This window comes from Pseudomonas sp. HP_12 (genome assembly GCF_055283955.1).
In genome coordinates, this window is sequence record NZ_JBTOQG010000008.1 from 57,112 (window position 1) to 114,782 (window position 57,671).

A 57,671-nucleotide genomic window follows, 5' to 3' on the forward strand; every position below is an offset into this window, starting at 1 on the left:
ACGCGGCGTGCGCGCCGGACGACCGCTTTCGGCAGGTTTGCGCGCCGGGCGCTCACCATCAGCCAGACGCGGCTCGCGGGCCGGGCGATCGGGGGACACCGCATCCTTGGCCGGACGAACCTGACGCACACGTTCGCCTTTGCCCAATGGACGGGACGACTGGCGCTGCAAACGCTCCAGCTTGTCTTTGGTCTTGGCGGTCATCTGCGGCATCGCGACCGGCGTCAGGCCGACCTCGGCGCTGAGGATGTCCACTTCCTGCTGGCTCATTTCGCGCCAGCGACCCATTGGCAGGTCGGAATTGAGGAACACCGGACCGAAACGCACGCGCTTCAGGCGGCTGACCACCAACCCCTGGGATTCCCACAACCGGCGAACTTCACGGTTGCGGCCTTCCATGACCACACAGTGGTACCAGTGGTTGAAGCCTTCGCCACCCGGCGCCTGCTGAATGTCGGTGAAACGCGCAGGGCCGTCTTCCAGCACCACGCCAGCCTTCAGGCGCGCCAGCATGTCGTCGTCGACTTCGCCACGGACGCGCACGGCGTACTCGCGGTCCATCTCGAACGAGGGGTGCATCAGGCGGTTGGCCAGTTCACCGTCGGTGGTGAACATCAGCAGGCCGGTGGTGTTGATGTCCAGACGACCGATATTGATCCAGCGGCCTTCTTTCGGGCGCGGCAGGCGATCAAATACAGTCGGACGGCCTTCAGGGTCGTCACGGGTGCAGATTTCACCGTCTGGCTTGTTGTACATGACGACGCGGCGAACGGTTTCGGCGGCTTCTTCGCGGCGGATCACGCGACCGTCGACCGTGATGGCGTCGTGCAGGTCAACGCGCTGACCGAGCGTGGCCTGAACGCCGTTGACCTTGATGCGGCCTTCGCCGATCCAGGCTTCAACGTCGCGACGGGAACCGACGCCAATGCGCGCCAGGACCTTCTGCAGTTTTTCGCCTGCTGGGCCGATCTCTTTGTCTTGCTTGTCTTGTTCACTCATCTGGGCACCTCCCGGTGTGTCGAATCAGGGCATGCGCGAGTGGGCATGGCCTGTGGCCCGGCTCTCTGGACGAGAGCGGCTCCGGATCAGAACAACTCTGAAGCGGAACGGGCAGAAAACTGAAATCCCTGGCGCGTGTGGATCGCCAAAAGGTCGCGAATCATACGCGCCTGAAGCGCGTTGCGCACCAGAGACTAGATGAAAAATTCAGGCTCACTTCTTTTTCCGCCGACTGGCGCCCTTGAGTTTGATCAGCCGCAGAGCCGACTCGGCGAGCACCGAGCGCTTTTCGTCCTTCTCCATCTTCTTCCAGGACTTGATTTCGCGCTTGCTGCGACCGCAGCCGAGGCAAATTTCCTCGTCGAATTTGCAGAGGCTGATGCAGGGATTCTTGGTGCTCATGGGTTCGCCTGAGTGAGGAATTGGGCGCTGCGGACATTTCCGCCACAGCCATCGTCACCGCGGATCTTCATCGTCCTGCGGCGGTTCTTCCAATTCAGACTCTTTATCGGGCTCATCGAGCAATAAATCGTCAAAGTCGATTTTCAGGCCCTGCTCCATGGTGTCCAGCTCGGCCAGCAGGCTGCGGAAACTGGTCTCATCCCGGGGCGCTTCAGGCTCGGCGTCAGCATCGAGCGGCAAGCTGGCGTCGGCCAACGCCTGCAAATGCGCGGGCACCGGCGCGTCGTCGAATTCCAGCACCGGCTCGGTTTCCATCTCGCGCAGGTCGGCCAGCGGTGGCAGTTCGTCGAGGTTTTTCAGGTTGAAGTGGTCAAGAAACGCTTTGGTGGTGGCAAACATTGCCGGCTTGCCGGGTACGTCGCGGTAGCCGACGATCCTTATCCACTCGCGCTCCATCAAGGTCTTGACGATGTTGGTATTGACCGCGACGCCGCGCACGTCCTCGATCTCGCCACGGGTGATCGGCTGGCGGTACGCGATCAGCGCCATGGTTTCCAGCAGGGCCCGGGAATAACGCTGGGGCCGCTCTTCCCACAAGCGCCCGACCCACGGCGCGAACTTCTCGCGGATCTGCAAGCGGTAGCCGGTGGCCACTTCTTTCAGCTCAAAGGCGCGGTTATCGCAGGATTTGGCCAGCAGCGTCAGGGCCTTCTTGAAGACCGGAGGTTCGGGCCGCTCGCCCTCTTCGAACAGCTCGTAGAGGCGCTCCAGGGACTGCGGTTTTCCGGAGGCAAGCAGAAACGCTTCGAGCAACGGCGCCAGATCGCGGGGTTCATTCAGGTTCATTGATCAGCTCTTGCTCTTTATTCGGCTCGCGCCCGCACATGAATAACGGCGAAGGCTTCGTTTTGCACCAGCTCCACCAGTTGCTCCTTGACCAGTTCCAGCACGGCCATGAACGTCACCACCACGCCCAGCCGCCCCTCTTCTGCTGTGAACAGCTCGGCAAAGGGCACGAAACCCGCTCCTTTCAAGCGCTCCAGCACATCACTCATGCGCTCGCGGGTGGACAGCGCCTCGCGGCTGACCTGATGGCTTTCGAACATGTCGCCACGGCGCAGCACGTCGGCCATCGACATCAACAGCTCTTCGAGGGCGACATCCGGCAGTAACTTGCGCACCCGCGCTTCGGGCGCCTCAAGCCTGGGTATAAAGACATCACGGCCCACGCGGGACAGCTGGTCGATGCCTTCAGCTGCCGCCTTGAACCGCTCGTATTGCTGCAAGCGGCGAATCAGCTCGGCGCGAGGGTCACCCTCTTCCTCCTCAGCCATCTCCGAGCGCGGCAGCAACATGCGCGATTTAATCTCGGCAAGCATGGCCGCCATGACCAGATACTCGGCGGCGAGCTCCAGACGCACGGTTTTCATCAGCTCGACATACCCCATGTACTGACGGGTGATTTCCGCCACGGGGATGTCGAGGATGTTGATGTTCTGTTTCCGAATCAGGTACAGCAGCAAGTCCAGCGGGCCTTCGAAGGCTTCGAGGAACACTTCCAGCGCATCCGGCGGGATGTACAGATCGACCGGCATCTGCGTGACGGCCTGACCGTAGACCATGGCAAACGGCAGCTCTTGCTGAGCGCTGGCCTGCGGGTCGATGTGAGCATCGGTCTGAACATCCAGCGTTTGCGCCTGGGTCACTCGACTTCGACCCCGAACGGCGTCGGATCGCCGCAACCCACGCGCACCACTTGGGGCTCGCCATCGGTCAGGTTGACCACGGTCGACGCCGAAATGCCGCCCTCACCTGCGTCGATGATCAGGTCCACCTGATGCTCGAGGATCCCGCGCATCTCATAAGGGTCACTCATCGGAATGGTCTCGCCGGGCATGATCAGGCTGACGCTCATCAAAGGCTCACCCAGTTCCTGCAACAGCGCCTGAGCAATGGGATGACCCGGCACGCGCAAACCAATGGTCCGCCGCTTGGGGTGCAGGACCAGACGCGGCACGTCACGGGTGGCGCCGAGGATGAAGGTGTACGGCCCCGGCGTATGCGCCTTGAGCACGCGAAACGCCGCGGTGTCGACCTTGGCGAACAACCCGAGCTGGGACAGGTCGCTGCACATCAGCGTGAAGTTGTGTTTGTCATCGAGTTGACGCAGGCGACGGATGCGCTCGACGGCGGTCTTGTCGCCCATCTGGCAACCCAACGCGTAGGACGAATCGGTGGGATACACCACCAGACCGCCCGCCCGGATGATTTCCACGGCCTGCTTGATCAGGCGCGCTTGCGGATTCTCCGGATGGACCTGGAAAAATTGACTCACGGTAATTTCCTGTTCAGACGGCAGTAGGCTGGTCATGTTTGAACCGACACCAAAGGGGGGGCAGGTCTTCGGGCAATGGGCGATAAACGCCGATTTCAGACCATGCGCCTGGGGCATGAAAATCACTGCCGGCACTGACCAGCAGACCGAACTCACGGGCCAGAATCGCCAGACTGCCGACCTGATCGGCAGGCTGCAGGCCGTTGACCACTTCTATTGCGTGGCCGCCGGCCTGGATGAAGTCAGCGACCAGCTTGCGACGCTTGCTGCGGGTGAAATCGTAATGCGAAGGGTGAGCAAGGCTGATCCAGGCTCCGGCGGCGCGCAGGGTCGCCACCGTTTCTTCAAGGGTCGGCCAGTGTTGCTTGACGTCGCCCAGTTTGCCCGCGCCGAGCCATTTGCGGAACGCTTCGGCGCGGTCTTTGACGAAACCCTGATTGACCAGAAAGTCGGCAAAATGCGGTCGGGCCGGCGCATTGCCGCTGTCGCCCAGTGCCTGCTGGACCGCGCGCGCACCTTCGAGCGCGCCGGGCATACCTTTCATCGCCAACTTGCGGCTTATTTCTTCGGCCCGCAACCAGCGTCCGGTGTGCAATTGCTCGATGGCTTCACGCAATTGCGGGGCATCCACATCGAATGCATAGCCCAGCACATGAATGGTGGCACCGCCCCAGGTGCAGGACAGTTCGATGCCATCGATCAGCTGCATACCCAGCGCAACCGCCGCAGTACGGGCTTCAGCCAGGCCTTCGAGGGTGTCGTGATCGGTCAGCGCGAGGACTTTCACGCCGTGCTCATGGGCACGCGCGACGAGTACCGCGGGCGCAAGCGCGCCATCGGAAGCGGTACTGTGGCAGTGCAGATCGACGTTCATAGGGGCGCTTTCGCAGTCATTGATGTTTGTTATTATGCCGTCACATCCAGCTTCTGGCTCTTACTGTGAAACAATTCATCGACTTCATCCCGCTCATCCTGTTCTTCATCGTTTACAAAATCAGCCCGCAAGCCGTCGATGTCCTTGGCCACAGCTTCATGGTAGGCGGGATTTACAGCGCCACCGCGATGCTGATCGCCAGTTCCCTGGTGGTCTACGGCGTCCTTTATTTCCGGCAGGGCAAACTGGAAAAGAGTCAGTGGCTGACGCTGATTGCCTGTCTGGTCTTCGGTAGCCTGACCCTGGCTTTCCACAGCGAAACCTTCCTGAAGTGGAAAGCCCCGGTCGTCAACTGGGTCTTCGCGCTGATCTTTGCCGGCAGCCACTTCATTGGCGACCGTCTGTTGATTCAACGCATCATGGGCCACGCGCTGACCCTGCCGCAGGCGGTCTGGACCAAGCTGAACATCGCCTGGATCCTGTTCTTCCTGTTCTGCGGCGCGGCCAATCTCTATGTGGCCTTTACCTATCAAGAATTCTGGGTCGACTTCAAGGTGTTCGGCAGCCTGGGCATGACCCTGCTGTTCCTGGTGGGCCAAGGCATCTACCTGGCTCGCCACATCCATGACGCCGACCCGTCCACCCAGCCTGCAAACAAGAAAAGAGAGGACTGACATGCTCTACGCAATCGTGGCAACCGACGTCGCCAACTCGCTGGAAAAACGCCTGGCCGCGCGCCCTGCGCACCTTAATCGCCTGAACGCAATGAAAGCCGAAGGCCGCATCGTTCTCGCCGGCCCAATGCCTGCAGTGGACAGCATCGACCCAGGCACTGCAGGGTTTACCGGCAGCCTGATCGTCGCGGAATTCGAGTCCCTCAAGGACGCCCAGGCCTGGGCTGATGCCGATCACTACGTTGCAGCCGGTGTCTACGCCGGCGTGGTCGTCAAACCGTTCAAGCAAGTCCTGCCCTGATACGCCTGACCAGCGCCCGGCTCCGTACATGAGCCGGACCGCCTTCAACCCGCTTTACATTGCTCACCCTTCGCACTGGCCTGCCGATAAGTTGCTAGAACCAAGAGCTTTGACTGCGGCTCAAAGAGGCACGGGCGGTCATGCCTTTGCGGGTATTGATCGAACAACAACGGTTTGTCGCGAGGGGCCGCGCAACAAGGGTGGCCCTCCAGTGCGGTATCTTTGCCAGCGACCGGCGTAGACGTCGTCGGCAATGGCTAAATTGAGTGAGTCATGAGCGAGCTGTTACTTATTGATGATGACCAGGAGCTGTGTGAGCTCCTGAGCAGTTGGTTGAGTCAGGAAGGGTTCGCCGTGCGCGCCTGCCACGATGGCCAGAGCGCGCGCAAGGCGCTCGCCGAATCCGCACCCGCTGCGGTGGTGCTGGACGTGATGCTGCCCGACGGCAGCGGTCTGGAACTGCTCAAACAATTGCGCACCGATCACCCCGACCTCCCCGTGCTGATGCTGTCGGCGCGCGGCGAACCGCTGGACCGCATCCTCGGTCTGGAACTGGGTGCCGACGATTACCTGGCCAAGCCCTGCGATCCCCGTGAACTGACAGCGCGTCTGCGCGCGGTATTGCGCCGCAGCCATCCGACGGCGGTCTCGTCGCAGATCGAGCTGGGCGACCTGTGCTTCAGCCCGGCGCGCGGGGTGGTCACGATTGATGAGCAGGAATTCACCCTGACCGTGTCCGAAGCGCGTCTGCTTGAGGCCTTGCTCGGCCAGCCCGGCGAGCCGCTCGAGAAGCAGGAGCTGGCGCAACTGGCCCTGGGCCGCAAGCTGACGCTCTACGACCGCAGCCTTGATATGCACGTCAGCAACCTGCGCAAGAAGATCGGCCCCCACGCCGACGGCCGCCCGCGCATAGTGGCCCTGCGCAGCCGTGGGTATTATTACAGCCTCTGACGAGGGAGTTGGGAGCTGCAAGCTGCAAGCTGCAAGCTGCAAGCTGCAAGCTGCAAGCAACAGCGACAGCACAAGCAACAGCATCGGCAGCGACGCCGGACTGCTTTTGGCTTGAAGCTTGTGGCTTGCCGCTTACAGCTGGGCGCGCACTCGGTAGCAGGCACACTACGTCAACACGCCAGCGCGCCCCCTTTACCCAAGCTTTACCCACGCCTGACCTCCCTTGACCTTGATCTCCCTAAACTGGCCTCAACCGGCACAGAGCCGAAATCGAGACAAGGAGATTCACCATGCGCAAGACTTTGATGGCTTTGATGTTCGCCGCAGCCCTCCCTACCGTTGCAATGGCCATGCCTCCGGAAGGCGGCCCGATGGGTGGCCCTGGTGGTCCAGGCTTTGATGGGCCTGGCATGCATCACCGCAAAGGTCCTCTGGAACAGCTGAACCTGACCCCGGATCAACGTCAGCAAGTCGACAGGTTGATGGGCGCTCAATGGCACGGCCGCAACGAGATCACCCAGAAGTACCTGGCCAAGCTGTCAGCTGCCGACCAGAAAGCGATGAAGGATGAACAGGAAGCTGCCCGGGCCAAAACCCAATCCGACATCCGTGCACTGCTAACACCGGAGCAACAAAAGACCTTCGACCAGATCCAGAAGGATGAGGCCCAGCGTCGTGCGGATCGCGCCGAGTTCGAAGCCTGGAAAGCGCAGAAAGCGCAAAAAACCCAGTAACCGGCTGCTGGCGCGGCATTACACTTCCCCTAACCCGACACGCTCCCCGGCGTGTCGGGTTTTCTATTTGACGAACCGGGTCGAGGGCAGCACGTGCGTTCATTGTTCTGGAGAATCCTGGCCAGCTTCTGGCTGGCGATCGCGTTGGTGGCGGGCTTGTCGATTCTGATGGGGCATGTGCTCAATCAGGACGCCTGGATCCTCAGTCGCCATCCTGGTCTGCACAACTTGCCGCAGAAGTGGGTCGAGCTGTACGAAGGCCAAGGCGAGAAATCTGCCCAGGACTATCTGCAAGACCTCAAGCGCAAATACCACATCGACGTTCAGGTGTTGAACGACAGCGGCGAGGCGGTGATCCCCGGTACCTTCCCGCCCCGCGCGGCGGCCTTTGAAGAGCGGCAGAATGACGACACACGCCCGCTGCCCTGGCGGCGCCTGACCACCGAATACACCAGTGAAAAAACCGGCGAAACCTACCTGCTGATTTACCGCATCCCTCATCCGGAGCTGGACGCCTGGCACCGCGACAGTCTGGTCTGGCCGCTGAGTGCGCTGGGTATCGCGCTGGTGGTGCTGACGTTGTTCAGTCTGATGGTGACGTTGTCGATCACCCGCCCGTTAAGCCGTTTGCGTGGCGCGGTGCATGACCTCGGCCAGACCACGTATCAGCAGAACAGCCTGGCGCAACTGGCCAATCGTCGTGATGAATTCGGTGTGCTGGCCAATGACTTCAACCGCATGGGCGCCCGCCTGCAAAGTCAGATCAGCAGCCAGCGCCAGCTGCTGCGCGACGTTTCCCACGAGTTGCGCTCTCCTTTGGCCCGGCTGCGGATCGCCCTGGCCCTGGCCGAACGCGCCGAGCCGGTGGAGCGCAACAAGCTGTGGCCGCGCCTGACCCGTGAGTGCGACCGCCTGGAAGAGTTGATCAGTGAAATTCTGGCGCTGGCAAGACTGGATGCCGACATGGGCAGCGCCACGGCGGTGGATGTGTCAGGGCTGCTGCATCATTTGCAGGCTGAGACGGAAATGGGCGGCGGCGAGCAAACTGTTTCGGTGTCGGTGGAACCTGGCGTGCAGTTGCAGGGCTGGCCGAGCGTGCTGGAACGGGCACTGGACAATCTGCTGCGCAACGCGCTGCGTTTCAACCCGGAGGGGCAACCGATCGAGTTGAGCGCGAGCACAGAGGGGGATGAGTTGCGTCTCAGCGTGCGGGATCACGGGCCCGGTGCCAATCCGGAGCATCTGGCGCAGCTGGGCGAGCCGTTCTATCGCGCGCCGAACCAGACCGCGCCGGGTTACGGTCTGGGTCTGGCGATTGCCAAACGCGCCGCCGAGAAGCACGGCGGGACGCTGGTGCTGGGCAATCATCCGCAGGGCGGATTCGTGGCGAGCATCGTGGTGCCCCGCCAGTTGACCGCTTTGCACGGTTGATTCCCTGTTCGCAGCCACTCCCGCTGAATGGGTGCGGTACCCAGTAGGACTGGCTTCAGCCGGGAAGAGGTCGGTGTGCACACCCTCAGTTTTGCGGCGTAACGCCTGATGCCTTCCCGGCTAAAGCCGGTCCCACTAACCTTCCCACGCGCTGACAAACTCGGCCACGTCCGGCTTTGCCGGTTCGCGGGGCGGGTTTTGCGGGGTGCCGAGGTACAGAAAGCCGACGATTTCTTCTTCGGCTGTCAGACCCAGCCCTTCGGCGACATGGCGGGAGTAGGACAAATCCCCCGAGCGCCAGACCGCGCCAATGCCCATCGCATAAGCGGCCAGGAGGATGCCGTGGGCAGCGCACCCTGCGGTGATCACTTGTTCCTTTTTCGGCACTTTGAAGTGGTCAGTCAACTTGGCGATGACCACGACCACCAAGGGCGCGCGCAACGGTCCGTTTCTAGCCTTGTCCAGCGCTTTGGCGTCGACCTCGCCGCCTTTGTCGATCAAGGCCTGGGCCAGCAAATCCCCCATGCGGTGACGTGCGTCGCCCTCTACGGTCAGAAAGCGATAGGGCCGCAACACGCCGTGGTCCGGCGCGCGCAGGGCGGCGCCAAAGAGGATCTCGCGTTGCTCGGCGTTTGGAGCGGGTTCGATCAAGCGGGGCACGGACACGCGATTAAGCAATACGTCGAGCGCTTCCATTAAGTCGTCTCCAGGAAAAATGACGGGCCATTGTAGTGCCCTCGGTGCAGTCTTGAACTTCAATAACGATTAACCAGGGCATTTACTTACAACACTCTCGGAAATGCCTCGGTTTACACAAACGGGCCCGCGAGTAGAATGGCCGCCCTCTCACTACCTGATCAGAGCGACTGCATGGCGTTGCCGACCCTCCGCATCATCGGTTTCATTATCGGCATCTTCCTGATTACCCTGGCCATCGCCATGGTCGTGCCGATGGTCACCCTGATGATCTTCCACCGCACCGCCGACATGCCGTCGTTTCTGTGGTCGAGCCTGATCACGTTCGTGTCCGGGCTGGCGCTGGTGGGTCAGGGCCGGCCGGAACACGTTCACCTGCGCCCGCGGGATATGTACCTGCTCACGGTCAGCAGTTGGGTCATCGTCTGCGTCTTCGCGGCGCTGCCGTTTCTGCTCACGCAACACATCAGCTACACCGACTCCTTCTTCGAAAGCATGTCCGGCATCACCGCAACCGGCTCCACGGTGCTCAGCGGGCTGGACACCATGTCCCCCGGCATCCTGATCTGGCGTTCGTTGCTGCACTGGCTCGGCGGGATTGGCTTCATCGGCATGGCCGTGGCGATTCTTCCGCTGCTGCGCATCGGCGGCATGCGTCTGTTCCAGACCGAGTCGTCGGACCGTTCCGAAAAAGTCATGCCGCGTTCCCACATGGTCGCCAAGTTCATCGTCCTGGTTTACCTCGGCATCACCGTGCTGGGCACGCTGGCATTCTGGTGGGCGGGCATGAGCCTGTTCGACGCGATCAACCACGCGATGTCGGCGATTTCGACCGGCGGTTTCTCCACCTCGGATCAGTCCCTGGCGAAATGGCCGCAACCCGCCGTGCATTGGGTGGCGATCGTGGTGATGATCCTCGGCGCCCTGCCGTTCACCCTGTATGTCGCAACACTGCGGGGTAATCGCGGGGCGCTGCTCAAGGATCAGCAGGTGCAGGGCTTCCTCGTCCTGCTGCTGGTGACGTGGCTGGTAATGGGCGCCTGGTATTGGGCGACGACCGATCTGCCGTGGTATGACGCGTTGCGCCATGTGGCGCTGAACGTGACCTCGGTGGTGACGACCACCGGCTTCGCGCTGGGGGATTACAGCCTGTGGGGCAACTTTGCCCTGATGCTGTTTTTCTATCTGGGGTTCATCGGCGGGTGTTCAGGGTCAACGGCCGGCGGCGTGAAGGTCTTCCGCTTTCAGGTCGCGTACATCCTGCTGCGCGCCAACCTGCACCAGTTGATTCACCCACGCGCCGTGATCAAGCAGAAGTACAACGGTCACCGGCTGGACGACGAGATCGTGCGCTCGATTCTGACCTTCTCGTTTTTCTTCACCTTCACTATCTGCCTGATCGCGCTGATGCTGTCGCTGCTGGGGCTGGACTGGATGACGGCGCTGACCGGCGCCGCCAGCACCGTGTCGGGCGTAGGACCAGGGCTGGGTGAAACCATCGGCCCGGCGGGCAATTTCTCGACGCTGCCGGATGCCGCCAAGTGGATTCTGTCCCTGGGCATGCTGCTCGGTCGGCTGGAAATCATCACGGTGCTGGTGCTGTGCATCCCGGCGTTCTGGCGGCACTAGAACACTGCGGGCCGGGCCATGTCATTCGCGAAGCCCTTAGAAATTTCGCGGCGAGCGGCGGGGGCTGAACTAAGCTCAGCCAATACCCTGCCTCGGAGCACAGTTTTGTGGAAACAGTGAAACGTTTCGACCGATTCGCAGACTTCTATCCGTACTACCTGCAGGAACACCGCGACAGCACCTGCCGCCGTTTGCATTTCATCGGTACAAGCCTGGTCATCCTGATCCTGGCATTCGCCGTGCTCAGCGCTAGCTGGACGTTGTTATGGGTCTTGCCGCTGGCGGGCTACACCTTCGCCTGGGTCGGCCATTTCTTTTTCGAGAAAAACCGCCCGGCCACGTTCAAGCATCCGTTCTACAGCCTGCTCGGCGATTTCGTGATGTACAAGGACATGCTCAGGGGCAAAGTGCCGTTTTGATCGGCACTCCCTCGGCATCACTTATGACGCCTTGCTGCCGCCCCGATTGAGCTACAAAGCGCTGGCGCTCAGACCGTTTCGCCCACTGGTTCCGGCGCTTGCGGGCTTTTGGCTTTGACGTGTGCATCAGCCAGCCGGAACAGCTCGATCGTGCCATCCCAATGTTCGATCAAGGCCGTGCAGGACTCCACCCAGTCGCCGCAGTTGAGGTATTCCACGCCGCCCACCTGACGGATCTCGGCGTGGTGAATATGTCCGCACACCACCCCGTCCAGGCCGCGCTTGGCGCACTCATGGGCGATGGCTTCCTCGAAGTCGCTGATGAAGCTCACGGCCGTCTTGACCTTGTGCTTCAAGTACGCCGACAGCGACCAATAGCCGTAACCGTATTTGGCGCGCCAGTGGTTGAGCCAGCGATTGAGGGTCAGGGTGAATTCGTAGGCCGAATCGCCAAGGAAGGCGAGCCAGCGATGGTAGCGGGTAATGACGTCGAACTGGTCACCGTGGATCACCAGCAGCCGACGACCCTCGGCGGTCAGGTGCACGGCTTCATCGACCAACTGGATATTGCCCAGAATGAGTTTTGAATAGCGGCGCAGGAATTCGTCGTGGTTGCCGGTGACGTAGATGACTTCCGTACCACGCTTGCTCATGGTCAACAGGCGGCGGATGACGTTGGTGTGGGCCTGCGGCCAGTACATGCCGCCGCGCATCTTCCAGCCGTCGATGATGTCGCCGACCAGGTACACCTTGTCGGCATGGTATTGCTTGAGAAATCCGGAGAGGTGTTCGGCCTGGCAGTCACGGGTTCCCAGGTGCACATCGGAGATCCACAAGGTCCGGACACGTTGCTTACGGCTGGGTTTCACGTTCTCGGCAATGCTCATGGACCACCTCCACTTGGGTTTTCCCAAGCGTGGACGTGGTCGGTGATATGAACATGACGACGGTGTTTAGCTTTGATGACACGGCCTATCGATTAACACTTTGCGACAGCCGATGCGCATTCAGGTGTCGAGGCCGGCGTGACGATCGTTGTGCCCCAGGTCCCGGGCCGGATCAATCTGGTCGCGCACCCGCTGCTTGAGTGCCTTGGCCTCGGGAAACCCGCCGTCGGCCTTGCGCTCCCAGATCTGCACGTCATCGCAGGTGATGCGGAACACACCGCCGGTGCCTGGGATCAGCGACACCTTGCCGAGGTCATCGGTGAAGGTGCTCAACAACTCCTGAGCCAGCCAGGCGGCACGCAACAGCCATTGGCATTGCGTGCAGTAGGTGATGGTGATTTCAGCCTTGGCGGACATCGGTCAGCCCAACCCTGCCAGCAGATCACGGGCCGTTTGCTGAGGGCCGTCGTCAGAGCCGTCGATCACTTCCTGCAACAGCCGGCGGGCTTCGTCGAGGTTGCCTTCATCAATCAGCACCTGCGCCTCATTGATCTTGCTCAGCGGTTCTTCGTCCAGACTCAGCAAATCGAAACCGCCCTCCTCGATCATGAAGCTGTCGAGAAAAGCGTCGTCCAGCAAATCGCTGTTGCTCTGCACGACGGCTGCCGGGCCCGGTTCGAACTGGACGTCCATTTCCGGCGGCGTTTCCTCTTCGGCAAAATCGCTGAGGAACTGCTCTTCCGGCATCTCGAAAACCTCAGGCAGTTGCGTCAGGTCGGACGAGAACGACGTGTCCAGTTCAGGTTCGGCCTCGGGCGCCGGCGCGGGCTTGCGGGGAGCGGGCTTGCTGTCGAACGGATCAACCAGATCCCAGTCGGCGTCCATGGAGAGATCGTCGAGGTTGAGCTGGAAATCGTCGGCAGGGTCAACCGGGTTCAGCGATGCGGCCGTATTTTCGTCCAGCTGGGCGGGCTCTGTCAGGCTGAGCTGTGGGTGGTCGTCTGATGCTTGACTGGCCGAGACCGTTTGACCCGCCAGCACCGCAGCTGCACCCAGCGTCGCCGCAGGGGCTGCCGCCGAGGTCATGGGAGGCGAGGCGACTGGCGCGGACGGCGGTTCGGGAGCAACGGGCTCGGGCTTCAGTTTCGGGTAACGGTCGCGGATGTCCTGGAGCTTTTGCCCATCGACGCCCTGGCTCAGCAGAACCTTTTCTTCTTCGTCATACCCTTCCACGTCGCCCTGCTCGCCGAGCAGTTCGAGGATGCGCAGGCGGACATCGGTACGCTCGGGCTGCTTGTCCAGCGCATCGCGCAGAATGGCCAGCGCTTCGGCGAAACGACCGTAGGCGATGTAAATGCTCGCACCATCCAGCGCGTCGGTGGCGGCACCGGCCAGGCGCTGGCCAGCAGGCGCTGCCGAGGCTGGACGCGCCGCAGTAACAGCCGGCACTTCGAAGACCGGCGTGACCGTCGCGGCAGGCCTGACCACTGGCTCGACAGGCGCGGGCTCAAGGGCCAGCTGATTTTTGATCCGGTTGCGGCGCACCGACCAGGCCAGCGCAAGGAGCAGCAACACCACCAGAAGCGCCGCCAGAATCGACGTCCAGGGAAAGTCATCGTCCACGGCGGCGACCGGCACCGGCGTCGGCGCTGGTGCGGGAGTCGCTATGGGAGCTGGCGTTGCAGCGGGAGTCGCAGTCGTCACCGCCCCTGTCGTCGGAGCAGCGGGCGCAGGTTTGGCCGACTGCGCCTTGAGTTCGGCGAGCTGGGTCTGCAGCTCGATGATCTGCTTGTCCTTGTCGGCCTCTTCGACGGTGGACGTCTGGACTTGCTGTTTGAGGTCGTCCAGCGTCTTGTTCAATTGCTGGTTTTCCAGTGCCGTCGCCGACAACTGATCGACCGCGTTCTGGTTCGCCGGGGTAGCCGTCGCGGCGGAAGCTGCTGCCGAGGGGTTGCTGCCTGCAGCGGCAGGCGCGCTGGCGGTCTTCGGTTCAAGGGCATTGTCCGGCAGCAAAAGGCTCTGACCGACCTTCAACTGGCTGCGCTCGCCATTGGGAAACGCTTGCGGATTGAGCGCCACCACACCTTTTATCAACTCGGCAGAAGAGGTCTTGCTGCCCGGCGCCTGTACCTGACGGGCAATACCCGCCAGGGTGTCGCCGGACACAACCGTGTAATGCTTGCCTTGTCGAGCTTGGGGCGGCGCGACCGGCAGACGCGACTCATCATTCTTCGCGCTGGCCGCCGGCGATTGAGTACGGCTGCGCGTCGCGGCGAGTCCTGTAGGCGATGTCGGCGGGTCGAGCAACACGGTGTATTCATGCAGCTGGTCGCCGTTAGGCCGTACCAGCCTGACGAGGAAGTTCAAGTAAGGCTCAGTGACCGCCTTGTGCGATTCGATGTGAATCACACTGCGGTTGCCACGGATCACCGGGGTGAAACGCAGGTCGTTGAGAAAGAACACGCGTTCAACGCCAGCCTTGGTGAAGGCCTCGGGCGGCGCGAGCCCCACGACGATTTCCTCGGGACTCAGCCCACCCGCTTCGATCAATTCAATATCGGCGTTAAAGGGTTGCCCGAGGGCGGAATGCAGGCTGATCTCGCCCAGCCCCAGCGCAGCCGCCACGGAGCTGTGCAGCAACGCGGCCGAAGCAAGACCGATGGCGAGCAAACCCGAACGAAGACCTGACTGAACGCGAAGGGGCGCATCTCCTTCGCGACGACTACCGGCCTGAAAACTCTTCCGCATGCGAACCCTTTTGAAGACGAGGCAGGCTTCCCTGCACATTCGGTACGCCCGGACACGTCATCCGGGCATCATCAGTATGGGTGCAAATAGAACAGGATGTTTCGCCCGCATCAATGTATTTGTCGCGGGCGTTCGAGCGGTTTTCAGGATTTTTCGAGATTGGCGAGGATTTTCGAATGAACGCGCATGCACATGAGCAATTCTTCTTCGTCGATGCCGGCAAACAACTCGTGGCGCAAGGCCGTGGCGATGGTTTCGATTTTCTCGATCAGCGGCCGCGCCGTGTCGCACAGAACGATCTTTTTCGCCCGACGGTCTTCGAGCACTGCCTGCCGCAGAACCAGCCCCTGATTTTCCAGGCTGTCCAGCAACCGGGCCAGGGTCGGCCCTTCAACGCCCACGCTCTGGGCCAGTTCACGCTGGGTCGGCGGCGTTTTGAAACGGGCCAGATGCAGTAAAACCAGCCAGCGCGCCTGGGACAATCCCAGGTCAGCCAGCCGGCGATCCAGCTCGGCACGCCAGCCCCGGGACATATGGGCCAGCTGCATGCCAAAGCGGTGTTCTTCGGTTAACGGCATAGGTAACTCGATGGTTAAAGGCGATTCCTAATTAATAGGCAGCTAACCATGGAGCCCGGCATGAGGCAAGCGCCTGGACGCGGTGATTCGTCGCACAGGCCGGGATGCGGCGGGTATGCCTTTGGATTGCCTTGAACTGCTTGAACGTCTGCAACCGGCCGTGGTGGCGAAGGGTTAAACCTCGAATTCGGACTGCAACGCCGCGCGCACGCAATACAGCACCCCTTCGGGAACACGGCCGGTGAACAGCTCGGCAATGGCGGCAACGGGGGGCAGCTCGCCTTCGCCGTCGAGGAACGCGTCCTGAATCTCGGTCATCAGGTCTTCGGGCAGGTCCAGCGCCTGATCCAGCGAAAGCTGCTGTTTACCGATCGCTTCGGCGAGCATCGTATAGACGTTCTTCTCCGAGCACTGCAGTTGCCCGGCGATTTGCATCGGGGTCATGCCGGCGCGGGCGAGGCTGATGAGCTCATGCCGCACATCGGCGACCACACGCGGCGCGGGTGCAGCACCGCCGAGCACTTCGAGGAATGCCTCTCCGTAACGCTCCAGCTTGCGCGCGCCCACCCCGCTGACCCGGCCCATTTCAGCCATGGTCCCCGGCTGGCTGCGGAGCATTTCCAGCAAGGTCGAATCCGGGAAGATGACATACGGCGGTACGCCATGTTCTTCCGCCAGTTTGCGCCGCAACGTACGCAGGGCTTCCCACTGTTCGCGCTCTTCGCCGCGCACCAGCTGGCTCGCCGGGCTGCCGGAAGCTTTCGCGGTGGTCTGCGGTTTCAGGTCACGGCGCAACTGCAAGGTAACTTCGCCACGCAACAGCGGTCGGCATGTGTCGCTCAGGCGCAGGCCGCCGTAGCCTTCCAGATCGATGTCCGCCAGACCGCGCGCCACCAGCTGTCGGAACAATGAACGCCACTCGCCTTCGCTGCGGCTCTTGCCGACACCGAACACCGCCAGCTTCTGATGACCGAAGCTCTGGACCTTGTCGTTTTCCTTGCCCAGCAAGACATCGACCAGATGGCCCACACCGTAGCGCTGGCCGGTCCGATAGATCGCTGACAGCGCCTGCCGCGCAGGTTCGGTGGCGTCCCAGGTCTGCACACCATCGACGCAGTTGTCACAATGCCCACAGGGGTTGGGCATGATTTCGTCGAAGTAGGCGAGCAGCGACTGACGCCGGCAGCGGGTTTCTTCACACAGCGCCAGCATCGCGTCGAGCTTGTGCTGCTCGACGCGCTTGTGGCGCTCGTCGCCTTCTGAGTTCTGCAGCATCTGCTTGAGCATCAGAACGTCTTGCAGACCGTACGCCATCCATGCATCGGCCGGCAGACCGTCGCGCCCTGCCCGACCCGTCTCCTGGTAATAGGCTTCCAGCGATTTGGGCAGATCCATGTGCGCCACGAACCGCACGTTGGGTTTGTCGATGCCCATGCCGAATGCAATCGTGGCAACCATGATCAGCCCTTCCTCATTGAGGAAGCGCCGCTGATTGCCGGAGCGGGTCTCGATGGGCAAGCCGGCGTGGTAGGGCAGCGCCGGATAGCCGTTGTCGCTAAGGAACGCCGCGGTCTCTTCGACCTTTTTGCGCGACAGGCAATAGACGATGCCTGCGTCGCTGCGCCGCTCGGACAGAAACGCCAGCAACTGCTTGCGCGGCTGTTCCTTGGGCACGATGCGGTAAAAAATATTCGGGCGATCGAAACTCGACAGGAAGCGCTCGGCGTTCTGCAGATGCAGGCGCTCGACGATCTCTTCGCGGGTGCGCTTGTCGGCCGTGGCAGTCAGGGCAATCCGCGGCACGTCCGGGAACAGCTCGGCCAGTTGCCCCAGCTGCAGGTATTCCGGACGGAAATCATGCCCCCACTGCGACACGCAGTGGGCTTCGTCGATGGCGAACAGGGCGATTTTGAGGTTCTGCAGAAACGACAGCATGCGCGGCTGGACCAGACGCTCCGGCGCCAGGTACAGCATCTTGATTTCGCCCAGGCGAATGCGGTTGGCGAGGTCGCGCTGCTGTTCGGCGCTGAGCGTGGAATTCAGCGCGGCGGCTGAAACACCGAGTTCTTCCAGCGTCGCTACCTGATCGTCCATCAACGCAATGAGCGGCGAAACCACCACCGCGAGGCCGTCGCGCAAAAGGCCCGGCACCTGGAAACACAGGGATTTTCCGCCCCCGGTGGGCATCAGCACCAATGCATCACCGCCACTGGCCACGCGCTCGATAATGGCACCCTGGCGACCACGGAAGCTGTCGTAGCCGAAGATGTCTTTAAGTACGCGTTGAGCCTGGTCGAGCATAAATACCCCGGATGGTGCCGCAACAGCGGTCGAGAATCGCTGTGGAAATCGCAAAGCGCGGCAGTATACCGGAGCGCTCCGACAGATTGGACAGCGGCGACACCGGCGGTCGAAATTAACCGGAATACCGATTCCAGTGGCCTCGCCGCTGGCGCCGGGCGCCCTCAGGGCCTAGAATTCAGCATCGTTTATTCCCAAGGTAGTCTGTCAATGTCCTTCGCTGAGCAATTACACCGCCTGCAAGCCTTCCTCGATGCCGATGAGCTGCATGACGAAGCGCTGGACTACGTAGCCGCCCACGGCTATCTGACCGCGCTGTCCATTTGCGCCGAAACCGTGCCGGATCGCGAGTGGATCGACGCACTGTTCGCCGAGCCTCCGCACTACGCTGACAAAGCGCAGCACGAGGAAATCGAAGCCACGCTGATCCAGCTCAAGGCGCACATCGCTCGTCAGCTGGCGTCGGACGAAGAGTTCGAATTGCCGTGCGATCTCGACTTGGGCGATGACCCCGACGACTCCGAGCTGCGTGGCTGGTGCATCGGTTTCATGGAAGGCGTGTTCCTGCGCGAATCCGCCTGGTTCGAGAACGACGAAGAGGAGGTCAGCGAGATGCTGCTGCCGATCATGGTCGGTTCCGGTCTGTTCGATGAACAGCCTGAGTTCGCCGACATCGCCGCCGACGCCAACCTGATGGACGACATGATCGTGCAGATCCCGGAAGCGCTGACCGCGCTGTATCTGCTGCTGCAGGCCCCGGATGAAAAGCCGGCGATCCTCAAGCCGCGCCACCACTAAGCTCGACAATAACGTCCCACCGTTACCGATTGAGAAGCGTACGAGCCGACTCCGGCTCGTACGTCCCCCTCCCTGCTACTTGTGCTTCTTGTCACTCTTCTTGAATGCCGCCTCGATCGCTTCGTTGATCGTGCGCAGTACCTTTACCCGTGCCCAGCGTTTGTCGTTGGCCTCGACCAGCGTCCACGGGGCGATTTCAGTGCTGGTGCGGTCCACCATATCGCCCACCGCCTCGCGGTAAAGCGGCCACTTGCTGCGGTTACGCCAGTCATCCTCGGTGATCTTGTGGCGCTTAAACGGCACCTTCTCCCGCGCCTGAAAACGCTCTAGCTGGGTTTTGTCGTCGATCGCCAGCCAGAACTTCACCACCACCACGCCGAAATCCGTGAGCTGCTCTTCGAAGTCGTTGATCTCGCTATAAGCCCTCAACCAGTCCGCCTCGGAGCAGAAGCCCTCGACTCGCTCGACCAGCACGCGCCCGTACCATGACCGATCGAACACGGTGAATTTCCCCCGCGCCGGAATCTGACGCCAGAAGCGCCACAGGTAGGGTTGGGCCAGTTCGTCCTGACTGGGCGCGGCGATTGGCACGATGTGGTACTGCCTTGGATCGAGGGCTCCGGCGACCCGTTTGATCGCACCGCCCTTGCCCGCTGCATCGTTGCCCTCGAACACCGCCACCAATGAGTGACGGCGCATGCGTTTGTCGCGCATGAGCCCCGAAAGCCGCGCCTGCTCGGTGATCAGCTGCTCGTCGTAGTCGTCTTTTTCCAGCGCCAGGGTCATGTCGAGGTTGTCGAGCAGGCTCAGCTCGTTGCTGTTGTTGGGCAAAGGGCCGAGTCCGACAAGATGGGTCGCCCCTTCAGGTGTCTTCAGAGCGTTTTGCAAACCCTCGAGCAGCAAGCGGCCAACGGTGAGACTGCGGTAATTCGGGTCAACGCCTTCGATGACGTGCCAGGGCGCGTAGTCGCGACTGGTTCGGCGCAGCACGCGCTCGCCAAAACGCACAAAGCGGTCGTAGGTCTTCGATTGCTGCCAGTCCAGCGGGCTGATCCGCCAGCTGTGCAGGGGATCATCCTTGAGGGTTTTGAGGCGCAGCTTCATCTGCCGCTTGGACAGGTGAAACCAGAATTTGAAGATCACCGCGCCTTCGTCGACCAGCATCTTCTCCAGTCGCTCGGCGCCGTTGATGGCCTGATCCAGCACGGGGTCCTTGAAGCGCTTGTGCACCCGGCCCTGGATCATCTGGCTGTACCAGTTTCCGAAAAATACGCCGATGCGGCCTTTCGGCGGCAACTGGCGCCAGTAACGCCAGACCGGCGGATGGGCCAGCTCTTCATCGGTTTGCTGATCGAAAGTGCGCACTTCGATGTAGCGCGGGTCCATCCAGTCGTTGAGCAGCTTGACGGTCTCGCCCTTGCCTGCGCCCTCGATGCCATTGATCAGCACGATAATCTGGCGCTTGCCTTGCTCATGCAGTTCGTACTGAGCTTCCAGCAGCGCCTCGCGCAGCGCCGGGACTTCAGCGTCGTAGGTTTCGTCGTCGATGGTGTGGCCGATTTCAGCGGATTCGAACATTCAAGGCTCCCTTCAGGATCGGTCAAGACTAGCAGGCGGCGGGCAGCGCCGATGCAGGTTATGACCGCCAACCGCTGCGATGGATCACAGCAGCGGGAAACATTCGGTTGCGGGTTTAACGAGGCGGCACCGTGGGAGTGCCACCTTGTTCAGCAAATTACCAGCCCGCGCGGTACAGATCGGTCAACTGCGTGAGCATCAGCGCCTCGGCCGCATCGCGTTCGGCGATGAGGGCCAGGCCCTGTCGGTGGTACTCGTCTGGATCGGTTGGCGGATGCTCTTCAAGGGCGGCCATGCGTGCGCGCACGGATTCAGTGGCCAAAGCCAGCGCGGGCGCATGCTCGGAGCGCAACCGCGCGTTCCATTGCTGATCACTGATGGCGAACTGCAGAAAAGCCGGGCCGCGTTCTGCTTCCAGCACCTGGCGACGAGCGTCCAGCAATGCCCCACGGTCGACCGCCGCCAGACGCGCCCAGACCATGCGGTAAGGCTGACCGGGCAGCCCGAGTTCCTCCGCGAGCCCGACGCGGTAGGCCAGTCGCACCTCGGCATGATCCAGCGCCATCCCCAGGCTTTCGCGCCGGGCAATCTCCGCATCCGCAATCGCCTGCACTTCGTTGAGGCGGAAAAGCTGACGCAGGACACCCAGCAAGGCGTCCGTGCGTTGGCTTTCTGCAACGCCCCGCAGCGCACCATGGCTGTAAACCGCGACCTGGATGTCGCTGAAGATCAAGCGCGCCCCGTCCTGACAGGTCTGGTTGGCGCCGAACAAGCGGTCGTTGGCCATGACCTCGATCTGCCCGCGCAACCCGGCATCCTGCGCAGCTGTTTCCAGAACAGTGAGCACTTCACTGGCAAGCTCGGCATGGAACTGGCGGAAGTCCGGGGTTTCCCTCAAACGCTGCAACAACACCAGCAGATGAGGCGCATCGGCGGCCTGTTCGACCTGCGTCCACGCTGCCAGCAACCGCTGATTCAACACATCTTCCCCCGTGCGCAACCACACCTGCGCCGAGGGTCTGGCAGCACCCGCGCTCGGACCAGCGCGGTGACCATGGGACGCGGACTCATCATCAGATGGCTCAGAGTCTGTGTCCATCGGCGCGCCTTCGACGTGGATTTCGCGGATGTCTTCGGGAAAGTCGTAATCGAGCTGATAGCGATGACCGTAGCCGGTATCGTTGCGCCAGTAATCCTCAAGGTCTTGGCGGTTGAACGGGTTGTTGTAGGCGTAGATCACCGTGTGCTGGCCATCATCCCTTGAGTTTTCGATCACGTCGGAAGGGATGTCGGTGATCTGGTTGTCACTGATGTCCAGCTCGCCAAGGCCCAGCGAATCGGTCCATTCAGGCCACTGGGTAAGGCCGGTGTTGTTAATCCACAAGGTCGACAGGCTCAGGCGGCTGGTGTCGGTGAATTCACCCAACTGGCTGCCGGCCAGACTCAGGGAATTCAGCGCGGGGATGTCCATCAGTGTGTCCATGGCAGGCTGGCCCAAGGGCCATTGCATGTTCTCCAGCGAAAGGTGCTGGAGGGACTCAAACTGCGGTAACACACTCGGGAGCTCGGTGAAGCTTCCGCGCACGTTCAAGTGGGTCATGTTCGGAAAGTTCGCCAGAAACGCATTGGCAGCGTTGGTATCAAACTGCACGTTATTGAGCTCGATCTGTGTGATGTCCCCATAGAAACTTTGCAACGGCGGCAATTCCGGCATTGTCAGGAACTCAAGCGTCAGCCAGCGCGTACCCCGTGGCGCATCAGCATGGCTGTAGCGCCAGGCCCGACCCAGCGCGTTGGCCACACGACGCCGCGCCAGACGTTCACCGTCATTGAGCAGCACGCTGATATCGTCGGCTTCCGCCCAGGCGATCAGGCTCACGTGCAACTGGTCATAGGCCACAGCACGAGCGCGCGTCGCGTGCAGCAGTTGCTCCAGTGATCGCCCCCGCCGGGCCATGCCACGCACCTGCTCCGTCATCTCGAGACTCTCCGGATAGAGCTGCGCCATTGCCTGGAGCAATTGCTGATGAACCGCGCTGTCAGCCACAGGCACACCGCGCCCGCTGAGTGGGTAGCCGATGCGCCCGTCAAGCAAACGCTGCGGCGGCCTGAACCCGGTCGGTAACGTCCATTGCCCCAACTGCTCCGCCGCCCACTCCGGCTGCGATCGGACCCAATTAAAAATGCGACGCTTGAAGGCCCGTGCGCCCGTTTCCGGGTCGTTGAACCCCATCGTCTGACGACTGCTCTCTGGCAGCGCACGCAAGAGCGCGGCAAACAGGCTGACCCTTTTCTCCGACTCCTCGGTACCCGCTACCTGAAAGCCTTTGTCGCCCTTGATCAACACACGGCATTGCGAGGCACTCTTGGCGCCAATGCTGTCCAGCAAAGACCCGGTGGTGCTGCCCTCCCTCAGTTCGATGCGAAGGTCAGCGGGCCATCCCGGGAATGTTTCAAGGCTGCGCAACGTCAGGCGCTGGAGATCGGCGTTGGCCGTGCTGGGCGTCAGAAAGAAACCCTCCAGCGCTCGGTTCATGCGGGTCTGACGCAGATGCCCACGGACCTTTCCGGCCACTTCGAGCGGAATGCGTTGGGTGTCCAGCATGGCCAGTTTCTGTTCGCTGGCGGTTTCAGCGATCAGCTCCTGTCCTGCCGCCAACGTGAGGGACGGGAAATCCCGTCTGAGCAGTACGATCAGCGGATCGCTCGACTGCTCGCTGGCGAGGTACGCCGCGTTGAAGGCGTCGGCTGAGTCTGCCGCCTGCTGACTCAGGCGAAAACGCTTGGCGGTATCGAGCAGCGCTGCGGGTGCCGATTGATTGGCGATGTGCAGTGCGGCCAGATGCTCTTCATCTACCCCGCTCACTGCCATTATTCGGCCGACGGTGTTGTCGTCGATGTCCGCGAGTTCCGGATGCAAACGACGCAAAGCCACGCTCACATCGGTCAGGCGTAGGCCACCTGCAGCGTTTCGGGCGGGAACGCTGCGTTTGATGAACGACGGTGGCTGCGACCCACCGGCTTCTGCCGCCATTGCGCCGGTCACGGCACCTGCGACACCCAGCGCCCCGATGAATGCCAGGTTTTCCGCGACATTGCCCAAGTGGTCCAGCGCCTCATCCATGTCGCCATGGCGCCACGCTTCAATGCCTTCGAATGTCTCGTCGAGCAATTGCGCCCCCGCGACAACCATCATGACTTCGCCCAGACCGGGAACGAACAGCGCGGCGATATTCAGTGCATCCAGGCCGTAGTTCAGCCAGTCAGCGAGGCGCTGGTCGCGGGTTTTCTGGTCCTCGTCGTCGGTGGGGACGGCGAGCACGCGAGCGTCATCCTTCAGTCGCAGCAGTTGATGAAGATAGAAAACATCACCCAGCGCGCCGCCCATATCGATGGCTTCCAGGTCGAGGAACGCATTCTGATCCACTTCCGAAACGCTGATCAGCTGTCGGTGAAAACCTTTGCCACGGGCGACGCTGTGCAGGACATGGGGCGCCAGGCGTTCGTGCAAGCGTTTGAAGAAAGCGCCTTTGCTGCGCTCGGGAATGAAGCGATCGAAGTAGCGTTGATACGCCTCGGAGCGCAGTTTGGTCCGCAGCGCCTGTGTGAAATGTTCCAACGAGGGGTAGGACTGGATTGCGCCACTGGCTTCCCCCGGCAGGTACACCACGCAACGCGTCTGCTCGGTGGATTTGAATAACAGCGGGCCGCGCAATTTGTAGCCCAGCAGTTGCAGGGTGGACACCTGATGCGCGGGGCCGTAGGCGTCGAGCTGCAGCAGCCTCTGGTACTGCGCCTCATCAATAGAGCCCTTGAGGTATGCGATGTGGGAGTCGACCCGCAAGGTCAGACGGGCGTGCTCGATAATGCGCGACTTGATGTCATTGCTGTCCAGACTTCCGGGGACGTCCGGCCTCGCGACGGGGTGCAACACATGATGCAAGTGCCGTTGATACTGGCCGCCCAGGTCAAGCCGGCGGCACAGTTCGATGAAGCGACCGGGACTAACCCTTGATGGATGAACGGCTTCCGGCCGCGCCGATGTGTCCGGCGTGCCGCCAATGATTGCCGAGGTGCTTTCACGATCAGCGTCCGTCGCTTCGACCGCTTCGAAATTTTGCAGGGCGGCGGCCAGCATCGAACGTGTGCTGGAACCCTGAGGCGAAGCACGACCTGTCAGCCAGTCGCGCTGGAATCTGGCGTGGAAGAAGCGGTCGCGGTCTACATCGAGACCCGGACCGAATTCGGCGTCCAGGGCCTGGGTCAGCAACGGCCGCGCAAATGACGGCAGGTCCTGAATGCGCTGGAACACCTGCTTGAGGTTTTCCCGAGCGGCCTGCGCGAGGGTCATGTCCTGACGCAGGGCATCGCGCATTGCCGGGGTCGCCTGGATGAACCATTGCGGCAGCGTGTCCTGGATAAATGAAGTCGTAAGAGCCTGACTGGCGGTGTTCATGTGACGTCCTTGTTTCTGCGTGTGATCAAAGGCGCATAGATAAACAGGAACGCAGCCGCAAAGTGGCATACATATGTAGTGCACGCCTCCCCGGACGCTGGAGTAACATCGCCACCTCGCCCGCCCCGAGCCGAACATGACCACCACTGACCACACCCAGATCGCCGATGACCAGATTGCCCACGCCCAGATCGACTGGGACGAACACGGCAATCCGCATTCACGGGTGTTCGCCGACGTTTATTTCTCGACCGGATCGGGCCTGGATGAAACCCGCCATGTGTTCCTGACCCAGAACGAGCTGCCCGAGCGCTTTGCTGCGTTACCGGCGGGTGGTCGGCTGGTGATCGGCGAAACCGGGTTTGGTACTGGATTGAATTTCCTGTGCGCCTGGCAGCTGTTCAATGCCAGCGCAGTGGCAGACGCCCGCCTGCATTTCGTCAGCGTCGAAAAATACCCGCTGACCCGTGCCGATCTGGAACGCGCGCTGAATTTGTGGCCCGAGCTCAAGGAGCAAGCGGATCAGTTGCTGGATCAATACGTGGCGGTGCATCAGGGCTTCCAGCGCTGGGTCTTTGAGGGCGGCCGCGTGACCCTGACCTTGCTGGTTGGCGATGCGCTGGACATGCTGCCGCAGCTGGACGGACAGATCGACGCCTGGTTTCTCGACGGTTTCGCCCCCGCGAAAAACCCGGAAATGTGGACGCCCGAACTCTTCGCAGAGCTGGCGCGGCTGGCGGCACCGGGCTCGACCATCGGCACCTTTACCAGCACGGGCTGGGTGCGCCGGGCATTGAACGCAGCCGGTTTCAAGATGAAGCGCGTGCCGGGGATCGGGCATAAGTGGGAAGTGCTCAAAGGCCGCTTCATCGGCTGGCCAGAAAGCGTGCCAACGCCCCCGCGCGCCAAACCATGGTTTGCCCGGCCGACGTCACCGGACGGCCCGCGCACGGCGTTGGTAATCGGCGCAGGCCTGGCCGGCTGCGCCACTGCGTCAAGTCTTGCCGCGCGCGGTTGGCACGTCAGTCTGCTGGAACGTCACGGGGATTTGGCGCAAGAAGCATCGGGCAATCCGCAAGGCGTGCTCTATCTGAAGCTGTCGGCCCACGGCACCCCGTTGTCGCAGCTGATCTTGAGCGGATTTGGTCACACCCGCCGTTTGCTGGAACGCCTGCAACGGGGCATCGACTGGGACGATTGCGGCGTGCTGCAGCTTGCCTTCGAAGAGAAAGAGCAAGCGCGGCAGGCGCAACTGGCGACGGCGTTCCCCGAGGATCTGCTGCATGTGCTGGACCGGGCTGACGCCGAGTCACGGGCCGGTGTCGTGTTGAAGAGCGGCGGTTTGTTTTACCCCCAAGGTGGCTGGGTGCATCCGCCGGCGTTGTGTCGCGATCAGGCCAGCGCAAGCAACATCAAGCTGCTGACCCACAATGACGTGATCGAGCTGCGGCGGGACGGGGCGCTGTGGCAGGCGTGGGATGGCGAGCGTCTGCTGGCTTCTGCTCCCGTCGTCGTGTTGGCGGGCGCAGCCGAAATCAAACGCTTCCCGGCCAGCGCTGACCTGCCCCTCAAGCGTATTCGCGGGCAGATTACCCGACTGGCTGAAACCCCCGAAAGCCAGGCGTTGACGACTGTCGTGTGCGCCGAGGGTTACGTGGCGCCTGCGCGCGGCGGCGAACACACGCTGGGGGCAAGCTTCGCCTTCAACAGCGATGACCTGACGCCGAATACGGCCGAACATCTCGGCAATCTCGAACTGCTAAGAGAGATCTCCGAGGACCTGACCCAGCGGCTGAACGCCACCGCGCTGCCAGCAGAGGGTCTGCAAGGTCGCGCCGCGTTTCGCTGCACCAGCCCGGATTACCTGCCCGTCGTCGGGCCGCTGGCGGATCGGGGGGCGTTTCTTGAAGCGTACGCCGTGCTGCGCAAGGATGCGCGCCAGACGCCGGATACCGAATGCCCATGGCTCGCCGGGCTGTACGTCAACAGCGGTCACGGCTCTCGCGGTCTGATCACTGCGCCGCTGTCCGGCGAACTGATTGCCGCCTGGCTGGATGACGAACCTCTGCCGCTGCCGCGAAGCGTGGCCGAAGCCTGTCATCCCAACCGATTCGCGCTACGCCGGCTGATTCGCGGGAAGTAGAGAGGCCTGCGGTATCGGCTGTCCAGGCGCCCGTCGCCGCTATCCGACGCAACTTCTTGCTCCTGCCGAAGATCCACTGCTTCGCCAGCTACATCGGCTCCGGCCAAACCGTTATCCTCCAGCCCATCCCTCCATTCAGGTGCGTGTCGATGCTGCAAGTCCAGGGTGTGTTCAAAAGCTATGCCACGGCCCAAGGCCCATTGGCCGTCTTGCGTGGCGCGGACCTCCAACTGGATCAGGGCGGCAGTCTAGCTTTGATGGGCGAGTCCGGCAGCGGCAAGAGCACGCTTCTGCATCTGGTGGCCGGTCTGGACCACGTCGACAAGGGCAGCATCGAGGTCGCCGGGCAGCGTCTCGACCAGATGAACGAAGCGCAGTTGGCCAACTGGCGGCGTACGGAAATCGGCCTGGTGTTCCAGCAGTTCAACCTGATCGGCAGCCTGAAGGTCGAAGACAACCTGGCGTTCCAGGCGCGTCTGGCCGGGCGCTACCTACCCGAATGGCAGACCGAACTCACCGAGCGGCTGGGTTTGGGCGCGCTGCTCAAGCGCTACCCCGAACAGCTTTCCGGCGGCCAGCAGCAGCGCGTTGCGATTGGCCGGGCTCTCGCGTCTCGCCCGGCGCTGCTGCTCGCTGACGAACCCACTGGCAACCTCGACGAAGCCACCAGCGATGAAGTGCTGCAACTGTTGCTGGACCTCCTCGCCGATAGCACGACCAGCCTGTTGATGGTGACCCACAGCCCGAGGGTGGCGGCGCGATTGCAGCGTCAGGCCGTGCTGCATCTGGGTCGGCTGGTCAGCGAAGGCGAACGCTGAGATGTCTGTCTTCTACTGGACGTTGAAAGCGCTGCTCAGCCACTGGCGGCGCCATCCCGTGCAGTTTTTCAGCGTGCTGACCGGCCTGTGGCTGGCGACCAGCCTGCTGACCGGCGTACAGGCGCTGAACAGTCAGGCCCGTGAAAGCTACGCCAAAGCCAGTCAGATGATCGGTGGCGAGCCGCAGAAGATCCTGGTCTCGCCCAACGGCGCCAACTTTTCCCAGGACCTGTTCGTGACCTTGCGCCGGGCGGGATGGCCGGTCTCCCCCGCACTCCGCGGACGCGTCACCCTGAAGGAAGCGCCGGAGCAGCGCCTGACCGTGCTCGGCATCGAGCCAGTCTCACTGCCGGTGAACACCGCGCTGGCCGGGCAATCGCTGGACACCGCGCAGATCGTCGACTTCTTCACCCCTCCCGGCACCACCTGGATTTCCCCGCAGACCCTCGCGGCCCTCGGTCTTCATGAAGGCCAGCAGCCGGTCATCGACTCCGGCAAGGTGCTGCCGCCACTGCGTGGGAAAACCGACATGGCGCCGGGTGTACTGCTCATGGACATCGGTTTCGCCCAGCAACTGCTCAACCAGCCCAATCAGATCTCGCGGCTGGTGCTGCCCAAGGATTTTGCCGAAAACGCTCCTCCCCTGCCGGCCGAGCTGAACGGCGAACTGGTGCTGCGCAAAAGCGGCGAAGACAACGACCTGGGCAGGCTCACCGAGAGCTTCCACCTGAACCTCGACGCGCTGGGTTTTCTCTCGTTCGTAGTCGGGCTGTTCATCGTGCACGCGGCCATTGGTCTCGCGCTGGAACAGCGTCGTGGGCTGCTGCGCAATCTGCGTGCCTGCGGGGTCAGCGCACGTGGGTTGATGGTGAGTCTGGTGGTCGAGCTCGGGGTGCTGGCCTTGCTCGGCGGCATCGCCGGCGTCATCAGTGGTTACTGGCTGGCGAGCGCGCTGTTGCCCGATGTTGCGGCGAGTCTGCGCGGGCTGTACGGCGCTGAAGTCGCGGGCCACCTGAACCTGAGCGTCTGGTGGTGGCTGAGCGGATTGGGCGTCAGTCTGCTCGGCGCGTTTCTCGCGGGCGCCAGCAGCCTGCTGCGCGCGGAGCGTCTGCCCTTGCTGGCGCTGGCCAATGCCCAGGCATGGCACGAAACCCACGCCAAATGGCTGCGACGCCAGGGCTGGGTCGCCGGGATTTCGGCGTTGATTGCAGTATCGGCCGCGCTGTTTGGCGACAGCCTGGCGCTGGGCTTCGTGTTGATGGCCAGCCTGTTATTGAGTGCGGCCCTGGGCCTTCCGGTGCTGCTCAACCTGTTGCTAAACGCACTGTTGGGCAGGAGCCGTTCGGTGCTGGGTCAGTGGTTTCTCGCTGACTGCCGACAACAATTGCCGGCCCTGAGCCTGGCGCTCATGGCCTTACTTCTGGCGATGGCAGCAAACATCGGCGCGGGTAGCATGACGTCGGGGTTCCGCCAGACGTTCACCCACTGGCTGGAGCAACGCCTTAGCGCCGAGCTGTACATCAATCCGCAGAATCCCGCCCAGGCCGCGCCGTTGCAGCAGTGGTTGAGTCAGCAGCCGCTGACCTCGGCGGTGCTGCCCAACTGGCAGGTGTCGCTGCAGCTGCATGGCTGGCCGGCCGAGCTGTATGGCGTCATCGACCATCCGCACTATCGCCAGCACTGGCCACTCTTGGAATCGGCGAGCGGCGATGCCTGGAAGCAACTGGCGCAGGAAGACACGCTGATGCTCAGCGAACAACTGGCCCGCCGTCTGGATGTCAGCGTTGGCGATGAGGTGAAACTGCCGGCGCCGGACGGGCCGTGGCCGCTGCGCGTCGTTGGCATTTATGCCGATTACGGCAATCCCAAGGGCCACATGCTGGTGAACGCCGACCACCTGCTCAAGCACTGGCCGCAGCTGACGCCCAACCGTTTCAATCTGCGCATCGATCCCCACGCCATCCCGCAACTGCTGCGGGTGCTGCACAACAAATTCACCATCGACGACAACCGCATCGTCGATCAGATTCAGCTCAAAGCCTGGTCGCAGCAGGTCTTCGAACGCACCTTCGCTGCCACCGCAGCCTTGAACAGCCTGACGTTGATGGTCGCTGGCGTTGCGCTGTTCATCAGTCTGCTGACCCAGAGCCAGAGCCGCCTCTCACAACTGGCGCCGCTGTGGGCGCTGGGCGTAACGCGGCGGCAATTGATGCTGCTCAATCTGGCGCAGACCTGGCTCCTGGCGGTGCTGACGCTGGTGCTGGCAATTCCGCTGGGGCTGTTGCTGGCGTGGTGTCTGGACGCAGTGATCAACGTGCAAGCCTTCGGTTGGCGCCTGCCGCTGCAGGTGTTCCCGATGCAGCTGTTGCGGCTCACGCTGCTGGCGATGCTCGCCACACTGCTGGCCTCGGCATGGCCGCTCTACCGTTTGTACCGCACCCGCCCTGCTGATTTGCTGAGGACTTTCGCCAATGAAGGTTAAGGCCCTGATCCCGCTCGTTGGCCTGTTGCTCGTCACCCTGCTGAGCGGCTGCGACGACAAACCGGAGGAAGAAAAAGGCTTCGCAGGGCTTGCCGACGACGCCTCGATTTACGCGCAGGTGACGCCGGACAAGCGCTTCGTGTTCCCCGACGATCATGGCCCCCACGATGATTTCCGCATCGAGTGGTGGTACGTCACCGCCAACCTCAAGGATGCCGACGGCCAGTCGTTTGGCGTGCAATGGACCCTGTTTCGCAATGCCCTCCCACGCGCGAAAGGGCTGCAAGGCGATGGGTCTGGCTGGAATAACCGCAATCTGTGGATGGGCCACGCCGCCGTGACGTCCCAGGACGATCATTTCGCAGCGGAACGCTACGCCCGCGGCGGCGTGCAGCAGGCCGGGGTGACGCTGGCACCGTTCGCAGCCTGGATAGATGACTGGTCCTTCACCAGCCAATCTGCCACCGATGACCCGCTGGCGGACATGCAGTTGCAGGCCAGCAGTCCGCAGTTCAACTATCGCCTACACCTTAAAGCCACGAAGCCGTTGGTGCTGCAAGGCAAACAGGGCTTCAGTCAGAAGTCCGAGCAGGGTCAGGCGTCGTACTACTACAGCCAGCCGTTTTTTCAGGCGGACGGCAGCCTCGAGATCGACGGCAAAACCTATCAGGTGTCCGGGCCCGCGTGGCTGGACCGGGAGTGGAGCAGCCAGCCGCTCACCGATAATCAGACGGGCTGGGACTGGTTCTCACTGCATCTGGGTGATGGCACCGAAGTCATGCTCTATCGCATGCGGCAAAAGGACGGCGAGCCGTACCTCACCGGGACATGGATCAACGCCGATGGCAGTACCGAGCAATTGGCAGCGAAGGATATCGAACTGGTCCCGGAAGACACCACTGACGTTGAAGGCCGCGACATGCCCACGCGCTGGTCGGTGAAAATACCGTCGAAGGCCGTGGACATTGCTGTCGAAGCGCTGAACCCCCAAGCGTGGATGAATTTGCAGATTCCCTACTGGGAAGGGCCGGTCACCGTGAGCGGTAGCCACGGGGGTGTCGGGTATCTGGAGATGACGGGCTACTGACACGCCGCCGAGACCGACCGTAATAATCATCTAAAGTTTCCTGACGGCTGCCGATAAACAAAGCATCGGACAGTGAACCCAATACCCCAACCCCGTCAGGCCAGGACGCCTGCTTCAATAGCGTCTGGAGCCTCGATGTCTACACTAAGCTTGAAAGATATGCAGCTGGATCTCGAAGATTCTGCTGCCTACTTTGACTCTCTGTCGCAATTTCTCGAAGGCCATGCCATTTACCTCAAGGCTCAAAAAGTTGTGTGTCGACAAGAGGACCTCATGCTCCTCGAAAGTCATGCCGGTAACCTCGCCAACTCGGTGAGGTACATCAAAACCGCAGCTTTACGGATCGCCAACCGCTCGCGTTGACTCGGGCGAGATATGCGCTTCCCAGGCATCACGTGGGCAGCGCCTCTTGCACCTATGAGCGAGTCGACATCCCACGAAAAACGTCGTCGGTGATTAAAAACCCGGCCACGCCTCCCTCCCTTGCAATGTTTTTTTATTGAACGATCCACGCCTGCTGGTACTCGATAAAGCTAGGCCGCTGACGGCAGCGCGCCCTGATGACGTGTTCGCGCCGATAGGAAGCGGGCTTGTGCCAGGGCTGTATCTCCGCGCCGGGACAGGGCCGAATCGTTACTGGCTGAGTGCATTGCGCAGGCTCGGGATTAGACAGCGCAGGATGTACGACACGCGCCATACGTACGCAATCATGCGCCTGATGCCCGGAATGAACCCGGCATCTATCGCCGCGCAATCCCAGTAACGCCAAACACGCCGAAAACATAAAGGGTTTAGGACAGATGTGCGGATTAGCTGGCGAACTACGCTTTGACAATCAACCTGCGGATCTCGCCGCAGTAGAACGTATCACCCATCATCTCGCGGCTCGCGGCCCGGATGCGTGGGGGTTTCACAGCCAGGGGCCAATTGCCCTCGGCCACCGTCGATTGAAAATCATGGACCTGTCGGACGGCTCGGCGCAGCCGATGATCGACAGCCACCTGGGCCTGTCCCTGACCTTCAACGGCGCGATTTACAACTTCCCGGAACTGCGTGCCGAGCTCGAAAGCCTTGGCTACCAGTTCCACTCCGGCGGCGACACCGAAGTGCTGCTCAAGGGCTACCACGCCTGGGGCGCTGACATGCTGCCCAAGCTCAATGGCATGTTCGCGTTCGCCATCTGGGAGCGCGACAACAGAAGCCTGTTCATCGCCCGCGACCGTCTCGGCGTCAAGCCGCTGTACCTGTCGCGCACCGACAAGCGCCTGCGTTTTGCGTCCGCGCTGCCCGCGTTGCTCAAAGGCGGCGACATCAGCCCGATGCTCGACCCGGTCGCGCTCAATCATTACCTGAATTTCCACGCCGTGGTGCCTGCGCCGCGCACGTTGCTGGCCGGTGTGGAAAAACTGCCGCCGGCGTCGTGGATGCGCGTGAGCGCCGAAGGCAAGGTCGAGCAGAAAGTCTGGTGGACCCTGCCCTATGGCCCGCGTGCCGACGAAGCGAATCTTACCCTCGAAGACTGGCGCGACCGTGTGCTCGACAGCACGCGCGAAGCCGTTGCCATTCGTCAACGCGCTGCGGTGGACGTTGGCGTGCTGCTGTCCGGCGGCGTCGATTCCAGCATGCTGGTCGGTCTGCTGCGTGAAGTGGGCGTGAAGGATCTGTCGACTTTCTCCATCGGCTTCCAGGACGCCGGCGGCGAACGCGGCGACGAGTTCCAGTATTCGGACCTGATCGCCAAACACTACGGCACTAACCACCATCAACTGCGCATCAAGGAAAGCGAAATCATCGAGCAACTGCCCGCCGCCTTCCGTGCGATGAGCGAGCCGATGGTCAGCCATGACTGCATTGCTTTTTATCTGCTGTCCCGCGAAGTGGCCAAGCACTGCAAGGTGGTTCAGAGCGGTCAGGGCGCGGACGAGTTGTTCGCCGGTTATCACTGGTACCCGCAAGTGGACGGCGCCAGCGACCCCTACGCCGCCTATCGCGATGCGTTTTTCGACCGCAGTTACGCCGAATACGCCGAGACCGTTACGCCAAAGTGGCTGACGGCGAACGACGCGGCAGGTGATTTCGTGCGCGAGCATTTCGCGATGCCGGGCGCTGATGCGGCCGTGGACAAAGCCCTGCGACTGGACAGCACGGTCATGCTGGTGGACGACCCGGTCAAACGCGTCGACAACATGACCATGGCCTGGGGCCTCGAAGCACGCACCCCGTTCCTCGACTATCGACTGGTCGAGCTGTCGGCACGGGTGCCTGGCCGCTTCAAGTTGCCGGACGGCGGCAAGCAAGTACTCAAGGAAGCGGCGCGACTGGTGATCCCGTCCGAAGTCATTGATCGCAAGAAAGGTTATTTCCCGGTGCCGGGCCTCAAGCATCTGGAAGGCGATACGCTGAACTGGGTCCGCGATCTGCTGCTCGATCCAAGCCAGGACCGTGGCCTGTTCAACCCGGTCATGCTCGACAAACTGCTCACCGATCCACAGGGTCAACTGACGCCCCTGCGCGGCTCCAAGCTGTGGCAGCTCGCAGCGCTGAACCTGTGGCTCAGCGAACAAGGACTCTGACCGATGAAAGCCAACGCTTCGATTCATAACCAGCGTTTGCTGCGCGGCCAGGCGCCGTCGTACGAGCGCTTGCAGGCTCGCCTTGCCGAAGACGGCAGCACGCCTGAGACAGAACCGCTGGCTCTGCATTGCGGCTGGGGACGGCTGCTGATTGGCCATACCTACCCTGACCCGGCAACCCTCGCGCAAGAGTTGCTCAACGAAAAGCAGGGCGAGCGCGACATCGCCCTGTATGTCGCCGCACCGCAACAGGTGCTGGCGCAATCGCCGCAACAGTTGTTTCTCGATCCGTCAGACACGCTGCGCCTGTGGTTCAGCGATTACCGCCCGGCCCAGCGGGTGTTTCGTGGCTTCAGGATTCGCCGAGCACAAAGCGAAGGTGACTGGACCGCGATCAACAATTTGTACATCGCCCGTGGCATGTTGCCCATAGACCCTGCCCTGCTGACGCCTCGGCACCAGGGCGGCCCGGTCTACTGGATTGCTGAAGACGAGACTACCAACGCCGTGATCGGCAGCGTGATGGGTCTGAATCATCAGAAGGCCTTCAACGATCCCGAAAACGGCAGCAGCCTGTGGTGCCTGGCGGTAGATCCTCAATGCACACGGCCTGGCGTCGGCGAAGTGCTGGTGCGTCATCTGGTGGAGCACTTCCAAAGCCGGGGTCTGGCCTACCTGGATCTGTCGGTGCTGCACGACAACGAACAAGCAAAAAGCCTGTACGCCAAGCTGGGCTTCCGCAATCTGCCAACCTTCGCCATCAAGCGAAAAAACGGCATCAACGAGAAGCTGTTTCTCGGACCCGGCCCCCAGGCAGACTTCAACCCGTACGCGCGCATCATCGTCGAAGAAGCCCATCGTCGCGGCATCGAGGTGCAAGTAGATGATGCCGAGGCCGGACTGTTCACGCTGATTCATGGCAGCCGCCGGGTGCGCTGCCGCGAGTCGTTGAGCGACCTGACCACCGCCGTCAGCATGACGCTGTGCCAAGACAAGCGCATGACCCAGAAGACGCTGAAGGCGGCGGGGCTGGAAGTGCCGGTGCAGCAACTGGCGGGTAACGGCGACGACAACCTGGCGTTTCTCGAGGAACATCAGCGCGTCGTGGTCAAGCCGGTCGATGGCGAACAGGGTCAGGGCGTGGCCGTGGACCTTCGTACGATCGAAGATGTCCAGGCGGCGGTCGAGCGTGCTCGCCAGTTCGACAGCCGTGTGCTGCTCGAAAGCTTCCACGAAGGGCTCGACCTGCGCATCGTCGTGATTGGTTTTGAGGTGGTGGCTGCCGCCATCCGCCGTCCTGCCGAGATCATCGGCGATGGCCGTCACACCGTGGGTCAGTTGATCGAGGCGCAAAGTCGCCGTCGTTCTGCAGCCACGGGCGGCGAGAGCAAGATTCCGGTGGACGACGAAACTCACCGCACCGTAGAGGACGCGGGTTTCAGCTTCGACAGCGTGTTACCGGCTGATCAGCGTCTGGCCGTGCGCCGCACCGCGAACCTGCACACCGGCGGCTGTCTGGAAGACGTGACCGCGATTCTTCACCCGGTGCTGAAAGACGCCGCCGTGCGTGCCGCCCGCGCGCTCGACATCCCGGTGGTGGGTCTGGACCTGATGGTGCCCGCCGCCGATCAGCCGGAGTATGTGTTTATCGAAGCGAACGAGCGCTGCGGCCTGGCCAATCACGAGCCACAACCGACGGCCGAGCGTTTCGTCGATCTGTTGTTTCCCCACAGCCAGCCTGCACATGGCTAAGGCGCAACCGCTGTAGCCCTGAGCCTGCCGGCGACAGGTCTGGTCGGGCGACGAATTCGTCGACACCAGACCCGTCCCGCGAGCGAGTCCGCTCTCAGCTTAATCTGCGCCACACATTGAGGTCCCTATGACGACTGCAAACATCCTTGAACCGGATCTGAACTACCTGCAGAAAGTCCTGCTGGAAATGCTCGCGATCCCGAGCCCCACCGGTTTTACCGACACCATCGTGCGCTACGTCGCCGAGCGGCTTGAAGAACTGGGCATTCCGTTCGAACTGACCCGTCGCGGCACCATCCGCGCCACGTTGAAAGGCAAACAGAACAGCCCCGATCGTGCCGTTTCCGCGCACCTGGACACCATCGGTGCCAGTGTTCGTGAAGTCAAAGACAACGGCCGACTGGGCCTGGCCCCGGTCGGCTGCTGGTCCAGTCGCTTTGCCGAAGGCAGCCGCGTCAGCGTGTTCACCGACACCGGCGTGATCCGGGGCAGCGTGCTGCCATTGATGGCGTCGGGGCATGCGTTCAATACCGCCGTCGACACCATGCCCATCAGTTGGGACCACGTTGAAGTGCGCCTGGACGCCTACAGCGCCACCCGCGCGGACTGCGAATCGGTGGGTATCAACATCGGCGATTTCGTGGCGTTCGACCCGTTGCCCGAGTTCACCGACAGCGGCCACATCAGCGCTCGCCATCTGGACGACAAAGCTGGCGTGGCCGCCCTGCTCGCCGCGCTCAAAGCCATCGTCGACAGCGGCGTCGAGCCCCTGATCGATTGCCACCCGCTGTTCACCATTACCGAAGAAACCGGCAGCGGTGCTGCAGGCAGCCTGCCGTGGGACGTGAGCGAGTTCGTCGGTATCGACATCGCGCCCGTTGCGCCCGGCCAGCATTCAAGCGAACACGCGGTCAGCGTGGCGATGCAGGATTCCGGCGGTCCCTATGACTATCATCTGTCGCGGCACCTGCTGCACCTGGGTGTGCAAAACGACTTGTCCGTGCGCCGCGACCTGTTCCGCTATTACTACAGCGACGCGCATTCGGCGATCACTGCCGGTTATGACACGCGCACGGCCCTGCTGGCGTTCGGCTGCGATGCGACCCATGGCTATGAACGCACGCACATCGACAGCCTGAGCACGCTGAGCCGTCTGCTCACAGCCTACATCATGAGCCCGCCGGTATTCGCCAGCGATGCGCATCCGTCCAACGCGTCGCTGGAGAATTTCAGCCATCAGCTGGAGCACGACGCGCAGATGGAAAGCGACACGCGCGTGCCATCGGTGGATACGTTGGTGGGGCAGCGGTAGCCTGCCCGCACGGGGCGCGATAGCATCGCCGCCCCGTGTACTTTTTGTGATTGCCGAGAAATCTATGCTGATTCCTTACGACCAACTCGAAGCCGACACCCTGACGCGCCTGATCGAGGACTTCGTGACCCGCGATGGCACTGACAATGGCGACGACACCCCCCTTGAAACCCGCGTGTTGCGGGTACGCCATGCGTTGAGCAAGGGTCAGGCGGTGATTTTCTTCGACATGGACAGCCAGCAATGTCAGCTGATGCTCAAACACGAAGTGCCCAAGGAATATTTCGAGGAATAGGCCCCTGCGCCCACAACCGGGTCTGGATGGCGGCTAAGGTGGACTTACCTCCCCGGCCCCCGGTTGGCCAGGTTCTGCAGTCGTGAGGCGATTCGTCGAATAACTTCTGCCCGATGAATTCTGACGCTTTGCGGTGCATCAATTCCCAGGCGCACTTCATTGCCGGAGATGCCCAGCACCCTCAGGGTGATGTCATCGCCAATGTTGAAGGTGTCGCCGATTTCTCGCGTCAATACCAGCATACGTCCTGCTCCTTGGCTGTAACCGAGGAAGCAGGTTGACGCTCAGGTCCCGGCGCTTCAATGCGCCAGAGCAAAATCAGTAACGCCCTTCAACCCTTCAAGACCATGGCTGACAGACGCTTCCTACGCGCCCGGGCATTTCCGGCCTGCACGTCAGAGAAAGGTCCGGCAGACGTCAGTTTGGCCCTCAAGCACGGAAAATCAGGCGGCAGACCAGCGCGGGCCGAACAGAATGATGGTGGCGCCGACGATGCAGAGGCCGACGCCGATCCAGTCCGACGTCAACGGGCGAACACGTTCGATAACGCCCAGCCAGGCAATGGAAGCGATGATGTAAATGCCGCCGTACGCCGCGTAGGCGCGCCCGGCGTAAGTGGCTTCGACCCGGGTCAACAGCACGGCGAACAGCGTCAGGCTGATCAACGCGGGAATCACCCACAGTGCGCTCTTGCCTTGGCGCAGCCACATCCAGAAGGCATAACACCCGGCGATCTCGAATAGCGCAGCGAGGAAGAACCACAGGTAATTGAGCACGATGAGCCTCGTACAGGTCAGCCGGAAAGTGCCGGCAACCCTATCAGAAAAGACCCGTGGCGAACGATTGACTCAGCTCCCGGACTTCGCCTTGGCGCGCATCTTCTCCGCCATGTTGGCCATCTCGTCGTACAGCAACTGGGGATTTTTCTGCTTGAGCTGCCAGGCCATTCGCCCTTGTTCATGGGGCAGGATCATGAATTCGCCGCTGGCGACCTGCTGGTAGATGTAATCGGCGATGTCCTTTGCGCTGATGGGCGAGCTTTCCAGCAGCTTGCCGACCTGGGCTTTCATCGCCGGCGTGGGGCCACGAAAGGAATCCAGCAAGTTGGTCTGGAAGAACGACGGACACACCACATGCACGCCGATTTCCTGCTGGCGCAGCTCGATCAGCAGGCTCTCCGACAGCGCAACGACGCCCGCCTTGGCGACGTTGTAGTTGCTCATCGCCGGGCCCTGCATCAACGCGGCCATCGAGGCGATGTTGATGATCTTGCCCTTGCTCTGTTCCAGCAGCGGCAAAAACGCCTTGCAGCCTTTGACGACGCCCATCAGGTTGATCGCGATCTGCCAGTCCCAATCCTCGAGGGACAGTTCGCCAAAGAACCCGCCTGAAGCAACGCCGGCATTGTTGACGATCACATCGATGCCGCCGAATTTCTGTTCGCAGGCCTGAGCGAATGCGGTGAGCTGGCTGTAGTCCCGAACGTCACAGCGCTGAACAAAACCGTCGCCTCCCGCTTCGCGCACCAGGCGCAGGGTTTCCTGAAGGCCGCTGTCACTGACGTCCGACAGCGCCAGCTGCCAGCCCTCGCGCGCCCAGCGCAGCGCGATCTCGCGTCCCAGCCCGGACCCTGCGCCGGTGATCATGATGCGATTGTGCATAGCAGACGCCTTGTCGGTTATTAAGAAGTCACTAGAGTGTAAACAGACAGATTGTCCGACAAACCCTTCATCAGATCGCTGAATATGGGAGGCAAACCGATGGTTTGAATGGGTGGGCACTCTTTTGGATGTATTTAGGCAGGGAGATGATTAATGGGAAGCGCCTTACATCGAACTTGGTGACCGGTTAGTTACCGCTTGGTTCCACACTAGGCGAAGTACTTTTTGCGCTTTTCCAATCAGCATTTGAATACGGAAAATTCTTTTGTTAAAGACACAGGCCTATGATTTTCCTGGCCTTTCCTGAAGATGTTATTTTTTATTCCGGCAGCTGAGAACCTTTTGATTGGTCCGACAGTCGGATCAATCAAGCAGCACAATGATTAGCCGTCGTGGCGACCTCTTGAACTGCACAGCCATCTTCCAAGAACACTAGAAGGAACTCGTCATGGGCATCGGCACAATTCTGATCATCATCCTTATCCTGCTGTTGGTCGGTGGACTTCCGGTATTTCCACACTCCCGGAGCTGGGGCTACGGTCCGTCGGGCATCATCGGTACGATCCTGGTGATCCTGCTGATATTGGTGTTGCTGGGCAGGATTTAACTGCTAAGGCTGGCATCAAAAAGAACCGCGCTTAGGCGCGGTTTTTTTATGGGCTTATGGGAGTGGTTCTGCTGGTGCAGAACTGTTTCGCCTTCGGCGACTTACTTTTGAAAAGCACCAAAAGTAAGCAAAAGTGCCTGCTCTCGGTTAGGCCCGACTTCGTCGGGTTCCTTCACTCCGGTCTCGCTCCGTGGGCCCGCGCCGAACGGGCATCCATGCCCTGACGGCGCTCTCGCCGCATCCATGCGGCTCGGCCCACTCCACGAGACCTGCGTTCAGCCTGCACCAAAGTCGCGAATGGCGGTGTTTGAGCCTTTTGTGTAGGAAGATCAAAAGCGCTTTAAAGCAGATCAAGAGCTTCCCGGCTGAAGCCGGTCCTACGGGGTGTACGCGGGATACGCGGGATAAGAGGTGTACGCGGTGCTTTTTAGTGGGACCGGCTTTAGCCGGGAAGGGGCCGGCATGAACACCGTGAATTTTAAACGTGCGCTCACCCGTTGGCGGCTGCGACTGAGCGTTGGGGAAATTGGCGGAAATAAGGATTTACAACAATCGAACAGGACGTTCTAAAGAAGCTAGGGCGTAAAGCCCTAGCGGAGTGCAGTTATCACTTTTTCTTTTTTGCAGGCTTGTCGGCTTTTTCTGCCTTATCGGATTTCTTGGCCTTCTCTGGCTTGCTATCCGCTTTCTTTGCAGCTTTTTTTGGCTCAGCCGCTTTCTTGGTGTCTTTCTTCGCGTCTTTCTTGTCGGAAGACTTCGAAAGCGCCGAGGCTGCCGCTGATTTCTTTTCCGGAGAGGACTTTTTGTCCTTCAAATCCTTGCTGGCCTTCGAAGCTTCACCTTTGGTTTTCTTGTCGTCTTTAGCCACGTTAACCACCTCTCAAAGAGTGCCGGTATTAGCACAAGGCCTGTGGGAATCTCCACACGCTGATCATTAGGCGAAGCGGCTTGAAAGCGGTTCAATCTTTTTAAGCGCCGAACGCAAAAATGACATCTGCCTCAGATTCAACCGCGCCTGCACCGTCCCGTTTGAGCGGGATGACCATAATCCGGGGACAGATTCATTTACGGTGAAGCGCTGTAAATAAATCAGTCCCCCTAGGCATTTTCAGCGTCTGAACTGCCCCCCTTCCCGGCTAAAGCCGGTCCCACTAAAAAGAACACCGCGTGCACCTGTGGGACCGGCTTCAGCCGGGAAGCCGTTGCCGTTACCGTTGCCGTTGATCTTCATACGCAGAGAGTTCAGACGACACCAATCGCGACTTGGGTGCAGGCTGAGCGGAGGTCTCGCGGAGTGGGCCGAGCCGCATGGATGCGGCGAGAGCGCCGTTGCGGACATGGATGTCCGTTCGGCGCGGGCCCACGGAGCGAGACCGGAGTGAAGGAACCCTGACGAAGGAAGGGCCCAACCAGGAGCACAAGCCCTTGGTTACTTGGGGCTTTATCAAGTAACTCGCCGAAGGCGAAACAGTCGAGCCGTTAGGCCGACGCTCTTGATCTTAAGCGCTCATAAAACAAAAACGCCCCGAAGACCGGGGCGTTTTCGCAAAGCACTACATCAAATCAATGCGACACCGCACCACTGGCCCCCAGGCCCGTCTGCGAACGCACAAACTGCGGGAAGAACAGCGCACGCTCACCCTCCGCCGCCTTCGACTTATCCGTAATCGAGAAGAACCAGATCCCGACAAACGCAATCGCAATCGAAAACAACGCCGGATACTCGTACGGGAAAATCGCCTTCTCATGATGCAGAATCTGCACCCAAATCGTTGGGCCCAGAATCATCAACACCACCGCACTGATCAACCCCATCCAGCCGCCGATCATCGCGCCACGCGTCGTCAGATTTTTCCAGTACATCGAAAGCAACAACACCGGGAAGTTACAGCTCGCCGCAATCGAGAACGCCAGGCCCACCATGAACGCGATGTTCTGACTCTCGAACGCGATACCCAACAGAATCGCCACGACCGCCAACGCCACCGTGGTGTACTTCGATACACGGATCTCGTCTTTCTCGTTGGCCTTGCCCGCCTTGATCACACTGGCATACAAGTCGTGGGACACCGCCGATGCACCGGCCAATGTCAGACCCGCCACCACCGCCAGGATGGTCGCGAACGCCACCGCCGAGATAAAGCCCAGGAACAGACTGCCACCGACCGCATCGGCCAGGTGAACCGCTGCCATGTTATTACCGCCGAGCAACGCGCCCGCCGCGTCCTTGAACGCCGGATTGGTGCTGACCAAGAGGATCGCGCCAAAGCCGATAATGAAGGTCAGGATGTAGAAGTAGCCGATGAAACCGGTCGCGTAGAGCACCGACTTACGGGCTTCCTTCGCATCACTCACAGTGAAAAAGCGCATCAGAATGTGTGGCAGGCCCGCGGTGCCGAACATCAGCGCCAGACCCAGCGAAAACGCCGAGATCGGATCTTTAACCAGACCGCCCGGGCTCATGATCGCCTCACCTTTCGGGTGAACCTTCACGGCTTCGGAGAACAGCACATTGAAGTCGAAGTTGACGTACTTCATCACCATCAGTGCCATGAACGACGCACCGGAGAGCAGCATCACCGCCTTGATGATCTGTACCCACGTGGTCGCCAGCATGCCGCCGAACAGTACGTACAGGCACATCAGGATACCGACGAGCACCACCGCCACCGCGTAGTCCAGACCGAACAGCAGCTGGATCAGCTTGCCAGCGCCGACCATCTGCGCGATCAGGTAGAACGCCACAACCACCAGCGAACCGCAGGCAGACAAGGTACGGATTTCCTTCTGCTTCAGGCGGTAGGACGCCACGTCAGCGAAGGTGTACTTGCCCAGGTTACGCAGGCGTTCGGCGATCAGGAACAGGATGATCGGCCAGCCGACGAGGAAGCCGATGGAGTAGATCAGACCGTCGTAGCCGGAGGTGTAGACCAGCGCGGAAATCCCCAGGAATGACGCCGCCGACATGTAGTCACCGGCAATGGCCAGACCGTTCTGGAAACCGGTGATCTTGCCGCCTGCCGAGTAATAGTCCGACGCTGTCTTGTTCTTTTTCGACGCCCAGTAAGTGATGTAGAGGGTGAACCCGACGAAGACCACAAACATGATGATCGCCGACACGTTCAACGGTTGCTTCTGCACCGCACCGGTCAGCGCTTCGGCTGCCCAGAGTGTCGGCGCGAAAGCGGCAAGGCCAAAGGCCGCAAGCAGGCGCCGGATCATTGCTGCGCCTCCTTCAGGATGGCGTTGTTCAGGTCATCGAATTCACCGTTTGCGCGGCGAACATAGATGGCGGTCAGAACGAACGCGGACACAATCAGCCCGACGCCGATCGGCATACCCCAGGTGATGGTTGATGTGGCGCTGAGTTTAGCGCCAAGAATCTGAGGCCCATACGCAATCAGAAGGATGAATGCGGCATAGAGCCCAAGCATGATTGCCGAGAGAATCCAGGCGAATCGTTCCCTTTTCGAGACCAGCTCCTTGAAGCGCGGGCTGTTCTGAATCGAGAGGTAAATGCTGTCGTTCATTGTTTTTGTCCTCGCAGCACAGATGGATGTCACGGTTTGCACTTTAGTCCGCTCCGCGATGCACTCCAGACGACCTTAGTATTAGAACGACATTAGTTGATGTTCGAAGAATTGCCTCATTCGCCCGAGGCAGATCGCAACTTAAGGTTGCGGCAATAAAAAACCGCCTGGCGATGGCTCGCCAGGCGGTTCGGTAAGACGTTAAATCTTTGTGACCGATTACTTACCGGTCCACTCCTTGACGCGATCCGGGTGCTTGGCGACCCAGTCCTTGGCCGCCGCTTCGGGCTTGGCGCCGTCCTGGATGGCGAGCATGACTTCGCCGATTTCATCCTTGCTGGTCCACTGGAATTTCTTCAGGAAATCCGCCACGTCCGGGGCCTTCTTCGCCAGATCCAGGCTGCCGATGTTGTCGACGGTTTCAGCCGCACCGTAAACACCCTTTGGGTCTTCCAGGAACTTCAGTTTCCACTTCGCGAACATCCAGTGCGGCACCCAGCCGGTCACCGCGATAGATTCCTTCTTGTTTTCGGCACGGGTCAGCTCGGCAATCATGCCGGCGCCGGAACTGGCCTGCAGCTTGTAACCGTCGAGGCCATAATCCTTGATCGCTTGATCAGTCTTGATCATCACGCCTGAACCGGCGTCGATGCCGACGATTTTCTTCTTGAAGGATTCGTCGGTCTTGAGGTCCGCCACCGAGTTGGCTTTCACGTACTCAGGCACGATCAGGCCGATTTTCGCGTCCTTGAAGTTAGGCCCGTAGTCGGTGACCTTGTCCTTGTTCTTGGTCCAGTACTCGCCGTGGCAGACAGCATCATGTCCAGTTTGCCGGTCGCGACGCCCTGCCACATGATCCCGGCCGCAACGGCCTGCAGCTTCACCGGATAACCCAGTTTCTGCTTGATCACCTCGGCAGCCACGTTGGTGGTTGCAACACTGTCGGACCAGCCATCGACGTAACCGATGCTCAGCTCGGGCTTGGCATCGGCATGGGCCAGCGTGGAACTGATGGCCAGTGCCAGCGCGGCACCGACACCCAGGATTTTTCGCATCGTCATTTTCACTTCCCCGGTAGTCCAGAACCCGACAGCGGTCGGGTATCGTTAACGTTCTTATAACGTCGCACTCGCGCCCTGGTTCGGGGCAAGCCACGCGTTTCACGCTTCCACCACGTGCCTGCGCAGACGCAATCGCTGCGTGGACGATTGATCATCAACCCCCACACACCTTGTGCCTTTCCTGCCAGCGACACCCAGCCACCCGGTAAACGACATCACCGCGCCATCAACGACAGACAGGTCGTAAAGAGGCTAGCGGCTCGTCCGGAAATTGCATGGTTTACAAAAGCGCTGACAGGATGAGGTGTGTAGCCGCGTCATCTTGCTAATATGCCGCCCTTCGCCTCACTTCGGCCCCATCATGTCCGCACCGTCCCGCTCGCCTGTCGTCCTCCTTTATCTGTTCTCCTGTGTGATTGCCCTGCTTGGCCTGTGCGGCTACTGGTACTGGCTGGGCAAGCCGGTGATTCTGCCGGACGCCGCCACGCCGACCCACAAACTGCAATGCGCGTCCTACACGCCGTTCGACAAGGACCAGTCCCCGTTCGACCAGCCCTTCACCCTGCGCCCCGCGCGGATGGACGCTGACCTGGCGCTCCTCGCGACGCGCTTCGATTGCGTACGCACCTATTCAATGACCGGCATGGAGGCGCTGCCCGACATCGCCCGCAAGTACGGCCTCAAGCTGATGCTCGGCGCCTGGGTCAACGGCAATCCGGTCGACACGGCCAAGGAAATCAAGGCGCTGGTGACGGCGGCAAACACCCACCCGGATGTGGTGACCGCGGTGATCGTCGGTAACGAGAGCCTGTTGCGCAAGGAAGTCACCGGCGCTCAACTGGCCACGCTGATTCGTCAGGTGAAAGCGCAGGTCAAGCAGCCGGTCACCTATGCAGATGTCTGGGAATACTGGCTGCAATACCCGGAAGTCGCGCCTGCCGTAGATTTCCTGACGATCCATCTGCTGCCGTACTGGGAGGATGATCCCACCGGCATCGACGAGGCCCTGGCCCACGTCGCGCAGATCCGTGAAACGTTCGGCAAGCAATTCGCACCCAAGGACATTCTCATCGGCGAAACCGGCTGGCCCAGCGAAGGCCGCCAGCGTGAAACCGCGCTGCCCAGCCGGGTCAACGAGGCCAAATTCATTCGCAGTTTCGTCGCGATGGCCGAGCAACACGGCTGGCACTACAACCTGATCGAGGCGTTCGACCAGCCGTGGAAGCGCCAGTCCGAAGGCGCAGTGGGCGGTTACTGGGGGCTGTTCGATGCAGATCGCCAGGACAAAGGCGTGCTGGCCGGACCGGTGTCGAACCTGCCGTTGTGGCCATTCTGGTTGACGGTCAGTGGCGCGATTGCCTTGCTGGCCCTGGCGTGGGCGGGTCGGGTCAGTCATGCACGCAGCGCGCTGATGCTTCCGTTGCTGGCGGCGTTCGCCGGGTGCTGCATCGGCACCTGGGGTGAACTGGCCCGGGTGACCAGCCGCTTTGCCGGCGAATACTTGTGGGCAGTGGCGCTGGTGGCGCTGAATCTGCTGGTGCTCGCCCATGCGGCGCTGGCGTTGTCGGCCCGCGCAGGGTGGCGCGAGCGTGCGTTTGCCTGGCTGGACGCTCATGGCGGATGGTGGTTGTACGCCAGCGGGTTCGCGGCGGCGGTGATGATGCTGGCGATGGTGTTTGATCCGCGCTACCGCAGTTTCGCGACCGCGACGCTGTGGGTGCCCGCCCTGGTCTACCTGATCCGCCCGGTGGCGGCACCACGTCGGGAGATCGGCCTGCTGATGTTCATCGTCGGCGCGGGCATCGTGCCGCAACTGTTTCGCGAGGGCTTGAGCAATCCCCAGGCGTGGGCGTGGGCGGTGGTGAGTGTGTTGATGGCGCTGGCACTGTGGCGCAGCGTGCAGATCAGCGCTCGGGTGAACGCAACGAGCAATGCGCAGGCGATGGCCGACGCTGTGTAACCGAGTGTGCAGGGCGACGGATACATTGTGTTACCGCCGAAGGACTGAAAAGCCCGCAGGCGGGTAACACGGAAACAGAATTCCGTTACACGGCAGGGATGCCAAACGATCGGATTTCGCAAACCATTGATTCACAAGGGTTTACAAAAGTTGGCACGCACCCTGCTATATCTCCTGCATAACAAGAACAAAATGTGAAAACCCAATAAAAATAAGATGAATCGGCTCTGACATAACAAGAACAACGGCACAGAGACGCAGCCAACAGATTTTTTTGGAGTAGAAACGCTTTACCGAGGCTTAGGCCTCGCAGCCCGACCGAGAATAATAAAACTACCCTCAGGTAGCGGCCAGAACGGGTTGGATCACCTCTCGCAGAAGAGGATCAAAGCAGGTCAGCGCTCAAAAAAATACGTTTGCTCTTGTATCCCGTATGGGGATCACCGAAAGACGCTGTAGAGGGACCGGTTGCCAATAACAACAACAGACCGCCCTACAACAATAAGAAAGAGCACGTGCAACGATTTAAAGGGGAGCCTCGGCTCCCCTTTATGCTGTCCGGCGTTTGGCGTTTGGCGTTTGAAGCCGGGCCCGTTGTGAAGTCAGGCCCGTTGATGACGCACCAGGCGCAATCCGGCAATCACCACCGCGAACACCGCCAGACTGGCCGTGTACAGCACCAGCGCCAATATCCCCAGCAGCAAGCCGACCACTGCAAGCGCTCGACCAACCTGACGCGGAATAAAGAACGCGATCAGCGATGTGATCAGCGCGCCCCATCCGAACACGCCGAAGTGAATCCACAGCCCCAGGTTCGAGCGCAACTGGCACTGCCATTTCGTCGCCTCGTCCGCGCAGATTCCTACCCATTGCACGTCTTCCATCAGGCCGTAACGCAAGCCGTAACTGACGGCGAGCCACAGCGCCAGAACGAAAAACAGCACCACCAACGGCAGACGACGGGACACGACACACTCCAGAAAAGAACCAACGGCGCGCAGCATAGCCGCAGCCGCCCGGGCAAAACCATACGGCCGATAAAAAGCACGAGCAGACAGGCCAGAAGTGCCATAACCTGTATCGTCGCGGAGGGTCATGCGAGAGTCACTTGCCGTCACGGCACTTTGGCACTACACCCGTGTCATAGCCTGCGTATTTCAACAGCACATCATTCCCAAGGGATTCAGTCATGCTTCGTTTTCTGCGCCTCGCCGCCTTATCAGGCGGCCTGTTTTTGAGTGCGTCCGTGATGGCGGTCGATATCGATCCGTCCAGCTATGGCTTCCCCTTGACCAATCCGTTCGAAGCGACCATCGCCACGACCCCACCGGATTTGCGTGCCAAGGTGCCTGAAGACGCCGACATCGATCAGGACGATTACAGCCTCACCATGCGTCCGGAGCGCGAGTTCACACTGCCGGATAACTTCTGGGCCGTGAAAAAACTGCGTTACCGCCTCGCCAAACAAGACCACCCTGCGCCGTTGATCTTCCTGATCGCCGGCACCGGCGCGCCTTATAACAGCACCCTCAATGAATACCTGAAGAAGCTCTACTACGGCGCCGGCTACAACGTCGTGCAGCTTTCGTCGCCGACCAGCTACGACTTCATGAGCGCCGCCTCACGTTTCGCCACCCCGGGCGTGACCAAGGAAGACGCCGAAGACTTGTACCGCGTCATGCAGGCCGTTCGCGCCCAGCAGTCCAAGCTGCAGGTCACCGAGTATTACCTGACCGGTTACAGCCTAGGCGCACTGGATGCGGCGTTCGTCAGCAAACTCGACGAAACCCGCCGCAGCTTCAACTTCAAGAAAGTGCTGCTGATTAACCCACCGGTGAACCTCTACACGTCGATCACCAACCTCGACAAGATGGTGCAGACCGACGTCAAAGGCATCACCAACAGCACCACCTTCTATGAGCTGGTGCTGCAGAAGCTGACCCGTTACTTCCGTGAAAAAGGCTACATCGACCTGAACGATGCGCTGCTGTATGACTTCCAGCAGTCCAAGCAGCACCTGTCCAATGAACAGATGGCCATGCTGATCGGCACCTCGTTCCGGTTCTCTGCAGCCGACATCGCCTTCACCTCCGACCTGATCAACCGTCGCGGCCTGATTACCCCGCCGAAGACCCCGATCAGTGAAGGCACCAGCCTGACGCCGTTCCTCAAGCGCGCGCTGCAATGCGATTTCGACTGCTACGTGACCGAGCAGGTTATCCCGATGTGGCGTGCACGTACCGACGGCGGCAGCCTGCTGCAACTGGTTGATCAGGTCAGCCTGTACGCGCTGAAGGATTATCTGGCGAGCAGCAAGAAGATCGCCGTGATGCACAACGCCGATGACGTGATCCTCGGCCCGGGAGACCTCGGTTTCCTGCGCAAGACTTTTGGCGATCGCCTGACCGTTTACCCTTACGGCGGTCACTGCGGCAACATGAACTATCGCGTCAACAGCGACGCCATGCTGGAGTTTTTCCGTGGCTAAACGTCTATTGCTTATCGCCGCCCTCCTCTGCGCTGGCGCCGTCCACGCGGCCGACGCGCCGATCGTTTCCCAGGCAGCACCTGTCCAGCGGATCGACAATCCGGACGGGTTCACCGAGCCGTTGAAGTCGCTGAAATTCAACCCGGGTCTGGATGCTCAGGAGTTCGAGCGTTCGTCCCTCAACGCGCTGAATGTCTACGATCCTCTGGAATCCTGGAACCGCCGGGTCTACCACTTCAACTATCGCTTCGATGAGTGGGTGTTCCTGCCGGTGGTCAACGGCTACAAATACGTGACGCCGAGCTTCGTGCGCACGGGCGTCAGCAACTTCTTCAGCAACCTGGGCGATGTGCCGAACCTGCTGAACAGCCTGCTGCAGTTCAAGGGCAAGCGTTCGATGGAAACCACCGGCCGCCTGATCGTCAACACCACCCTGGGCATTGCCGGGCTGTGGGACCCGGCGACCCTGATGGGCCTGAAGAAACAGAGCGAAGACTTCGGTCAGACCCTGGGTTTCTATGGCGTACCGGCCGGCCCGTACCTGGTGCTGCCGATCCTCGGCCCGTCGAACCTGCGTGACACCGGCGGTCTGGTCTTCGACTTCACCGCTGAGTCGCAGATCAACTTCCTCAACGTCGCTCAGGTCAGCGAAGACCATCCTGAGCTGTACCTGCTGCGCGCCATCGACCGTCGCTACACGACCAGCTTCCGCTACGGTCAGATGGACTCGCCGTTCGAGTACGAGAAAGTGCGTTACGTGTACACCGAAGCCCGCAAGCTGCAGGTGTCCGAGTAACGTGATCTGAATACTGCTGGCACTGCTGGCAGGGATCTTGTGGGAGTGAGCTTGCTCACGAAGACGTTATTACGGCCGCTGGAGATCTGGCGGCTATAAACCTATTCGCGAGCAAGCTCGCTCCCACACTTCGCCCAGACCCATCGCCAAACCCGATCATTCCCCCGCAAAAACCTCACCCATCCATCGCCTCAACAGGCCTACCATAGGCGCCATTCCCCTTCTGCCGGAGTGAGCCCCATGCCTCAATTTCGTAAAGTGCTGTCGATCCAGGCCGGCCAACCAACGTCGGACGGTGCTGGCGTCAAGCTGACCCGTGTGTTCGGCGGGCCAGGCATCGAAGCCTTCGACCCGTTCCTGATGCTCGACGAGTTCGGCTCCGAGAACCCCGACGAGTACATCGCCGGCTTTCCGCCCCACCCCCATCGCGGATTCGAGACCGTGACCTACATGCTCGAAGGCCGCATGCGCCATGAAGACCACATGGGCAACGTCGGCCTGTTGCAAGGCGGCGGTGTGCAATGGATGACCGCTGCGCGCGGGGTCATCCACAGCGAGATGCCCGAGCAGGAAGAAGGCGCCATGCGCGGCTTCCAGCTGTGGCTTAACCTGCCAGCCAAATCGAAGATGGGCGACGCCGGTTACGACGACATTCAACCCGAGCGCATTCCGCGCATCACCACGCAAAACGGCGTCGACGTTGTGGTGATCGCAGGTCAGTTCGACGACGGCCAGACGTCCCAGCCAGGCGCCGTGCAGCGTCCGGACACCGAGCCACAGTATTTCGATTTCCACCTGCCCGCCGGCAGCCACATCAGCCCGCGCGTCGCGGAGGGCCATCGCGTGCTGCTGTACGTGTACGAAGGTGAAGTCGAAATCGAAATCGCAGGACAACCACACAAACTGGGTACGAGCCGTCTCGCGCGATTGTCGGAAAGCGGTGAGATTCAGCTGAGCACCCAGACGGGTGCCCGCGTGCTGCTGATCGCTGGCAAGCCCCTGGGCGAACCGATCGTGCAATACGGCCCGTTCGTGATGAACAGCCGGGAAGAAATCGAACAGGCGCTGCGGGATTTCCGGGATGACAAGCTCACGGCTTGACCGCCCTGGACCCGGCATTCAGCAGAGCAACTACTCCGAACGCAGGAACCGCATCAACTCATCCTTCTGGGCCATCGCGTCGCGGCGGCCCAGCTCGATGAGTTCACTGCAATAACCCGATTCGAACAACAGATAGCTCAGCACCCCAGCCCCGCTGGTCTTGGTCGCACCCGGGCCGCGCAGAAACGTGCGCAGCGCCGGGGGCAATTCGCGGCGATGACGGGCGGCGATTTCATCGATGGGCTGGCTGGGCGAAATCACCAGCACTTCGACCGGCGCCAAGGACTGAATGGGCGTCGAGTCTGACGACTGCGGCCTGGGCACGTCGGGCCCGGGCAGCATGCGGCTGACCAGATTCAGCCGTTCCAGCAATTCAATGTCACTCTCCAGGCTGTCAATGAACGTACTGTTGAGCATGTGCCCGCCGATCTGCGCGAGGCTCGGTTGCACGCCACGGACCGCTCGCGGCACGGGCGGGTTCGCGCCGGGGCCACGGGGGTTGCCGCTGACGCCCACCACCAGCACGCGGTTGGCCCCCAGGTGCAGCGCCGGACTGATCGGCGCCGACTGCCGCACCGCGCCGTCACCAAAATATTCCTGCCCCAGTTTCACCGGCGCGAACAGCAACGGAATTGCGGAGCTGGCCAGCAGATGGTCAATGGTCAAGCGCGTCGGCAGGCCGATCCGGCGATGCCGCAGCCAGGATTCGATCGTGCCCTTGCCCTGATAAAACGTAACCGCCTGCCCCGACTCGTAACCGAATGCGGTGATCGCCACTGCGCGCAGATGCTTTGCTTCGATGGCTTCGTCAATGCCGTCGAGGTTGAGACGTGCGGTCAGCAGATCCTTCAGCGGTGAGCTGTTGAGCAGCGCCACCGGCACCTGTTGGCGACCGATGCCCAGCAGGCTGCGACCGAAGAACCGCGCCGCCTGCCGAACGACGCCGGGCCAGTCACTGCGCAACACTTGATGGCTGCGAAAGCCCTGCCAAAACTCAGTGAGTTCGTGAATTGCCGTACGAAATTGCGCAGCGCCGCTGGCCAGCTTTACCGCGTTGATCGCCCCGGCGGAAGTGCCGACGATCACCGGAAAAGGATTCTTGGCGCCGACCGGCAGCAGGTCGGCGATGCCCGCCAGCACGCCCACTTGATACGCCGCACGAGCGCCGCCGCCGGACAGGATCAGCCCGGTCACTGGCTCGACGCCGGGAGCCAAGGCTGAGGCGTTGCGCACCGCGTGTTGTTCTGTGGCGCTTGTCGTCATGGGGTCTCAGCTCTTGGTTTCAGCCACGCTTCTTGTACAGCTTCGGCTCGCCCGGCGGCCGACTCTTGAAACGCCGGTGCGCCCACAGATACTGCTCGGGGCATGCGGTGACGGCGCGCTCGACCCATTGATTGATGCGAATGCAGTCGGCCTCGTCGCTCTCCCCCGGAAAATCGCTCAGAGGCGGATGGATCACCAGCTTGTAGCCACTGCCATCGGCCAGACGCTCCTGAGTGAACGGCACGACCAGCGCGTGGCCGAGCTTGGCGAATTTGCTGGTGGCCGGCACGGTGGCGGCCTGAATGCCGAACAGCGGCACGAAGATGCTCTGCTTGGCGCCGTAGTCCTGATCCGGCGCATACCAGATCGCCCGGCCCTTGCGCAGTTGCTTGATCATGCCGCGCACGTCTTCGCGCTCGACGGCGATGGAATCCATGTTGTGGCGCTCGCGGCCGCGTCGCTGAATGTAATCAAAGAGCGCGTTCTTGTGCTCGCGGTACATGCCGTCAATGGTGTGCTGCTGACCCAGCAGGGCCGCGCCGATTTCCAGGGTGGTGAAGTGCAGCGCCATGAGGATCACGCCGTGGCCGTCCAGCTGCGCCTGCTTTAAATGATGAAGGCCTTGGATGTGCGCCAACCGCGCGAGACGGGGCTTGCTCCACCACCAGCTCATGGCCATTTCAAAAAACGCGATGCCGGTGGAGGCGAAGTTTTCTTTCAGCAGGCGTTTGCGCTCGGCCTTTGAATACTGGGGGAAACACAGCTCGAGGTTGCGCGCGGCAATCACCCGCCGATCGGTTGCCTGGTAATACATGACCCAGCCCAACGCCCGGCCAATCACCAGTAACACGCGAAACGGCAACTGCACGATCAGCCAGAGCAAGCCCAGCCCCAGCCACAGCAGCCAGAAGCGGGGATGAAGAAAATGAGCTCGAAAACGCGGGCGATCCATTACAGCTTCCGTCAGGACAAAGGCGGGCATTCTACATCGGTTCACGCGGATCGTGCCGCCGTCGGTTGCGCCTCCCTTGCGGCTGGCGGGCGTTATCGTTATAAGTCTCGGCACTTTTAGCGACAAGCCGCTGTATGCCGACATGAGCCAAATCGAATTGCAAGACAAGGACCCCGTGTTCCAGCTGAAGGGCAGCATGCTGGCCATCACTGTGCTGGAACTGGCCCGCAACAACCTCGAAGCGCTGGATCGTCAACTGGCGGCAAAAGTCGCCCAGGCGCCGAACTTCTTCAGCAATACACCGCTGGTGCTGGCCCTCGACAAACTGCCGCCGGATGAAGGCGCGATCGACCTGCCGGCGATGATGCGCATCTGCCGCCAGCACGGTCTGCGCACACTGGCCATTCGGGCCAACCGCATCGAAGACATCGCCGCCGCCATTTCCATCGACCTGCCGGTGCTGCCGCCTTCGGGCGCGCGCGAGCGACCGCTTGATCCGACGGAAGGCGAAGTCAAAAAGAAGCCGGAAATCATCGAAAAGCCGCCCGAGCCGCTGATCAAACCGACCAAGATCATCACCGCCCCCGTGCGCGGCGGTCAGCAGATCTATGCCCAGGGCTCGGATCTGGTGGTGATTTCCTCGGTCAGCCCCGGCGCCGAACTGCTCGCCGACGGCAATATTCACGTGTACGGCCCGATGCGCGGCCGCGCGCTGGCGGGGATCAAGGGCGATACCAAGGCACGGATTTTCTGCCAGCAAATGGTCGCCGAACTGATCTCGATCGCCGGCCAGTACAAGGTGTCCGAAGACCTGCGCCGGGATCCGCTATGGGGTGCCGGTGTGCAGATCAGTCTGTCCGGCGACGTGTTGAACATCACCCGTCTTTAACGGATACTGCGCCATTTTTAAGCCACTCTGATTCGTCGCGAAAACGACGCGAAGGCACCGGGACGTTCGGGATATTTTTTTGTTCGCCCGAACAGGAATTCCTTCACGGGTTCCGATCACCGCCCTCGCCCGCTTTAGTTGCGCCGTCATGAGGGGCTCTTCAGGGACTCAACGTCCTTTTCCTCTAGGGGTGATACACCTTGGCCAAGATTCTCGTGGTTACATCCGGCAAGGGTGGTGTGGGCAAGACCACCACCAGCGCCGCCATCGGTACCGGTCTCGCACTGCGCGGCCACAAAACAGTTATCGTCGACTTCGACGTCGGCCTGCGTAACCTCGACCTGATCATGGGTTGCGAGCGTCGCGTCGTTTATGACTTCGTCAACGTAGTCAACGGCGAAGCCAACCTGCAGCAGGCGCTGATCAAGGACAAGAAGATCGAAGGTCTTTACGTCCTCGCTGCTAGCCAGACCCGTGACAAGGATGCGCTGACCAAAGAGGGCGTGGAAAAAGTCCTGATGGAACTCAAGGAAACCTTCGAGTACGTCGTCTGCGACTCCCCTGCCGGTATCGAAACGGGCGCTCACCTGGCGATGTATTTCGCCGACGAAGCCATCGTCGTGACCAACCCTGAAGTGTCTTCGGTCCGTGACTCGGACCGCATGCTGGGCCTGCTGGCCAGCAAGTCCCGCCGCGCCGAGCGTGGCGAAGACCCGATCAAGGAGCACTTGCTCCTGACCCGTTACAACCCTGAGCGCGTGAGCAAGGGCGAGATGCTGGGCGTCGAAGACGTCAAGGAAATCCTCGCGGTGACTCTGCTGGGCGTGATTCCGGAATCCCAGGCCGTACTCAAGGCGTCCAACCAGGGCGTGCCGGTCATCCTTGATGATCAGAGCGACGCTGGCCAGGCGTACAGCGATGCCGTTGACCGTCTGTTGGGCAAGGACCGTGAGCACCGCTTCCTGGACGTACAGAAAAAAGGATTTTTCGAACGCCTGTTCGGGGGTAACTGATGAGCATTTTTGACTTCTTTCGTGCCAACAAAAAGCCCAGCACCGCGTCGGTAGCGAAAGAGCGTCTACAGATCATCGTGGCGCATGAACGCGGCCAACGCAGCACCCCGGATTACCTGCCCGCCTTGCAGAAGGAGTTGGTCGAGGTGATCCGCAAGTACGTCAATATCGGCAACGATGACGTGCATGTCGCCCTTGAAAACGACGGCAGCTGCTCGATTCTGGAACTGAACATCACCCTGCCTGATCGTTGATCGAAACGGCAGTCGCCACGGCGGCCCGGTTGCCTGAATCCCTTTAAGGAGTCAGGCAAGCGCGCCGCCGTTGGCGTTATTGAAGACCTGTTTTCTGCGCCGCGATGGCTGCTGCGATCGCGTTGCGCCCGTTTGAGCTATGAGGCTGTTCAATGCCGCTGTCCAACGTTCATATCCTCCATCAGGACGACGCCGTCCTGGTGGTGAACAAGCCCACCCTGCTGCTTTCGGTCCCTGGTCGCGCTGACGATAACAAGGACTGTCTGATTACCCGCCTGCAGGAAAACGGCTACCCCGAGGCGCGAATTGTCCATCGGCTGGACTGGGAAACCTCCGGGATCATTTTGCTGGCCCGTGACGCGGACACCCACCGTGAGTTGTCCCGGCAGTTTCATGACCGCGAGACGGAGAAGGCTTACACGGCGTTGGCGTGGGGTCAGCCTGACCTGGACAGCGGCAGTATCGATCTGCCGTTGCGTTACGACCCGCCAACCAAGCCGCGTCATGTGGTGGATCATGAGTTGGGCAAGCATGCGTTGACGTTCTGGAAGGTGCTGGAGCGGTATGACACCCACTGTCGGGTCGAGCTGACGCCAATTACGGGGCGGTCGCATCAGTTGCGGGTGCATATGTTGTCGATCGGGCATCCGTTGCTGGGCGATGGTTTGTATGCCCATCCGGAGGCGCTGGCGGCCTATCCGCGGTTGTGTCTGCATGCGAGCATGTTGGCGTTTACCCATCCGGGGACGGGCGAGCGGGTTCGGTTTGAGTGCCCGGCGCCGTTTTGATCGTTGTTGTGGCTCTGCCTAACGGCAGAGCGTTTCGCCTTCGGCGAGTTACTTGGAAAAGCACCCCAAGTAACCAAGGGTGCCTGCTCTCGGTTGGGTCCCTCCTCCGTCGGGATTCCCTCACTCCGACGATGCTCCGTGGGCCCGCGCCGAACGGACATCCATGTCCTGACGGCGCTCTCGCCGCATCCATGCGGCTCGACCCACTCCGCATCGCCTGCGCTCGGCCTGCACCAAAGTCGCGTTTTGCGGTGTCTGGACTTTTTGTGTAGGAAGATCAAAAGCACAGCAACAGCATTCGCGAGCAAGCTCGCTCACAGGGAGGGAGTTCGGTCTGTCGAGCTGTCAGCGCCCAGACGGGCCTCTTCCCGGCTAAAGCCGGTCCCACAAGAAGCACACTGCGTACCCCGTAGGACCGGCTTCAGCCGGGAAGCTTTTGATCTTGATCTTGATCTTCAAACACAAGAGTCCCAGACGACATCAATCGCGACTTGGGTGCAGGCTGAACGCAGGTCTCGCGCAGTGGGCCGAGCCGCATGGATGCGGCGAGAGCGCCGTCAGGACATGGATGTCCGTTCGGCGCGGGCCCACGGAGCGGGACCGGAGTGAAGGAACCCGACGAAGTCGGGCCCAACCAGGAGCAAGCACCCTTGGTTACTTGGGGTGCTTTTCCAAGTAACTCGCCGAAGGCGAAACAGTCTGTCCCCAGACAGACGCTCTTGATCTTAAGGATCTTGATCTTGATCTTGATCTCGATCAAAACACCTTTTGGCCTGTAAACTCCCGCCCATTGCTGCCTGGAGTAACCTATGCGCGAAGAGTTGAATCAGGGCCTTATCGATTTCCTGAAGGCCTCCCCCACCCCCTTTCATGCCACCGCCAGCCTGGTCCAACGCCTCGAAGGCGCCGGCTACCAGCGGCTCGACGAACGCGAGCCCTGGTACACCGAAGCCGGCGGCCGCTACTACGTCACCCGTAACGACTCCTCCATCGTCGCCTTCAAACTCGGTCGACTGTCGCCCCTCACCGGCGGCATCCGCCTCGTGGGCGCCCACACCGACAGCCCGTGCCTGCGCGTCAAACCGCAACCCGAACTGCAACGCCAGGGCTTCTGGCAACTGGGCGTCGAAGTCTACGGCGGCGCCTTGCTCGCGCCATGGTTTGACCGCGACCTCTCCCTCGCCGGCCGCGTCACCTTCCGCCGCGACGGCAAAGTCGAAAGCCAGCTCATCGACTTCAAACTGCCCATTGCGATCATCCCCAACCTCGCGATCCACCTCAATCGCACCGCCAACGAAGGCTGGGCAATCAACCCGCAGACCGAACTGCCGCCGATCCTGGCCCAGGTCGCCGGTGATGAACGCCCCGACTTCCGCGCCCTGCTGACTGACCAGTTGGCCCGCGAACACGGCCTGAACGCCGACGTCGTCCTCGATTACGAACTCAGCTTCTACGACACCCAAAGCGCCGCCGTCATCGGCCTGAACGGTGACTTCATCGCCGGCGCTCGACTCGACAACCTGCTGTCCTGCTTCGCCGGGCTACAAGCGTTGCTTAATGCCGACGGCGACGAAACCTGCCTGCTGATCTGCACCGACCACGAAGAAGTCGGCTCGACGTCTGCGTGCGGCGCCGACGGCCCGATGCTGGAACAAGTGCTGCAACGCCTGTTGCCCGAAGGCGACGATTACGTGCGCACCATCCAGAAATCCCTGCTGATCTCCGCTGACAATTCCCACGGCATACACCCCAACTACGCTGAAAAGCACGACGCCAACCACGGCCCGAAACTCAATGCCGGCCCGGTGATCAAGGTCAACAGCAACCAGCGCTACGCCACCAACAGCGAAACCGCCGGCTTCTTCCGCCACTTGTGCATGGCCGAAGAAGTGCCGGTGCAGAGCTTCGTCGTGCGCAGCGACATGGCCTGCGGCTCGACCATCGGCCCGATCACAGCGGGTCATCTGGGCGTGCGCACCGTCGACATCGGCCTGCCGACCTTCGCCATGCACTCGATCCGTGAATTGGCGGGCAGCCAGGACCTGGCGCATCTGG

At 61.3% G+C, this 57,671-nt stretch carries 50 protein-coding genes and 1 pseudogene (2 of these 51 only partly in view); 27 read left to right on the forward strand and 24 right to left on the reverse strand.

Annotated features, from left to right (window positions below; genetic code table 11):
- The 6 genes from rluB to ACYASU_RS07955 form a co-directional block, all read right to left on the reverse strand.
- Positions 1 to 999: the 5' portion of a 23S rRNA pseudouridine(2605) synthase RluB gene (rluB, locus tag ACYASU_RS07930; RefSeq protein ID WP_192170986.1), read on the reverse strand. Its footprint begins 249 nt before the window's first position; the window shows 999 of its 1,248 coding nt (coding positions 1-999); its start codon is at positions 997 to 999; the stop codon falls past the left edge of the window.
- A gap of 213 nt (positions 1,000 to 1,212) precedes the next feature.
- Positions 1,213 to 1,401 carry a DUF1289 domain-containing protein gene (locus ACYASU_RS07935; RefSeq protein ID WP_163022138.1) on the reverse strand — a complete coding sequence of 63 codons (189 nt, stop codon included), beginning with the start codon at positions 1,399 to 1,401 and terminating at the stop codon, positions 1,213 to 1,215.
- Between the two features lie 54 nt (positions 1,402 to 1,455).
- Positions 1,456 to 2,247 carry an SMC-Scp complex subunit ScpB gene (gene scpB, locus ACYASU_RS07940; RefSeq protein ID WP_463582465.1) on the reverse strand — a complete coding sequence of 264 codons (792 nt, stop codon included), beginning with the start codon at positions 2,245 to 2,247 and terminating at the stop codon, positions 1,456 to 1,458.
- 17 nt (positions 2,248 to 2,264) lie between these two features.
- Entirely contained in the window at positions 2,265 to 2,963 is a 699-nt protein-coding gene (locus ACYASU_RS07945; RefSeq protein ID WP_192171059.1) for a segregation and condensation protein A, read from the reverse strand.
- 140 nt (positions 2,964 to 3,103) lie between these two features.
- Positions 3,104 to 3,736, reverse strand: a complete 633-nt coding sequence (locus ACYASU_RS07950; RefSeq protein WP_108121457.1) for an L-threonylcarbamoyladenylate synthase — start codon at positions 3,734 to 3,736, stop codon at positions 3,104 to 3,106.
- Between the two features lie 13 nt (positions 3,737 to 3,749).
- Positions 3,750 to 4,610 carry a PHP domain-containing protein gene (locus ACYASU_RS07955; RefSeq protein ID WP_282371073.1) on the reverse strand — a complete coding sequence of 287 codons (861 nt, stop codon included), beginning with the start codon at positions 4,608 to 4,610 and terminating at the stop codon, positions 3,750 to 3,752.
- A gap of 65 nt (positions 4,611 to 4,675) precedes the next feature.
- Here ACYASU_RS07955 and ACYASU_RS07960 point away from each other — a divergent pair, with 65 nt between their 5' ends.
- The 5 genes from ACYASU_RS07960 (at position 4,676) to ACYASU_RS07980 (ending at position 8,701) form a co-directional block, all read left to right on the forward strand.
- The gene (locus tag ACYASU_RS07960) at positions 4,676 to 5,284 is read left to right on the forward strand and encodes a septation protein A (protein WP_346625440.1); all 609 of its coding nucleotides are present in this window, start codon (positions 4,676 to 4,678) and stop codon (positions 5,282 to 5,284) included.
- A gap of 1 nt (position 5,285) precedes the next feature.
- Entirely contained in the window at positions 5,286 to 5,585 is a 300-nt protein-coding gene (locus ACYASU_RS07965; RefSeq protein WP_463582466.1) for a YciI family protein, read from the forward strand.
- Between the two features lie 273 nt (positions 5,586 to 5,858).
- Positions 5,859 to 6,536 carry a response regulator transcription factor gene (locus ACYASU_RS07970; RefSeq protein ID WP_074890298.1) on the forward strand — a complete coding sequence of 226 codons (678 nt, stop codon included), beginning with the start codon at positions 5,859 to 5,861 and terminating at the stop codon, positions 6,534 to 6,536.
- Positions 6,537 to 6,826: 290 nt separating this feature from the next.
- Positions 6,827 to 7,270: a Spy/CpxP family protein refolding chaperone gene (locus ACYASU_RS07975; RefSeq protein ID WP_192170980.1), complete on the forward strand. Its 444-nt coding sequence runs from the start codon at positions 6,827 to 6,829 to the stop codon at positions 7,268 to 7,270.
- Positions 7,271 to 7,363: 93 nt separating this feature from the next.
- Positions 7,364 to 8,701, forward strand: a complete 1,338-nt coding sequence (locus ACYASU_RS07980; protein ID WP_282371061.1) for a sensor histidine kinase — start codon at positions 7,364 to 7,366, stop codon at positions 8,699 to 8,701.
- A gap of 135 nt (positions 8,702 to 8,836) precedes the next feature.
- Here the strand turns inward: ACYASU_RS07980 and ACYASU_RS07985 are convergent, their stop codons facing one another.
- Positions 8,837 to 9,397 (reverse strand): NAD(P)H nitroreductase, encoded by a 561-nt coding sequence (locus ACYASU_RS07985; RefSeq protein ID WP_463582467.1) that lies wholly within the window; start codon positions 9,395 to 9,397, stop codon positions 8,837 to 8,839.
- Between the two features lie 174 nt (positions 9,398 to 9,571).
- Here ACYASU_RS07985 and ACYASU_RS07990 point away from each other — a divergent pair, with 174 nt between their 5' ends.
- A complete protein-coding gene (locus ACYASU_RS07990) occupies positions 9,572 to 11,026 on the forward strand; it encodes a TrkH family potassium uptake protein (RefSeq protein ID WP_282371117.1) in 1,455 nt (484 codons plus the stop codon).
- Positions 11,027 to 11,133: 107 nt separating this feature from the next.
- The gene (locus tag ACYASU_RS07995) at positions 11,134 to 11,445 is read left to right on the forward strand and encodes an Mpo1-like protein (protein ID WP_463582468.1); all 312 of its coding nucleotides are present in this window, start codon (positions 11,134 to 11,136) and stop codon (positions 11,443 to 11,445) included.
- A 68-nt stretch (positions 11,446 to 11,513) separates the two neighbouring features.
- Here the strand turns inward: ACYASU_RS07995 and ACYASU_RS08000 are convergent, their stop codons facing one another.
- From ACYASU_RS08000 to recQ, 5 genes are all read right to left on the reverse strand, one after another.
- Complete coding sequence (locus ACYASU_RS08000; protein ID WP_463582469.1) at positions 11,514 to 12,332, reverse strand: UDP-2,3-diacylglucosamine diphosphatase; 819 nt, start codon at positions 12,330 to 12,332, stop codon at positions 11,514 to 11,516.
- 120 nt (positions 12,333 to 12,452) lie between these two features.
- Entirely contained in the window at positions 12,453 to 12,749 is a 297-nt protein-coding gene (locus ACYASU_RS08005) for an Rdx family protein (protein WP_463582470.1), read from the reverse strand.
- A gap of 3 nt (positions 12,750 to 12,752) precedes the next feature.
- The gene (locus ACYASU_RS08010) at positions 12,753 to 15,080 is read right to left on the reverse strand and encodes a FimV/HubP family polar landmark protein (RefSeq protein WP_463582471.1); all 2,328 of its coding nucleotides are present in this window, start codon (positions 15,078 to 15,080) and stop codon (positions 12,753 to 12,755) included.
- A 143-nt stretch (positions 15,081 to 15,223) separates the two neighbouring features.
- Complete coding sequence (locus tag ACYASU_RS08015) at positions 15,224 to 15,658, reverse strand: MarR family transcriptional regulator (protein ID WP_065986915.1); 435 nt, start codon at positions 15,656 to 15,658, stop codon at positions 15,224 to 15,226.
- A 174-nt stretch (positions 15,659 to 15,832) separates the two neighbouring features.
- Positions 15,833 to 17,959, reverse strand: a complete 2,127-nt coding sequence (gene recQ, locus ACYASU_RS08020; protein ID WP_192170974.1) for a DNA helicase RecQ — start codon at positions 17,957 to 17,959, stop codon at positions 15,833 to 15,835.
- A gap of 210 nt (positions 17,960 to 18,169) precedes the next feature.
- Here recQ and ACYASU_RS08025 point away from each other — a divergent pair, with 210 nt between their 5' ends.
- Positions 18,170 to 18,757 (forward strand): UPF0149 family protein, encoded by a 588-nt coding sequence (locus ACYASU_RS08025; protein WP_192170973.1) that lies wholly within the window; start codon positions 18,170 to 18,172, stop codon positions 18,755 to 18,757.
- Between the two features lie 75 nt (positions 18,758 to 18,832).
- Here the strand turns inward: ACYASU_RS08025 and pap are convergent, their stop codons facing one another.
- Positions 18,833 to 20,335: a polyphosphate:AMP phosphotransferase gene (pap, locus tag ACYASU_RS08030; RefSeq protein ID WP_192170972.1), complete on the reverse strand. Its 1,503-nt coding sequence runs from the start codon at positions 20,333 to 20,335 to the stop codon at positions 18,833 to 18,835.
- A gap of 157 nt (positions 20,336 to 20,492) precedes the next feature.
- A complete protein-coding gene (locus ACYASU_RS08035; RefSeq protein ID WP_463582472.1) occupies positions 20,493 to 24,791 on the reverse strand; it encodes a dermonecrotic toxin domain-containing protein in 4,299 nt (1,432 codons plus the stop codon).
- 136 nt (positions 24,792 to 24,927) lie between these two features.
- Between ACYASU_RS08035 and mnmC the strand changes: the two genes are divergently transcribed.
- The 9 genes from mnmC (at position 24,928) to ACYASU_RS08080 (ending at position 37,253) form a co-directional block, all read left to right on the forward strand.
- Positions 24,928 to 26,934, forward strand: a complete 2,007-nt coding sequence (mnmC, locus tag ACYASU_RS08040) for a bifunctional tRNA (5-methylaminomethyl-2-thiouridine)(34)-methyltransferase MnmC2/FAD-dependent 5-carboxymethylaminomethyl-2-thiouridine(34) oxidoreductase MnmC1 (protein ID WP_463582473.1) — start codon at positions 24,928 to 24,930, stop codon at positions 26,932 to 26,934.
- Positions 26,935 to 27,083: 149 nt separating this feature from the next.
- Positions 27,084 to 27,752: an ABC transporter ATP-binding protein gene (locus ACYASU_RS08045; protein ID WP_463582474.1), complete on the forward strand. Its 669-nt coding sequence runs from the start codon at positions 27,084 to 27,086 to the stop codon at positions 27,750 to 27,752.
- Position 27,753: 1 nt separating this feature from the next.
- Positions 27,754 to 30,234 carry an ABC transporter permease gene (locus ACYASU_RS08050; protein WP_463582475.1) on the forward strand — a complete coding sequence of 827 codons (2,481 nt, stop codon included), beginning with the start codon at positions 27,754 to 27,756 and terminating at the stop codon, positions 30,232 to 30,234.
- Entirely contained in the window at positions 30,224 to 31,321 is a 1,098-nt protein-coding gene (locus ACYASU_RS08055; protein WP_463582476.1) for a lipocalin-like domain-containing protein, read from the forward strand. Before ACYASU_RS08050 ends, ACYASU_RS08055 begins: the two co-directional genes overlap by 11 nt.
- Before the next feature lie 135 nt (positions 31,322 to 31,456).
- Positions 31,457 to 31,684 carry a hypothetical protein gene (locus ACYASU_RS08060; protein ID WP_172611188.1) on the forward strand — a complete coding sequence of 76 codons (228 nt, stop codon included), beginning with the start codon at positions 31,457 to 31,459 and terminating at the stop codon, positions 31,682 to 31,684.
- 437 nt (positions 31,685 to 32,121) lie between these two features.
- A complete protein-coding gene (locus ACYASU_RS08065; protein ID WP_463582477.1) occupies positions 32,122 to 33,894 on the forward strand; it encodes an N-acetylglutaminylglutamine amidotransferase in 1,773 nt (590 codons plus the stop codon).
- A gap of 3 nt (positions 33,895 to 33,897) precedes the next feature.
- On the forward strand, positions 33,898 to 35,646 hold the full coding sequence (ngg, locus tag ACYASU_RS08070; protein WP_463582478.1) for an N-acetylglutaminylglutamine synthetase: 1,749 nt from the start codon (positions 33,898 to 33,900) through the stop codon (positions 35,644 to 35,646).
- A 127-nt stretch (positions 35,647 to 35,773) separates the two neighbouring features.
- Positions 35,774 to 36,958 carry an osmoprotectant NAGGN system M42 family peptidase gene (locus ACYASU_RS08075; RefSeq protein ID WP_192170963.1) on the forward strand — a complete coding sequence of 395 codons (1,185 nt, stop codon included), beginning with the start codon at positions 35,774 to 35,776 and terminating at the stop codon, positions 36,956 to 36,958.
- A gap of 64 nt (positions 36,959 to 37,022) precedes the next feature.
- On the forward strand, positions 37,023 to 37,253 hold the full coding sequence (locus ACYASU_RS08080) for a YheU family protein (RefSeq protein WP_065986890.1): 231 nt from the start codon (positions 37,023 to 37,025) through the stop codon (positions 37,251 to 37,253).
- Positions 37,254 to 37,297: 44 nt separating this feature from the next.
- On the opposite strand, the gene csrA is transcribed toward ACYASU_RS08080, so the two are convergent.
- The 3 genes from csrA to ACYASU_RS08095 all read right to left on the reverse strand — a co-directional run bounded on the left by csrA (position 37,298) and on the right by ACYASU_RS08095 (position 38,914).
- Positions 37,298 to 37,495 carry a carbon storage regulator CsrA gene (gene csrA / locus ACYASU_RS08085; RefSeq protein ID WP_192170962.1) on the reverse strand — a complete coding sequence of 66 codons (198 nt, stop codon included), beginning with the start codon at positions 37,493 to 37,495 and terminating at the stop codon, positions 37,298 to 37,300.
- A 201-nt stretch (positions 37,496 to 37,696) separates the two neighbouring features.
- Positions 37,697 to 38,029, reverse strand: coding sequence for a YnfA family protein (locus tag ACYASU_RS08090; RefSeq protein WP_463582479.1), 333 nt, complete (start codon positions 38,027 to 38,029; stop codon positions 37,697 to 37,699).
- A 72-nt stretch (positions 38,030 to 38,101) separates the two neighbouring features.
- Positions 38,102 to 38,914 (reverse strand): SDR family oxidoreductase, encoded by an 813-nt coding sequence (locus tag ACYASU_RS08095; protein WP_463582480.1) that lies wholly within the window; start codon positions 38,912 to 38,914, stop codon positions 38,102 to 38,104.
- A 448-nt stretch (positions 38,915 to 39,362) separates the two neighbouring features.
- On the opposite strand from ACYASU_RS08095, the gene ACYASU_RS08100 reads away from it, so the two are divergent.
- The gene (locus tag ACYASU_RS08100) at positions 39,363 to 39,521 is read left to right on the forward strand and encodes a DUF3309 family protein (RefSeq protein WP_020290439.1); all 159 of its coding nucleotides are present in this window, start codon (positions 39,363 to 39,365) and stop codon (positions 39,519 to 39,521) included.
- 607 nt (positions 39,522 to 40,128) lie between these two features.
- Here the strand turns inward: ACYASU_RS08100 and ACYASU_RS08105 are convergent.
- From ACYASU_RS08105 to ACYASU_RS08120, 4 genes and pseudogenes are all read right to left on the reverse strand, one after another.
- Positions 40,129 to 40,398 carry a hypothetical protein gene (locus tag ACYASU_RS08105; protein ID WP_282366282.1) on the reverse strand — a complete coding sequence of 90 codons (270 nt, stop codon included), beginning with the start codon at positions 40,396 to 40,398 and terminating at the stop codon, positions 40,129 to 40,131.
- A gap of 686 nt (positions 40,399 to 41,084) precedes the next feature.
- On the reverse strand, positions 41,085 to 42,743 hold the full coding sequence (locus tag ACYASU_RS08110) for a cation acetate symporter (protein ID WP_463582481.1): 1,659 nt from the start codon (positions 42,741 to 42,743) through the stop codon (positions 41,085 to 41,087).
- The gene (locus ACYASU_RS08115; RefSeq protein WP_108122019.1) at positions 42,740 to 43,051 is read right to left on the reverse strand and encodes a DUF485 domain-containing protein; all 312 of its coding nucleotides are present in this window, start codon (positions 43,049 to 43,051) and stop codon (positions 42,740 to 42,742) included. Before ACYASU_RS08115 ends, ACYASU_RS08110 begins: the two co-directional genes overlap by 4 nt.
- A 219-nt stretch (positions 43,052 to 43,270) precedes the next feature.
- Positions 43,271 to 44,112, reverse strand: a pseudogene (locus ACYASU_RS08120) (glycine betaine ABC transporter substrate-binding protein).
- Positions 44,113 to 44,473: 361 nt separating this feature from the next.
- Between ACYASU_RS08120 and ACYASU_RS08125 the strand changes: the two are divergent.
- Positions 44,474 to 46,072 carry a glycoside hydrolase family 17 protein gene (locus tag ACYASU_RS08125; protein ID WP_463582482.1) on the forward strand — a complete coding sequence of 533 codons (1,599 nt, stop codon included), beginning with the start codon at positions 44,474 to 44,476 and terminating at the stop codon, positions 46,070 to 46,072.
- 602 nt (positions 46,073 to 46,674) lie between these two features.
- Here the strand turns inward: ACYASU_RS08125 and ACYASU_RS08130 are convergent.
- Entirely contained in the window at positions 46,675 to 47,040 is a 366-nt protein-coding gene (locus tag ACYASU_RS08130) for a hypothetical protein (protein ID WP_463582483.1), read from the reverse strand.
- Between the two features lie 221 nt (positions 47,041 to 47,261).
- Here ACYASU_RS08130 and ACYASU_RS08135 point away from each other — a divergent pair, with 221 nt between their 5' ends.
- From ACYASU_RS08135 to ACYASU_RS08145, 3 genes are all read left to right on the forward strand, one after another.
- Positions 47,262 to 48,560, forward strand: a complete 1,299-nt coding sequence (locus ACYASU_RS08135) for a serine/threonine protein kinase (RefSeq protein WP_065986875.1) — start codon at positions 47,262 to 47,264, stop codon at positions 48,558 to 48,560.
- On the forward strand, positions 48,553 to 49,356 hold the full coding sequence (locus ACYASU_RS08140; protein ID WP_192170954.1) for an MlaA family lipoprotein: 804 nt from the start codon (positions 48,553 to 48,555) through the stop codon (positions 49,354 to 49,356). Before ACYASU_RS08135 ends, ACYASU_RS08140 begins: the two co-directional genes overlap by 8 nt.
- A gap of 240 nt (positions 49,357 to 49,596) precedes the next feature.
- Positions 49,597 to 50,457: a pirin family protein gene (locus ACYASU_RS08145; protein WP_463582484.1), complete on the forward strand. Its 861-nt coding sequence runs from the start codon at positions 49,597 to 49,599 to the stop codon at positions 50,455 to 50,457.
- A gap of 30 nt (positions 50,458 to 50,487) precedes the next feature.
- On the opposite strand, the gene ACYASU_RS08150 is transcribed toward ACYASU_RS08145, so the two are convergent.
- Positions 50,488 to 51,720: a patatin-like phospholipase family protein gene (locus tag ACYASU_RS08150; protein WP_282373114.1), complete on the reverse strand. Its 1,233-nt coding sequence runs from the start codon at positions 51,718 to 51,720 to the stop codon at positions 50,488 to 50,490.
- A gap of 19 nt (positions 51,721 to 51,739) precedes the next feature.
- Positions 51,740 to 52,672, reverse strand: a complete 933-nt coding sequence (locus ACYASU_RS08155) for a lipid A biosynthesis lauroyl acyltransferase (RefSeq protein WP_463582485.1) — start codon at positions 52,670 to 52,672, stop codon at positions 51,740 to 51,742.
- A 142-nt stretch (positions 52,673 to 52,814) separates the two neighbouring features.
- Here ACYASU_RS08155 and minC point away from each other — a divergent pair, with 142 nt between their 5' ends.
- From minC to ACYASU_RS08180, 5 genes are all read left to right on the forward strand, one after another.
- The gene (gene minC / locus ACYASU_RS08160; RefSeq protein WP_074890214.1) at positions 52,815 to 53,561 is read left to right on the forward strand and encodes a septum site-determining protein MinC; all 747 of its coding nucleotides are present in this window, start codon (positions 52,815 to 52,817) and stop codon (positions 53,559 to 53,561) included.
- A gap of 200 nt (positions 53,562 to 53,761) precedes the next feature.
- A complete protein-coding gene (gene minD, locus ACYASU_RS08165; RefSeq protein WP_037013830.1) occupies positions 53,762 to 54,574 on the forward strand; it encodes a septum site-determining protein MinD in 813 nt (270 codons plus the stop codon).
- A complete protein-coding gene (gene minE / locus ACYASU_RS08170) occupies positions 54,574 to 54,828 on the forward strand; it encodes a cell division topological specificity factor MinE (protein WP_037013831.1) in 255 nt (84 codons plus the stop codon). Before minD ends, minE begins: the two co-directional genes overlap by 1 nt.
- 152 nt (positions 54,829 to 54,980) lie before the next feature.
- On the forward strand, positions 54,981 to 55,616 hold the full coding sequence (locus ACYASU_RS08175) for a pseudouridine synthase (protein WP_122623099.1): 636 nt from the start codon (positions 54,981 to 54,983) through the stop codon (positions 55,614 to 55,616).
- Positions 55,617 to 56,425: 809 nt separating this feature from the next.
- Positions 56,426 to 57,671, forward strand: the 5' portion of a protein-coding gene (locus tag ACYASU_RS08180; RefSeq protein ID WP_074890571.1) for a M18 family aminopeptidase. It continues 44 nt past the right edge of the window; 1,246 of the gene's 1,290 nt are visible here — the first part of the coding sequence; its start codon is at positions 56,426 to 56,428; its stop codon lies beyond the right edge, outside the window.

What these genes read in the sequence shown, in the direction of transcription:
- ACYASU_RS07935 (WP_163022138.1), bottom strand. Translation starts at nt 1,401, where the DNA reads ATGAGCACCAAGAATCCCTGCATCAGCCTCTGCAAATTCGACGAGGAA.
- scpB (WP_463582465.1), bottom strand. Translation starts at nt 2,247, where the DNA reads ATGAACCTGAATGAACCCCGCGATCTGGCGCCGTTGCTCGAAGCGTTT.
- ACYASU_RS07955 (WP_282371073.1), bottom strand. Translation starts at nt 4,610, where the DNA reads ATGAACGTCGATCTGCACTGCCACAGTACCGCTTCCGATGGCGCGCTT.
- ACYASU_RS07965 (WP_463582466.1), top strand. Translation starts at nt 5,286, where the DNA reads ATGCTCTACGCAATCGTGGCAACCGACGTCGCCAACTCGCTGGAAAAA.
- ACYASU_RS07970 (WP_074890298.1), top strand. Translation starts at nt 5,859, where the DNA reads ATGAGCGAGCTGTTACTTATTGATGATGACCAGGAGCTGTGTGAGCTC.
- ACYASU_RS07975 (WP_192170980.1), top strand. Translation starts at nt 6,827, where the DNA reads ATGCGCAAGACTTTGATGGCTTTGATGTTCGCCGCAGCCCTCCCTACC.
- ACYASU_RS07985 (WP_463582467.1), bottom strand. Translation starts at nt 9,397, where the DNA reads ATGGAAGCGCTCGACGTATTGCTTAATCGCGTGTCCGTGCCCCGCTTG.
- ACYASU_RS07990 (WP_282371117.1), top strand. Translation starts at nt 9,572, where the DNA reads ATGGCGTTGCCGACCCTCCGCATCATCGGTTTCATTATCGGCATCTTC.
- ACYASU_RS08000 (WP_463582469.1), bottom strand. Translation starts at nt 12,332, where the DNA reads ATGAGCATTGCCGAGAACGTGAAACCCAGCCGTAAGCAACGTGTCCGG.
- ACYASU_RS08005 (WP_463582470.1), bottom strand. Translation starts at nt 12,749, where the DNA reads ATGTCCGCCAAGGCTGAAATCACCATCACCTACTGCACGCAATGCCAA.
- ACYASU_RS08010 (WP_463582471.1), bottom strand. Translation starts at nt 15,080, where the DNA reads ATGCGGAAGAGTTTTCAGGCCGGTAGTCGTCGCGAAGGAGATGCGCCC.
- ACYASU_RS08015 (WP_065986915.1), bottom strand. Translation starts at nt 15,658, where the DNA reads ATGCCGTTAACCGAAGAACACCGCTTTGGCATGCAGCTGGCCCATATG.
- recQ (WP_192170974.1), bottom strand. Translation starts at nt 17,959, where the DNA reads ATGCTCGACCAGGCTCAACGCGTACTTAAAGACATCTTCGGCTACGAC.
- ACYASU_RS08025 (WP_192170973.1), top strand. Translation starts at nt 18,170, where the DNA reads ATGTCCTTCGCTGAGCAATTACACCGCCTGCAAGCCTTCCTCGATGCC.
- pap (WP_192170972.1), bottom strand. Translation starts at nt 20,335, where the DNA reads ATGTTCGAATCCGCTGAAATCGGCCACACCATCGACGACGAAACCTAC.
- ACYASU_RS08035 (WP_463582472.1), bottom strand. Translation starts at nt 24,791, where the DNA reads ATGAACACCGCCAGTCAGGCTCTTACGACTTCATTTATCCAGGACACG.
- mnmC (WP_463582473.1), top strand. Translation starts at nt 24,928, where the DNA reads ATGACCACCACTGACCACACCCAGATCGCCGATGACCAGATTGCCCAC.
- ACYASU_RS08045 (WP_463582474.1), top strand. Translation starts at nt 27,084, where the DNA reads ATGCTGCAAGTCCAGGGTGTGTTCAAAAGCTATGCCACGGCCCAAGGC.
- ACYASU_RS08050 (WP_463582475.1), top strand. Translation starts at nt 27,754, where the DNA reads ATGTCTGTCTTCTACTGGACGTTGAAAGCGCTGCTCAGCCACTGGCGG.
- ACYASU_RS08055 (WP_463582476.1), top strand. Translation starts at nt 30,224, where the DNA reads ATGAAGGTTAAGGCCCTGATCCCGCTCGTTGGCCTGTTGCTCGTCACC.
- ACYASU_RS08060 (WP_172611188.1), top strand. Translation starts at nt 31,457, where the DNA reads ATGTCTACACTAAGCTTGAAAGATATGCAGCTGGATCTCGAAGATTCT.
- ACYASU_RS08065 (WP_463582477.1), top strand. Translation starts at nt 32,122, where the DNA reads ATGTGCGGATTAGCTGGCGAACTACGCTTTGACAATCAACCTGCGGAT.
- ngg (WP_463582478.1), top strand. Translation starts at nt 33,898, where the DNA reads ATGAAAGCCAACGCTTCGATTCATAACCAGCGTTTGCTGCGCGGCCAG.
- ACYASU_RS08075 (WP_192170963.1), top strand. Translation starts at nt 35,774, where the DNA reads ATGACGACTGCAAACATCCTTGAACCGGATCTGAACTACCTGCAGAAA.
- ACYASU_RS08080 (WP_065986890.1), top strand. Translation starts at nt 37,023, where the DNA reads ATGCTGATTCCTTACGACCAACTCGAAGCCGACACCCTGACGCGCCTG.
- csrA (WP_192170962.1), bottom strand. Translation starts at nt 37,495, where the DNA reads ATGCTGGTATTGACGCGAGAAATCGGCGACACCTTCAACATTGGCGAT.
- ACYASU_RS08095 (WP_463582480.1), bottom strand. Translation starts at nt 38,914, where the DNA reads ATGCACAATCGCATCATGATCACCGGCGCAGGGTCCGGGCTGGGACGC.
- ACYASU_RS08100 (WP_020290439.1), top strand. Translation starts at nt 39,363, where the DNA reads ATGGGCATCGGCACAATTCTGATCATCATCCTTATCCTGCTGTTGGTC.
- ACYASU_RS08110 (WP_463582481.1), bottom strand. Translation starts at nt 42,743, where the DNA reads ATGATCCGGCGCCTGCTTGCGGCCTTTGGCCTTGCCGCTTTCGCGCCG.
- ACYASU_RS08115 (WP_108122019.1), bottom strand. Translation starts at nt 43,051, where the DNA reads ATGAACGACAGCATTTACCTCTCGATTCAGAACAGCCCGCGCTTCAAG.
- ACYASU_RS08125 (WP_463582482.1), top strand. Translation starts at nt 44,474, where the DNA reads ATGTCCGCACCGTCCCGCTCGCCTGTCGTCCTCCTTTATCTGTTCTCC.
- ACYASU_RS08135 (WP_065986875.1), top strand. Translation starts at nt 47,262, where the DNA reads ATGCTTCGTTTTCTGCGCCTCGCCGCCTTATCAGGCGGCCTGTTTTTG.
- ACYASU_RS08145 (WP_463582484.1), top strand. Translation starts at nt 49,597, where the DNA reads ATGCCTCAATTTCGTAAAGTGCTGTCGATCCAGGCCGGCCAACCAACG.
- ACYASU_RS08150 (WP_282373114.1), bottom strand. Translation starts at nt 51,720, where the DNA reads ATGACGACAAGCGCCACAGAACAACACGCGGTGCGCAACGCCTCAGCC.
- ACYASU_RS08155 (WP_463582485.1), bottom strand. Translation starts at nt 52,672, where the DNA reads ATGGATCGCCCGCGTTTTCGAGCTCATTTTCTTCATCCCCGCTTCTGG.
- minC (WP_074890214.1), top strand. Translation starts at nt 52,815, where the DNA reads ATGAGCCAAATCGAATTGCAAGACAAGGACCCCGTGTTCCAGCTGAAG.
- minE (WP_037013831.1), top strand. Translation starts at nt 54,574, where the DNA reads ATGAGCATTTTTGACTTCTTTCGTGCCAACAAAAAGCCCAGCACCGCG.
- ACYASU_RS08175 (WP_122623099.1), top strand. Translation starts at nt 54,981, where the DNA reads ATGCCGCTGTCCAACGTTCATATCCTCCATCAGGACGACGCCGTCCTG.